General features: G+C 70.2%; 48 protein-coding genes and 1 riboswitch (2 of these 49 only partly in view). Of the genes, 29 read left to right on the top strand and 19 right to left on the bottom strand.

The genetic code is table 11. The features are described from left to right. On the bottom strand, positions 1 to 131 hold the start of the coding sequence (locus ABD204_RS13385) for a methionine ABC transporter ATP-binding protein (protein WP_194424412.1). Its footprint begins 844 nt before the window's first position; 131 of the gene's 975 nt are visible here — the first part of the coding sequence; it begins with the start codon at positions 129 to 131; the stop codon falls past the left edge of the window. Positions 132 to 284: 153 nt separating this feature from the next. Beyond that, positions 285 to 375: riboswitch (glycine riboswitch) on the top strand. Positions 376 to 526: 151 nt separating this feature from the next. Between ABD204_RS13385 and gcvT the strand changes: the two genes are divergently transcribed. The 3 genes from gcvT (at position 527) to gcvP (ending at position 4937) form a co-directional block, all read left to right on the top strand. Further along, positions 527 to 1648 carry a glycine cleavage system aminomethyltransferase GcvT gene (gcvT, locus tag ABD204_RS13380; RefSeq protein WP_194424413.1) on the top strand — a complete coding sequence of 374 codons (1122 nt, stop codon included), beginning with the start codon at positions 527 to 529 and terminating at the stop codon, positions 1646 to 1648. Then, positions 1645 to 2028, top strand: coding sequence for a glycine cleavage system protein GcvH (gene gcvH, locus ABD204_RS13375; protein ID WP_194424414.1), 384 nt, complete (start codon positions 1645 to 1647; stop codon positions 2026 to 2028). Before gcvT ends, gcvH begins: the two co-directional genes overlap by 4 nt. A 62-nt stretch (positions 2029 to 2090) precedes the next feature. Continuing rightward, positions 2091 to 4937 carry an aminomethyl-transferring glycine dehydrogenase gene (gcvP, locus tag ABD204_RS13370; RefSeq protein ID WP_241748003.1) on the top strand — a complete coding sequence of 949 codons (2847 nt, stop codon included), beginning with the start codon at positions 2091 to 2093 and terminating at the stop codon, positions 4935 to 4937. A gap of 89 nt (positions 4938 to 5026) precedes the next feature. Here gcvP and ABD204_RS13365 read toward each other — a convergent pair whose 3' ends face one another. Both ABD204_RS13365 and ABD204_RS13360 read right to left on the bottom strand, forming a co-directional pair. Beyond that, complete coding sequence (locus ABD204_RS13365) at positions 5027 to 5992, bottom strand: hypothetical protein (RefSeq protein WP_194424416.1); 966 nt, start codon at positions 5990 to 5992, stop codon at positions 5027 to 5029. A gap of 219 nt (positions 5993 to 6211) precedes the next feature. Further along, complete coding sequence (locus ABD204_RS13360; protein ID WP_322597581.1) at positions 6212 to 6991, bottom strand: CPBP family intramembrane glutamic endopeptidase; 780 nt, start codon at positions 6989 to 6991, stop codon at positions 6212 to 6214. A gap of 169 nt (positions 6992 to 7160) precedes the next feature. On the opposite strand from ABD204_RS13360, the gene ABD204_RS13355 reads away from it, so the two are divergent. The 3 genes from ABD204_RS13355 to ABD204_RS13345 all read left to right on the top strand — a co-directional run bounded on the left by ABD204_RS13355 (position 7161) and on the right by ABD204_RS13345 (position 11781). Next, positions 7161 to 8939 carry an ABC transporter family substrate-binding protein gene (locus ABD204_RS13355; RefSeq protein ID WP_194424417.1) on the top strand — a complete coding sequence of 593 codons (1779 nt, stop codon included), beginning with the start codon at positions 7161 to 7163 and terminating at the stop codon, positions 8937 to 8939. Between the two features lie 78 nt (positions 8940 to 9017). Next, positions 9018 to 10565, top strand: a complete 1548-nt coding sequence (locus ABD204_RS13350; protein ID WP_194424418.1) for an ABC transporter permease — start codon at positions 9018 to 9020, stop codon at positions 10563 to 10565. Position 10566: 1 nt separating this feature from the next. Beyond that, the gene (locus ABD204_RS13345; protein ID WP_194424419.1) at positions 10567 to 11781 is read left to right on the top strand and encodes an ABC transporter permease; all 1215 of its coding nucleotides are present in this window, start codon (positions 10567 to 10569) and stop codon (positions 11779 to 11781) included. An 11-nt stretch (positions 11782 to 11792) separates the two neighbouring features. On the opposite strand, the gene ABD204_RS13340 is transcribed toward ABD204_RS13345, so the two are convergent. Further along, the gene (locus tag ABD204_RS13340; RefSeq protein ID WP_194424420.1) at positions 11793 to 12389 is read right to left on the bottom strand and encodes a PH domain-containing protein; all 597 of its coding nucleotides are present in this window, start codon (positions 12387 to 12389) and stop codon (positions 11793 to 11795) included. 51 nt (positions 12390 to 12440) lie between these two features. Here ABD204_RS13340 and ABD204_RS13335 point away from each other — a divergent pair, with 51 nt between their 5' ends. The 9 genes from ABD204_RS13335 to ABD204_RS13295 all read left to right on the top strand — a co-directional run bounded on the left by ABD204_RS13335 (position 12441) and on the right by ABD204_RS13295 (position 22546). Continuing rightward, the gene (locus tag ABD204_RS13335; RefSeq protein WP_194424421.1) at positions 12441 to 14114 is read left to right on the top strand and encodes an ABC transporter ATP-binding protein; all 1674 of its coding nucleotides are present in this window, start codon (positions 12441 to 12443) and stop codon (positions 14112 to 14114) included. 138 nt (positions 14115 to 14252) lie between these two features. Beyond that, positions 14253 to 16166 (top strand): translational GTPase TypA, encoded by a 1914-nt coding sequence (gene typA / locus ABD204_RS13330; protein WP_194424422.1) that lies wholly within the window; start codon positions 14253 to 14255, stop codon positions 16164 to 16166. A gap of 187 nt (positions 16167 to 16353) precedes the next feature. After that, complete coding sequence (locus ABD204_RS13325; RefSeq protein ID WP_194424423.1) at positions 16354 to 17097, top strand: AzlC family ABC transporter permease; 744 nt, start codon at positions 16354 to 16356, stop codon at positions 17095 to 17097. Continuing rightward, positions 17094 to 17408 (top strand): AzlD domain-containing protein, encoded by a 315-nt coding sequence (locus ABD204_RS13320; RefSeq protein ID WP_194424424.1) that lies wholly within the window; start codon positions 17094 to 17096, stop codon positions 17406 to 17408. The genes ABD204_RS13325 and ABD204_RS13320 overlap by 4 nt, the downstream gene beginning before the upstream one ends. A gap of 23 nt (positions 17409 to 17431) precedes the next feature. Next, positions 17432 to 17815 carry a DUF6113 family protein gene (locus tag ABD204_RS13315; RefSeq protein WP_194424425.1) on the top strand — a complete coding sequence of 128 codons (384 nt, stop codon included), beginning with the start codon at positions 17432 to 17434 and terminating at the stop codon, positions 17813 to 17815. A gap of 9 nt (positions 17816 to 17824) precedes the next feature. After that, on the top strand, positions 17825 to 18145 hold the full coding sequence (gene fdxA, locus ABD204_RS13310; RefSeq protein WP_194424426.1) for a ferredoxin: 321 nt from the start codon (positions 17825 to 17827) through the stop codon (positions 18143 to 18145). A 2-nt stretch (positions 18146 to 18147) separates the two neighbouring features. Beyond that, positions 18148 to 19272 carry a succinyldiaminopimelate transaminase gene (dapC, locus tag ABD204_RS13305; RefSeq protein ID WP_194424427.1) on the top strand — a complete coding sequence of 375 codons (1125 nt, stop codon included), beginning with the start codon at positions 18148 to 18150 and terminating at the stop codon, positions 19270 to 19272. Positions 19273 to 19453: 181 nt separating this feature from the next. After that, on the top strand, positions 19454 to 20749 hold the full coding sequence (locus ABD204_RS13300) for a citrate synthase (RefSeq protein WP_194424428.1): 1296 nt from the start codon (positions 19454 to 19456) through the stop codon (positions 20747 to 20749). 189 nt (positions 20750 to 20938) lie between these two features. Beyond that, the gene (locus tag ABD204_RS13295; protein WP_194424429.1) at positions 20939 to 22546 is read left to right on the top strand and encodes an L-lactate permease; all 1608 of its coding nucleotides are present in this window, start codon (positions 20939 to 20941) and stop codon (positions 22544 to 22546) included. A gap of 49 nt (positions 22547 to 22595) precedes the next feature. Here the strand turns inward: ABD204_RS13295 and ppk2 are convergent, their stop codons facing one another. Genes ppk2 through dapD form a run of 3 tightly spaced genes read right to left on the bottom strand, consistent with a single transcriptional unit; the run spans position 22596 to position 24994 of the window. Beyond that, positions 22596 to 23402 carry a polyphosphate kinase 2 gene (gene ppk2 / locus ABD204_RS13290; RefSeq protein WP_194424430.1) on the bottom strand — a complete coding sequence of 269 codons (807 nt, stop codon included), beginning with the start codon at positions 23400 to 23402 and terminating at the stop codon, positions 22596 to 22598. Positions 23403 to 23427: 25 nt separating this feature from the next. Beyond that, positions 23428 to 24033 (bottom strand): YdcF family protein, encoded by a 606-nt coding sequence (locus ABD204_RS13285; protein WP_194424431.1) that lies wholly within the window; start codon positions 24031 to 24033, stop codon positions 23428 to 23430. Between the two features lie 4 nt (positions 24034 to 24037). Further along, entirely contained in the window at positions 24038 to 24994 is a 957-nt protein-coding gene (dapD, locus tag ABD204_RS13280; RefSeq protein WP_194424432.1) for a 2,3,4,5-tetrahydropyridine-2,6-dicarboxylate N-succinyltransferase, read from the bottom strand. A 44-nt stretch (positions 24995 to 25038) separates the two neighbouring features. Between dapD and dapE the strand changes: the two genes are divergently transcribed. The 3 genes from dapE to ABD204_RS13265 all read left to right on the top strand — a co-directional run bounded on the left by dapE (position 25039) and on the right by ABD204_RS13265 (position 27562). Continuing rightward, positions 25039 to 26112, top strand: a complete 1074-nt coding sequence (dapE, locus tag ABD204_RS13275; protein ID WP_194424433.1) for a succinyl-diaminopimelate desuccinylase — start codon at positions 25039 to 25041, stop codon at positions 26110 to 26112. Continuing rightward, positions 26109 to 27314, top strand: coding sequence for a hypothetical protein (locus tag ABD204_RS13270; protein ID WP_194424434.1), 1206 nt, complete (start codon positions 26109 to 26111; stop codon positions 27312 to 27314). The genes dapE and ABD204_RS13270 overlap by 4 nt, the downstream gene beginning before the upstream one ends. A gap of 74 nt (positions 27315 to 27388) precedes the next feature. Continuing rightward, positions 27389 to 27562 (top strand): DUF3117 domain-containing protein, encoded by a 174-nt coding sequence (locus tag ABD204_RS13265; protein WP_064485917.1) that lies wholly within the window; start codon positions 27389 to 27391, stop codon positions 27560 to 27562. 66 nt (positions 27563 to 27628) lie between these two features. On the opposite strand, the gene ABD204_RS13260 is transcribed toward ABD204_RS13265, so the two are convergent. Continuing rightward, positions 27629 to 28270, bottom strand: coding sequence for an O-methyltransferase (locus ABD204_RS13260; protein ID WP_194424435.1), 642 nt, complete (start codon positions 28268 to 28270; stop codon positions 27629 to 27631). 72 nt (positions 28271 to 28342) lie between these two features. Here ABD204_RS13260 and ABD204_RS13255 point away from each other — a divergent pair, with 72 nt between their 5' ends. Then, complete coding sequence (locus tag ABD204_RS13255; protein WP_194424436.1) at positions 28343 to 28711, top strand: twin-arginine translocase TatA/TatE family subunit; 369 nt, start codon at positions 28343 to 28345, stop codon at positions 28709 to 28711. Between the two features lie 28 nt (positions 28712 to 28739). Here the strand turns inward: ABD204_RS13255 and ABD204_RS13250 are convergent, their stop codons facing one another. The 3 genes from ABD204_RS13250 to ABD204_RS13240 are packed head-to-tail and all read right to left on the bottom strand — an operon-like array spanning position 28740 to position 31719. After that, positions 28740 to 29891, bottom strand: coding sequence for an Mrp/NBP35 family ATP-binding protein (locus tag ABD204_RS13250; RefSeq protein WP_322597582.1), 1152 nt, complete (start codon positions 29889 to 29891; stop codon positions 28740 to 28742). Beyond that, complete coding sequence (locus ABD204_RS13245) at positions 29888 to 30424, bottom strand: DUF1003 domain-containing protein (RefSeq protein WP_241747979.1); 537 nt, start codon at positions 30422 to 30424, stop codon at positions 29888 to 29890. Before ABD204_RS13245 ends, ABD204_RS13250 begins: the two co-directional genes overlap by 4 nt. Continuing rightward, entirely contained in the window at positions 30424 to 31719 is a 1296-nt protein-coding gene (locus ABD204_RS13240; protein ID WP_194424438.1) for a magnesium transporter MgtE N-terminal domain-containing protein, read from the bottom strand. Before ABD204_RS13240 ends, ABD204_RS13245 begins: the two co-directional genes overlap by 1 nt. Before the next feature lie 38 nt (positions 31720 to 31757). On the opposite strand from ABD204_RS13240, the gene ABD204_RS13235 reads away from it, so the two are divergent. Continuing rightward, entirely contained in the window at positions 31758 to 32405 is a 648-nt protein-coding gene (locus tag ABD204_RS13235) for a YflT domain-containing protein (protein ID WP_194424439.1), read from the top strand. After that, positions 32402 to 33067 carry an alpha/beta hydrolase family protein gene (locus ABD204_RS13230; protein WP_194424440.1) on the top strand — a complete coding sequence of 222 codons (666 nt, stop codon included), beginning with the start codon at positions 32402 to 32404 and terminating at the stop codon, positions 33065 to 33067. The genes ABD204_RS13235 and ABD204_RS13230 overlap by 4 nt, the downstream gene beginning before the upstream one ends. 63 nt (positions 33068 to 33130) lie before the next feature. Here the strand turns inward: ABD204_RS13230 and ABD204_RS13225 are convergent, their stop codons facing one another. The 3 genes from ABD204_RS13225 to ABD204_RS13215 are packed head-to-tail and all read right to left on the bottom strand — an operon-like array spanning position 33131 to position 37428. Next, positions 33131 to 34921 carry a gamma-glutamyltransferase family protein gene (locus ABD204_RS13225; protein ID WP_322597583.1) on the bottom strand — a complete coding sequence of 597 codons (1791 nt, stop codon included), beginning with the start codon at positions 34919 to 34921 and terminating at the stop codon, positions 33131 to 33133. Positions 34922 to 34925: 4 nt separating this feature from the next. Beyond that, positions 34926 to 36359, bottom strand: a complete 1434-nt coding sequence (locus ABD204_RS13220; RefSeq protein ID WP_194424441.1) for an aminopeptidase P family protein — start codon at positions 36357 to 36359, stop codon at positions 34926 to 34928. Between the two features lie 40 nt (positions 36360 to 36399). After that, positions 36400 to 37428: an endonuclease/exonuclease/phosphatase family protein gene (locus ABD204_RS13215; protein WP_322597584.1), complete on the bottom strand. Its 1029-nt coding sequence runs from the start codon at positions 37426 to 37428 to the stop codon at positions 36400 to 36402. Positions 37429 to 37519: 91 nt separating this feature from the next. Between ABD204_RS13215 and ABD204_RS13210 the strand changes: the two genes are divergently transcribed. Next, positions 37520 to 38383: a PHP domain-containing protein gene (locus ABD204_RS13210; RefSeq protein WP_194424443.1), complete on the top strand. Its 864-nt coding sequence runs from the start codon at positions 37520 to 37522 to the stop codon at positions 38381 to 38383. A gap of 9 nt (positions 38384 to 38392) precedes the next feature. Here the strand turns inward: ABD204_RS13210 and ABD204_RS13205 are convergent, their stop codons facing one another. Then, entirely contained in the window at positions 38393 to 39856 is a 1464-nt protein-coding gene (locus tag ABD204_RS13205) for a DEAD/DEAH box helicase (RefSeq protein WP_194424444.1), read from the bottom strand. 216 nt (positions 39857 to 40072) lie between these two features. On the opposite strand from ABD204_RS13205, the gene ABD204_RS13200 reads away from it, so the two are divergent. Further along, positions 40073 to 40786, top strand: a complete 714-nt coding sequence (locus ABD204_RS13200; RefSeq protein ID WP_194424445.1) for a ferritin-like fold-containing protein — start codon at positions 40073 to 40075, stop codon at positions 40784 to 40786. 18 nt (positions 40787 to 40804) lie between these two features. Here ABD204_RS13200 and ABD204_RS13195 read toward each other — a convergent pair whose 3' ends face one another. Both ABD204_RS13195 and ABD204_RS13190 read right to left on the bottom strand, forming a co-directional pair. Further along, positions 40805 to 41095 carry a hypothetical protein gene (locus tag ABD204_RS13195; RefSeq protein WP_194424446.1) on the bottom strand — a complete coding sequence of 97 codons (291 nt, stop codon included), beginning with the start codon at positions 41093 to 41095 and terminating at the stop codon, positions 40805 to 40807. A 4-nt stretch (positions 41096 to 41099) separates the two neighbouring features. Continuing rightward, entirely contained in the window at positions 41100 to 41324 is a 225-nt protein-coding gene (locus tag ABD204_RS13190) for a DUF3107 domain-containing protein (RefSeq protein ID WP_194424447.1), read from the bottom strand. Between the two features lie 170 nt (positions 41325 to 41494). On the opposite strand from ABD204_RS13190, the gene ABD204_RS13185 reads away from it, so the two are divergent. Both ABD204_RS13185 and ABD204_RS13180 read left to right on the top strand, forming a co-directional pair. Next, on the top strand, positions 41495 to 44650 hold the full coding sequence (locus tag ABD204_RS13185; protein ID WP_322597585.1) for an ATP-dependent helicase: 3156 nt from the start codon (positions 41495 to 41497) through the stop codon (positions 44648 to 44650). Next, on the top strand, positions 44647 to 47958 hold the full coding sequence (locus tag ABD204_RS13180; RefSeq protein ID WP_194424448.1) for an ATP-dependent helicase: 3312 nt from the start codon (positions 44647 to 44649) through the stop codon (positions 47956 to 47958). Before ABD204_RS13185 ends, ABD204_RS13180 begins: the two co-directional genes overlap by 4 nt. A 69-nt stretch (positions 47959 to 48027) precedes the next feature. Here the strand turns inward: ABD204_RS13180 and ABD204_RS13175 are convergent, their stop codons facing one another. Beyond that, positions 48028 to 49698, bottom strand: coding sequence for a phosphotransferase (locus tag ABD204_RS13175; protein ID WP_194424449.1), 1671 nt, complete (start codon positions 49696 to 49698; stop codon positions 48028 to 48030). A 113-nt stretch (positions 49699 to 49811) separates the two neighbouring features. On the opposite strand from ABD204_RS13175, the gene nudC reads away from it, so the two are divergent. Further along, positions 49812 to 50678 carry an NAD(+) diphosphatase gene (gene nudC / locus ABD204_RS13170; protein ID WP_322597586.1) on the top strand — a complete coding sequence of 289 codons (867 nt, stop codon included), beginning with the start codon at positions 49812 to 49814 and terminating at the stop codon, positions 50676 to 50678. Further along, positions 50675 to 52435 carry an ATP-dependent helicase gene (locus ABD204_RS13165; RefSeq protein WP_194424451.1) on the top strand — a complete coding sequence of 587 codons (1761 nt, stop codon included), beginning with the start codon at positions 50675 to 50677 and terminating at the stop codon, positions 52433 to 52435. The genes nudC and ABD204_RS13165 overlap by 4 nt, the downstream gene beginning before the upstream one ends. Before the next feature lie 726 nt (positions 52436 to 53161). On the opposite strand, the gene ABD204_RS13160 is transcribed toward ABD204_RS13165, so the two are convergent. Then, positions 53162 to 54562, bottom strand: a complete 1401-nt coding sequence (locus ABD204_RS13160) for a zinc-dependent metalloprotease (protein WP_194424452.1) — start codon at positions 54560 to 54562, stop codon at positions 53162 to 53164. 126 nt (positions 54563 to 54688) lie between these two features. Here ABD204_RS13160 and ABD204_RS13155 point away from each other — a divergent pair, with 126 nt between their 5' ends. Together ABD204_RS13155 and ABD204_RS13150 are read left to right on the top strand one after the other, a co-directional pair. Next, on the top strand, positions 54689 to 55807 hold the full coding sequence (locus tag ABD204_RS13155; protein WP_194424453.1) for a YlbL family protein: 1119 nt from the start codon (positions 54689 to 54691) through the stop codon (positions 55805 to 55807). A 111-nt stretch (positions 55808 to 55918) separates the two neighbouring features. Next, a protein-coding gene (locus tag ABD204_RS13150; RefSeq protein ID WP_194424454.1) for a UPF0182 family membrane protein crosses the window boundary here: on the top strand, positions 55919 to 57671 show its 5' portion. The gene runs 1160 nt beyond the window's last position; 1753 of the gene's 2913 nt are visible here — the first part of the coding sequence; it begins with the start codon at positions 55919 to 55921; its stop codon lies beyond the right edge, outside the window.

Raw genomic sequence — 57671 nt, 5'->3', positions numbered from 1 at the left:
ACCAGCGTGCTCTTGCCGGCGCCGCTGGTGCCGACGACGCCGAAGATCTCGCCCTCGGGGACGGACAGGGACACGTCGTCGAGGGCGCGGACGCCGGAGAAGGAGGTGAACAGATGTGTTGTCGTGATCATGGTGAGACACGACGGACGCTCCACCGGGCGGTGAGGCGCACCGCCGTCGGTGTGGGAGGAGATCCATCCTGCGGGATATCCGCCGCGCACGCACAATCGTGTTACACCGTGTGACCGACTGGCTATGCTGGACCCACACGTCAATACAGGCCGACGATCGGGTCGGGAGAGCCCCGGGTGACCGGGCACCGAAGGAGCAAGCCTCCCCGCCAATCTCTCAGGTAACGCGTACCGCTCCGATCTGGCCGACTCTGGAAAGCGACCCGCGCCCGCGAGGGTCCGCCGACGGTGAAAGTCAGGGCATCCGTGCCCCGACGAAACTCTCAGGCCGATGACAGAGGGGGAGTTCACATCCACTCATCCGAGCGGATGCCCGAGGAGAACCGGGAGAACTCATGACCGACCCCCGCACCACCGCGTTGCACGCGCGTCATCAGGCGTTGGGCGCGTCGTTCACCGACTTCGGCGGATGGCTCATGCCGGTGCGGTACTCGTCGGACCTCGCCGAGCACCACGCCGTGCGCCAGGCGGCGGGTCTGTTCGACATCTCGCACATGGCCGAGATCGCCGTCACCGGTCCCGACGCGGGCCGCTTCCTCGATCACGCCCTCGCGGGACGCCTGTCGGCCCTGGCCGACGACCAGGCCAGATACTCCCTCATCCTGACCGAGCACGGCGGGATCGTCGACGACGTGATCGTCTATCGCCGCGACGCCGCCGATCTGCTGGTCGTGGCCAACGCGGGCAATCGCGAGGCCGTCGTCGCCGCGCTCAGGGAGCGGTCGGTCGGGTTCGAGGTGAGCGTCGAGGATCTCACCGAGCGGATCGCACTGCTGGCCGTGCAGGGCCCTCGGGCGCAACGCGTCGTCGCGGACGTCGACGGGCTCGACGTCGGGACGGCCCCGCTCGAGGACCTCGGGTACTACCGCTGGCGTCACGGGAGCTTCGCACACGACGGGCGCCGGGTTCCGCTCGACATCGCCCGCACCGGGTACACCGGCGAAGACGGCTTCGAGCTGTACATCGACGTCGATGCGGCCGGTGCTCTGTGGGACGCGTTGCTGAGCGCGGGTGACCCGCACGGGCTGGTCCCCGCGGGGCTCGCCGCACGCGACACCCTGCGCCTCGAGGCGGGGATGCCCCTCTACGGCCACGAGCTCGGCCTCGACATCCGACCCGCGCAGGCCGGGCTCGCACGCGTGGTCGCGATGGGCAAGGACGACTTCGTCGGCAAGACCGCGCTCATCGCGCCGGCCGAAGCGGATCGGCGCGTGCTCGTCGGGCTCGTCGGCGCAGGCCGCCGCGCCGGGCGGGCAGGCTACGCCGTGCTGGCGGGCGAGGAGACCGTCGGTGAGGTCACCAGCGGCGCGCTGAGTCCCACGCTGGGCCACCCCATCGCGATGGCCTTCGTCGACCCCGCCCACGCCGAGCCGGGGACCGAACTCGCTCTCGACGTGCGGGGGACCCGCATCCCCGCCACCGTGACCACCCTGCCCTTCCACCGGAGGAACCGATGACCGATAAGACCGCCCTGAAGTACACCGCCGAGCACGAGTGGATCGCCTTGGACGGCGACACCGCGACCGTCGGCATCACCGCCTTCGCCGCCGACAAACTCGGCGACATCGTCTTCGTCGAGCTGCCCGCCGTCGGGGCCGAGGTCTCGGCGGGAGTGGTGTGCGGCGAGATCGAGTCGACCAAGTCCGTCGGCGAGCTGTACGCGCCGGTCTCCGGCACGGTCACCGCCGTCAACGACGCCGCCGTCGATGACCCGGCCGTGATCAACGACGACCCGTTCGGCGAGGGCTGGCTCCTCACCCTCACCGTCGACCCCGCCGCCGTCGCCGCTCTGCTCGACCATTCGGCCTACCTCGAGCTCACCGGCGGGCAGGCGTGAGTCTCGGGTCGACGCCGTTCGCCGCCCGGCACATCGGTATCGACGCCACCGCGCAGCGGGTGATGCTCGACACGGTCGGCTACGACGACGCGTCCTCCCTCATGGCCGCGGCCGTACCGGCGTCGATCCGACTCGCCGACGGGGAGGGCCTCGATCTCGAACCCGCCGCGGAGGCCGACACGCTGACCGAGCTGCGCGCGCTCGCCGATGCGAACACCGTCGCACGATCGATGATCGGACTGGGCTACTACGACACCCACACCCCGGCGGTGATCACCCGGAACGTGTTCGAGAACCCCTCCTGGTACACCGCCTACACGCCGTACCAGCCCGAGATCTCCCAGGGTCGACTCGAGGCGCTCCTGACCTTCCAAACGATGGTCACCGACCTGACCGGCCTCGACACCGCCAACGCGTCGATGCTCGATGAGTCCACCGCCGTGGTCGAGGGGATGCTCGTCGCCCGCCGGGCGTCCAAGAACGCCTCCGACGTCTTCCTGGTCGACGCCGACGCGATGCCGCAGACCGCCGCCCTCCTCGCCCACCGGGCCGAAGCCCTCGGTATCGAGGTGCGCGAGGTCGACTTCGCCTCCGGAGCCTCCTTCGACGCAGACGCGTTCGGGGCGTTCGTACAGTACCCCGGGGCCTCGGGGCGGGTGTGGGACCCGAGCGCGGTCATCGCGGCGGTCCGTGACGGTGGCGGCCGCGTCGTGGTCGCGGCCGATCTGCTCGCGCTCACCCTGCTGCGCTCGCCGGGCTCGCTCGGCGCCGACATCGCCGTCGGCACCACCCAGCGATTCGGCGTGCCGATGGGCTTCGGCGGGCCCCACGCCGGCTACATGGCCGTGCGCGCGGGACTCGAGCGGCAACTGCCCGGGCGCCTGGTCGGTGTCTCCCAGGACGCCGCCGGCGACCCCGCATATCGACTGTCGCTGCAGACGCGCGAGCAGCACATCCGTCGGGAGAAGGCCACTTCGAACATCTGCACCGCGCAGGTGCTGTTGGCCGTGATGGCGGCGATGTACGCCGTCTACCACGGCCCGCACCGACTGCGGGAGATCGCGCAGTCGGTGCACGCGCAGGCCACCCTCGTCGCCGACACCCTGCGCGTTCGGGGCCTGGAGGTCGTCGCGGAGGCGTTCTTCGACACGCTCCAGGTCCGCGTCTCCGACGCCGACGCCGTCGTCGATGCCGCCCGGGAACGCGGCATCCTGCTGCGCCGCGTCGACGACGTCACCGTGGGCGTGGCCTTCGACGAGGTCTCCGCGACCTCGCCCGACGTGGTTCCCGCACTCCTCTCGGTCTTCGGCGTGGCAGATGCTCCGGGATGGCCGGGCGGGCGCGGATACGGCGGCACCGGACAGGGATGGCACGCCTTCGCGCCGGGCGCGGCTCGATCCTTCCCCGACGCGCTCGCGCGCACCGAGGAATACCTGACGCACGAGGTGTTCACCACGCACCACTCCGAGACCGCGATGATGCGGTACCTCAAGCGGCTCGCCGATCGCGACTACGCGCTGGACCGCGGCATGATCCCGCTCGGTTCCTGCACCATGAAGCTCAACGCGGCCACCGAGATGGCGGCGGTGTCCTGGCCCGAGTTCGCGCGGATGCATCCGTTCGCCCCGGCAGAGCACGTGGCCGGATACCTCGACCTCGTCACGCAACTCGAACAGTGGCTCGCCGACCTCACCGGCTATGACGCGGTGTCGTTGCAGCCCAACGCCGGCTCGCAGGGCGAGTTGGCGGGACTGCTCGCGATCCGAGGCTTCCACCATGCCAACGGGGACACGGAGCGCACCGTGTGCCTGATCCCGTCCTCAGCCCACGGCACCAACGCCGCCTCGGCGGTGCTCGCCGGGATGCGCGTGGTCGTGGTCGCCTGCGACGAGTCGGGCAACGTCGACCTGGACGACCTGCGCGCCAAGGTCGACGCGCACCGCGACACCCTCTCGGCGCTGATGATCACCTATCCGTCGACGCACGGGGTCTATGAACACGACGTGATCGAGATCACCCGTGCCGTCCACGAGGCCGGTGGCCAGGTCTACGTCGACGGGGCGAACCTCAACGCCCTGGTCGGCTTCGCCCGTTTCGGCGACCTCGGTGGAGACGTGTCGCACCTGAACCTGCACAAGACCTTCGCGATCCCGCACGGCGGGGGAGGCCCCGGCGTGGGCCCGGTCGCCGCGAAGGCACACCTCGCGCCGTTCCTGCCTTCACACACGGCCGCGCAACAGCACGAGCACGCCGGTGGATTCACCTTCGCGGGAGGGCCGGTCTCGGCGGCGCCCTACGGCTCAGCCTCGATCCTGCCCATCTCGTGGGCGTACGTGCGCATGATGGGCTCGAGCGGTCTCACCGACGCCACCGCGGCGGCGGTGCTGGCGGCCAACTACATCGCCGCGCGGCTGAAAGACCACTTCCCCGTGCTCTACGCGGGGGAGAACGGCCTCGTGGCCCACGAGTGCATCCTCGACCTGCGTCCGCTGCGCGAGCAGACCGGTGTCACCGTCGACGATGTCGCCAAGCGCCTCATCGACTACGGCTTCCACGCCCCGACGATGTCGTTCCCGGTCGCGGGGACACTCATGGTGGAGCCGACCGAGTCGGAGGACATCGCCGAGCTGGACCGATTCGTCGAGGCGATGATCGCCATCAAGGGCGAGGCCGAGCGTGTGGCGGCGGGGGAGTGGCCGGCCGATGACAATCCGCTCGTGAACGCCCCGCACACCGCCGAATCCATCAGCGTCGCCGAGTGGACGCATCCGTACCCGCGCGAGACGGCGGTGTACCCCGTGCGCGCTCTGGTGCGTGGAAAGTACTGGCCCCCCGTCCGTCGCATCGACCAGGCCTACGGCGACCGGAACCTCGTGTGCGCGTGCCCGCCCCCGGAGGCCTTCACCTGACCTCACCCCGCCCCGCCCCGCCTCCGGCACCCGGCGTTGCGGGCGAGGCCGGGGTTGGCGTCTGAGGCCCGGCCGCGTGCGGGTGCGTCTCAGACGGGCGGCCGGGTTTCGCCGTGTCGCCATGATCGGGGATGGTGCCGCAGCGTCGCCAGCGCGGCGCGGTGTGGTGCCCGGATCGTGTCGAGCCCGCCCGCTGTCAGAGCGGCGGCGAGCGGGGTGGCGCGCATCGTGTCCGCCCAGTCCCAACGGGCGAAGCCGTCCACCTGGCGTCGGAGCCGATCCTCGCGCCGTTTCTCGTCGACGAGAGCCCGCGTCGTGGCGTCGACGTCGGCGCGATCGTACTTCCCGAAACCGTCGGACTCGCCGATGGCGCGAACCGACCGCCAGAAGAAGTCGACACGATCCTCGAAACCCGGGGACGAGAAGACGACCTGCAGCTCGGGATCCGGGAATCCGAGCCACTCGATGACCGCGCGGCTCACGGACTCGCCGACCGACTCGGAACGGGGCGTCGCGCGGTCGAGCACCCACCGCGCTCGCCGCTTACCGCGCTGATCGAGGTGGCCCTGGGCGACAGCGAGCCACCTCGCCGCGGTCTCGCCGACCCGGCGGAGCCCGGCGTCGACCACGGCGAGTCCGTACGCGGGAGGAAGAACTCGGGCGAGGCCGAGCGCGGTGTCCCGTATGCCGGTCGCCCAGACCGTGCCGAGGTCGGCCGCGTGCGGCGGTCGTCGTGTCGAGTGGATCACGAGGTCGCCGTAGCGCCGCGACTTCCCACCCGTATCGTCGATCAGATGCACGTCGCGAGGCTCGCCGAAGATCGGCAGCCCGTGCAGTGCGGCCGCCGACTCGAAGGCGAACAGGGCTCCGGGATGCTGCGCGCTCGCCGCGTGCACCCGAGCCAGGTATCGCTCCCACGGCGCGAGGGCCTCCCACGCGGCGCGGGGCGCGTACACCCCGCGCCGCACGCGCACCCAAGCCGGTTCGGTGCGGAAGCGCACACCGCCGAGCGCTTCGTCCGAAGCGAGGGTGAGCGGGACCGGCGAGCTCTGCATGCCCTCGAGCGTGGCCGCATCCTCTCCGAACGAGGTCCGCCGGGCCCGGACCTGTGGATGATTGCCGGGGCCGCTGCGCTGTGCAGCAGAAGAGCCGCACCCCCGAGACCCGGCCCAATGTCCGAGACCTGGCCGCACGCACCCGGGTCTCGGACGCGAACCCCGGTCTCGGCGCCGCGGACGGAGCGGGGCGGGCGGGGCGGGGCGGCGGGGGAGGGGTTAGAAGAGGGAGGGCCAGAGCGCGACGGCGAGGGGGTATCCGACGAACGCGACGACGTCGAGGAGGGTGTGGGCGATCACGAGCGGCATCACGCGGCCCCAGCGGTGGTAACACCAGCCGAAGACGACGCCCATCGCCATGTTGCCGACGATCGCGCCGAACCCCTGGTAGGCGTGGTAAGCGCCGCGCAGCGCCGCGGTCGAGAGGATGATCGTCCACGTCGACCAACCGACGCGGCGGAGCCGATCGAAGAGGTAGGCGATGAAGATGACCTCCTCGGTGAGCCCCGCGCGGAGGGCGGAGAGCACCAGGAGCGGCACCGTCCACCACGCGGCGTCCAACGGCGATGCGACCACCGCGACGGTGACCCCGAGTGCCCGGCCGACGGCGTAGAGGGCGAGACCCGGGATGCCGATGGCCGCCGCGAGCAGGATGCCGCGTCCCACGTCGGTGCCGACGCGCGAGAAGTCCAGCCCGATGCGGCGCAGGGCGTTCCTGCCCGGCTCCCACAACAGGTAGATCACCAGGCCCACCAGAGCCAGGTCGAAGAACACGTCGAGCAGGCGGTACAGCGCATCCCACAGGGCCAGGTCGTCGCGCGCGGTGTTCAGCTGCGCCTGTTGATCCCCGAGAGGGGTCTCCACCAGCATGCGGCGCACCAGGGTCAGCACGCTGTACACCGCGGACTGACCGACCGTCACGGCCAGGACCAGTCCGACCTCCCACCACGTCCGCGCGTTGCCGAAACGTGCAGAAGCGGGGGCAGGAGAGACAGTCACATTGTCAGATTGTCACAGTCCGCGGGAAACGAGTTAAGGGTATGTAACGTTTTGGGGCGAAAGTTTGATACTTGCTTACCCGGTGCTTAGGGTTCAGTGATATCTGGCGGTCGCCGGAGACCCCACGGGTTTTCGAGACTGCAATCACCATGCACTGGAGGACATCAGCGTGAAAAGAACACGTCTGGCTGCGGGCGCGGGCCTGGTCACCGCGGGAGCACTTGCTCTCGCCGGTTGCTCGGTTCCGTACGAGTCTGAGGTCATCGAGGACACCGAGATCACGGTTTCCTGGAACGACATCATCGACAACTTCAACACCAGCAGCACATCGGGCAACAACGTCGCGAACTCGAACATCGCGTACATGACGACCGCGGGCTTCAACTACTACAACGACTCGCCCGAGCTCGTTCAGAACACCGAGTTCGGCTCGTACGAGAAGACCAGCGATGACCCGCTGACCGTCGAGTACACCATCAACGAGGACGTCGTCTGGTCGGACGGTACGCCCGTCGACGAGGCCGACATGCTCCTGTCGTGGGCCTACATCTTCGGGGCGTTCGAGACCGAGGACGGGTTCCTCTTCAACTACGCCAACCCGCGTCCCGACCTCGCCACGGCCGTGCCCGAGATCGAGGACAACAAGCTGACCCTCGTCTACGACGTGCCCTACGTCGACTGGGAGGTCCAGTTCACGACCGGTTCGGTCGCCGCGCACGCCGCGGTCATGCTGGCCTACCCCGAGATCGAGGACCCGCAGGAGGCCAAGGACCAGCTGGTCGAGGCCATCCAGAACGGCGACGAGGAGTGGCTCGCACCGGTCGCCGAGGCCTGGGAGCTCGACTTCCAGCAGGCCAACACGCCGGACAACGAGCTGATCACCCTCTCATACGGTCCGTACATCGTCGAAGAGCTCGTCGAGGAGGACTACGTCACCCTCGTCGCGAACGACTCGTTCGCCTGGGGTCCCTCGCCGAAGTACCAGCGCATCACGGTGCGTCAGATCGCCGACCCGACCGCTCAGGTGCAGTCGCTGCAGAACCAGGACGTGCAGGTGGCCTCGGGCCAGCCGACGCCCGACGTGCTGCAGCTCGTGCAGGAGACCGAGACGGCCGACTACTACACCGGTGACGAGGCGACCTACGAGCACGTCGACCTCACCTTCAACAACGGTGGACCGTTCGACCCGGCGACCTACGGTGGCGACGAGGCGAAGGCGCAGATGGTGCGCACCGCGTTCCTCAAGACCATCCCCCGCGAGGAGATCGTCGAGAAGCTGATCCGTCCGCTGAACCCGAACGCCGAGGTCCGCGACTCGATCCTGCAGATCCCCGGATCGCCGATGTACGAGCCCATCGTCGAGGCGAACGGTTCGGCCGAGTACAACGAGGTCGACATCGAGGGTGCCAAGCAGCTCCTCGCCGACGCCGGTGTCGAAGGCACCGTCGACGTGAAGTTCTGGTACCCGGAGGGCAACGAGCGTCGCGCCGCCGAGTACGAGCTCATCGCCACCTCGGCCGCACTCGCCGGCTTCAACGTGATCGACGACTCCGAGCCCAACTGGGAGTTCACCGACACCGCCGCGAACCCGATCAACCCGCACGACGCGGTGATCTTCGCCTGGGCGTCGACCAGCCTCGCGCTGACCGGCACCGACCAGTACCTCGGCACGGGCCAGCCCTCGAACTTCGGTGGCTACTCGAACGAGATCGTCGACCAGCGTCTGAAGGACCTCGAGACCGAGCTGGACGAAGAAGAGCAGATCCAGATCCAGATCGACGTGGAGAAGGAACTGTGGACCGACGGCTACGGCATCACGCTGTACCAGTTCCCGGGTCTGACGGCATGGGACAAGGGTGTCGAGGGCATCGCCCCGGCTCCGCTCGCGCCGTACTACTTCTGGAACTTCTGGGAGTGGGCACCGACCACCGGTGCTGACGCCGAGTAAGCGAACCGCATAGGTGGTGGGCCGGGTGCTCCGCATCCGGCCCACCATCCACGTTGGATTACCCTAAGGACCCTCTCGGTGCTCTCGTTCGTGGCCCGGCGACTCGTCGCCACCCTTCTCGTCCTTCTGGTCGCCTCCTACGTCGTCTACGTTCTGACGGCCATCTCCGGCGATCCCCTCGAAGAACTGCGGCAGAGCCGCGATCAGAACGCACAGTTCCTGATCGCGGACCTCACTCAGAAGCTGCAGCTCGACGTCCCCCCGACCCTCCGCTACTTCACGTGGCTCCCCGGCGCCGCAGGCTGCCTGATCGGTCAGTGCGACCTCGGCATCTCGGTCGCCCGAGGCGAACTGCCCGTCACCGAGGTCATCGCCACCGCGATGGGCTCCACCCTCCAGCTGATCACCGTCGCAACGGTGCTGTCGATCCTGTTCGGTGTCGCGATCGGTATGACCACCGCGCTTCGCCAGTACAGCGGATACGACTACACGGTGACCTTCGCCACGTTCGTCTTCTACTCGCTGCCGGTGTTCTGGGTGGCCGTGATCCTGAAACAGTACGGCGGCATCGCCTTCAACCAGTTCCTGGGTGATCCGGTGATCCCGTGGTGGTTCATCATCATCTTCGCGTTCGTCGTCGGGTTCGTCTTCATGGCGATCGTCGGCGGGTCCCTCAGTACACGGATAAAGACGTTCGTGTTCACCGGCATCGCCGGTGGGGTGTTCCTGGCCATCCTGACGATCACGAACTGGTTCGACCAGCCCTCGATCGGCCTGGTCGGCGTCATCGTGTTCGCGATCGGCAACGCGCTGATCGTCGCGAGCCTGACCACGGGGTTGAAAGACCGCACGGCGCTCATCGCCTTCGGGCTGGCCGCGGTCGTCGGACCGGTTGCGCTCTACTACCCGCTGCAGTACCTGTTCTTCTTCGGCAACGCCTGGTGGACAATCCTCATCACCGCGGCCGCCCTGGTCGCGATCGGCGCGATCGTCGGGTTGATCTTCGGCGGCGACCGCAAGGCCTACATGGCGCGTGTCGTCGGGCTCGCGGCGGGGCTCGGTACCATCCCGCTCGTATTCGACCAGATGTTCCAGCGGTGGGCGACCTACGAGTCGATCATCCCGCTCTCCAGCGGTGTCATCTCGACCATCGGCGCCTCGACGCCGGCGATCGACCGCACCGACGACTACTGGCTGCAGATGCTCGATTCACTCACGCACCTGATCCTGCCGACCCTGACCTTGATGCTCATCTCGCTCGCGGCGTACACCCGCTACTCGCGTGCGAGCCTGCTCGAAGTCATGAACCAGGACTACGTGCGCACCGCCCGTGCGAAGGGCCTGTCGGAGCGGGTCGTGGTGATGCGCCACGCCTTCCGCAACGCGATGATCCCCATCGCGACGATCATCGCGTTCGACTTCGGCGGCTTGATCGGCGGCGCGGTGATCACCGAGACGGTCTTCGCCTGGAAGGGGATGGGTGCGGTGTTCTCCGACGCGCTGGAGCATACCGACGTCAACCTGATGATGGGTTTCTTCCTCGTGACCGGCGTGCTCGCCGTGCTCTTCAACATCGTCGCCGACCTGCTGTACTCGGCGCTGGACCCCCGAATCCGGGTGAGCTGACATGTCGAACCAGAATCAACACAACCCTCAGGAAGCCAATCCGAACGACCTCCTCCCCAACGAGGACGACTTCGAGAGCCAGCACCGCGACGACCGCGGGCAGGAGACCTCGATCGAGCAACGCGCGACCGCCGGTCTCAGCCAGGGCGCGATCGTGCGGCGCCGCTTCCTGCACCACCGGGGCGCGATCATCTCGCTGATCGTGTTCGCACTCATCGTGCTGCTCGCCTTCACCTCGGTGGGGACGGTCATCGGGGGGACGGGCAACTACACGGTCGACCCCGCGACCGGAACCCTCGTGATCGACGGGTTCCGCATCGCCGGGTGGTACCCGAAGGACTGGTGGACCCGCTACGACATCGTCAACGGGGGAGCGCCGACCCTCCAGCTGTGGCCGCTCCAGTTCGGCGAGCACCCGTTCGGTCAGGACGACCTCGGCAAGGACATGTTCGCCCGCGTGATGCGCGGCACGCAGCAGTCGCTGCTCGTGGTCTTCCTCGTGGGCATCCTGGCCACGGTGATCGGAACCGTGATCGGTGCCGTCTCCGGCTTCTACCGCGGATTCACCGATTCGCTGCTGATGCGTCTGACCGATGTCATCATCATCATCCCGATCCTCGTGCTGGCCGCCGTGCTGGCCCGCACCGTCGGCGGCAACGCCGTCACCATCGGTGTCGTCATCGGGATCCTGGCGTGGACCGGCCTGGCGCGACTCGTGCGTGCGGAGTTCCTCGCGCTGCGAGAACGGGAGTTCGTGGACGCCGCGCGCGTGGCCGGTGCCAGCGACCGACGGATCATCTTCACCCACATCCTGCCGAACACCGTCGGGGTCATCGTCGTGAACGCCACCCTGCTGATGAGCGCGGCGATCCTGATCGAAGTGTCGCTGAGCTTCCTCGGCTTCGGTATCCGGACGCCGGACATCTCGCTGGGACAGCTCATCAACGAATACCAGGGTGCGTTCTCGACACGCCCATGGCTGTTCTGGTGGCCCGGTATCTTCATCATCGCGATTGCCCTGTGCATCAACTTCGTCGGCGACGGTCTGCGCGACGCGTTCGACCCGCGCCAGAAGCGCGTGCCGAACTTCAACGGGCCGATGGCCGAGATGCGCCGCTGGTGGGCTGCCCGCGGTGCCGACCGCACCGGCGCCGGCGCACTCACCGCGGGGTCCGCGGCGGATGACGCCCCGGGCAGCACCGGCGAGAGACCCTGACGATGTCCGCGCTACAGCACCAGCGACAGGACCACGGCGCCGATCAGGGCAACGCCCACCGCGATGGTCGCGGTGTGCAGTCGCACCTCGACGGCTCCGAGGGTCTCGTCGAGGGCGCCGGCGTCGCGCAGCTGCTCCCAGCGGCGGCGCACGATGTAGGCCGCCGCGCCGGACTCGGAGCCGACGAGATCGCCGGGGCGCACCGTTCCGGCGAGGTAGCTCGACTCGGGGAGGTGCTGGCCCTGTTCGCGGCGGGCCAGCATCAGGCTGTGCCGACCGGGGGCGGGCGCGGCCCAGGCGGCCACGCGCATCCCCGGCGTGTAGAGCGTGAGAGCGAAGCGCGTATCGATGCGCTGGATTCTCGTGAACGGCACGCGGATGGTGCGGAAGACGTTCTCGACGATCACCGCATCGTCGTCGACCCGCACGGCGGGTCGCCAGTATCCGGCCCACATCGCGAAGGCGAACAGGGCGAGCAGGGGAACGGCCTGCACGCCGGCGGTCGGGGACTGGATGACGACGGTCACCGCGGCGGCCGCGCACACCGCGATGACCACCGCGGAGAGAACACGACCGAACCGGGGACGCAGCACGTGGGCTTCGGACACACTCTTATCGTCGCAGACGCGGCATGAACGACTCTTGAAAGGCATCACCACGTGAACGAGACGCAGGCAGGCACCGCACCGGTGCTCGAAGTGCGAGACCTCGGCATCGACTTCTGGGTCGAGGGCGAGTGGGTCTCGGCCGCCCGCGGCATCAACTACACCCTCCACCCGGGGGATGTGCTCGCCATCGTGGGCGAGTCCGGCTCGGGAAAGAGCACCAGCTCGATGGGTGTGCTGGGACTCCTGCCGGGCAACGGTCGCGCCTCGGGCAGCGCCAAGCTCGACGGCAGCGAGCTCATCGGGGCGTCTCCGGCGAAGCTGCGCAAGGTGCGCGGCAAGGGGATCTCGGTGATCTTCCAGGAGCCGATGACGGCGCTGAACCCCGTCTACACGATCGGGTACCAGATCATGGAGGCGCTCCAGATCCACAACCCGACCATGCACAAGGCGGAGGCGGCAACGCGCGCCCTCGAGTTGCTCGCGCAGGTCGAGATGCCCGACCCGAAGAAGGCGTTCGACTCCTTCCCGCACCAGCTCTCGGGTGGTCAGCGTCAGCGTGCGATGATCGCGCAGTCGATGTCGAACGACCCGAAGCTGCTCATCGCCGATGAGCCGACCACGGCGCTCGACGTGACGGTGCAGGCCGAAATCCTCGACCTCATGCGGCGCCTGCACACCGACATGGGCTCGGCGATCGTGCTGATCACCCACGACATGGGTGTCGTCGCCGACCTCGCCGATCAGGTGATCGTCATGAAGGACGGCGCCGTCGTCGAACACGGCAAGGTCGCCGATGTCTTCCGGGAAGCACAGCACCCGTACACCCAGGCGTTGCTGGCCTCGGTACCGCACCTGGGAACGGCCTCCTCCGACGAGACCTCGAAGGCGAAGCGTCTCGAGAACGAGAACGTGCTGCACATGAAGGACCTCGTCATCGAGTACCCCAAGCGCGGCCGGGTGCCGGCGTTCCGCGCCGTTGACGGCATCGACCTGGACATCCGCAAGGGCGAGGTGGTCGGCCTGGTCGGTGAGTCGGGTTCGGGGAAGACGACGATCGGCCGCGCCGCGATCGGCCTGTTGCCGGTGCACTCCGGCGATCTCGAGGTGGCCGGACGCAAGATGTCGGGCGTGTCGCGTGGAGACCTGCGAAGCGTCCGACGCGACATCGGGATCGTCTTCCAGGACCCGGGATCGTCGCTGAACCCGCGCATCCCGGTCGGCGAGTCGATCGCCGAGCCGCTCCTGCTGGCCGGTGGTTTCGGGCGCAAGGAGATGAACCAGCGCGTCGAGGAGCTGCTGGACGCGGTGGAGTTGCCCCGATCGATGCGCAACCGCTACCCGCACGAGCTGTCCGGCGGTCAACGTCAGCGCATCGGCATCGCCCGTGCCCTGGCGCTGAAGCCGAAACTGTTGGTCGCGGACGAGCCGACCAGTGCGCTCGACGTGTCGGTGCAGGCGCGTGTGCTCGAGCTGTTCCAGGATCTGCAGCGCGATCTCGGCTTCGGGTGCCTGTTCGTCACCCACGACCTGGCGGTCGTGGACCAGCTCGCCGACCGCATCGCGGTGATGCACAAGGGAAAGCTCGTGGAGATCGGCACGCGCGATCAGATCTTGCGCGACCCTCAGGACCCGTACACGCAGCGCCTCATCTCGGCGGTGCCGGTCCCGGATCCCGACGAGCAGCGGGCGCGTCGCGAGGCGCGTTCGGCCGCCAAAGGCGAGTAGTCCGCCGCGGTCGGCGCGCACCGGATAGGGCGCGCGTGCGGCGAGGCTGAGAGGCTCGTGACCGGGTGCGCGGAGGGGCCCGGTAGAGTGGGAAGGCCCGGTTCCGGGCATTTTCCCTCACTCGGCAAGGACACCCCCATGGCGCACGCCCTTCGCACCGACCTCCGCAACGTCGCGATCGTCGCTCACGTCGACCACGGCAAGACCACTTTGGTGGATGCCATGCTGCGGCAGACGGGGTCGTTCGGCGACCACTCGAACGTCGAGGAACGCGCGATGGACTCCAACGACCTGGAGCGCGAGAAGGGGATCACGATCCTCGCCAAGAACACCGCGATCACCTACAACGGCGCCCACACCGACGAAGCCGTGACGATCAACGTCATCGACACCCCGGGCCACGCCGACTTCGGTGGCGAGGTCGAGCGCGGCCTGTCGATGGTCGACGGTGTCGTGCTGTTGGTCGATGCGTCCGAGGGGCCTCTTCCGCAGACCCGTTTCGTGTTGCGCAAGGCGCTCGAGGCGAAGCTCCCGGTGATTCTGCTCGTGAACAAGACCGATCGTCCCGACGCTCGCATCGCGGAGGTGGAGGAGGAGGCGCACGACCTGCTGCTGGGTCTGGCCTCCGACCTCCAGGAGGATGTCCCCGACCTGGACGTCGACGCCCTCCTCGACGTCCCCGTCGTCTACGCCTCCGGACGCGCCGGGGCCGCTTCGCGCACCCGCCCCGCCAACGGCGACCTGCCCGACAACGACGACCTCGAGCCGCTGTTCGAAGCGATCCTCGAGCACGTCCCCGCGCCGGCGTACGACGATGAGGCGCCGCTGCAGGCGTGGGTCACCAACCTCGACTCGAGCCCGTTCCTGGGCCGCCTCGCGCTGCTGCGTGTGTTCAACGGCACGCTGAAGAAGGGTCAGACCGTGGCCTGGGTGCGTCACGACGGCACCCACTCCAACGCCCGCATCACCGAGCTGCTGAAGACCCGCGCGCTCGAGCGCTACCCGGCCGACTCCGCCGGCCCCGGCGACATCGTCGCGGTCGCCGGCTTCGAGGACATCACCATCGGCGAGACCATCGCCGACCCCGAGGACGTCCGGCCGCTCAAGGCCATCACGGTCGACGACCCCGCCATCTCGATGACCATCGGCACCAACACCTCGCCGCTGGTCGGCAAGGTCAAGGGGCACAAACTCACCGCCCGCATGGTCAAGGACCGCCTGGACCGTGAACTGATCGGCAACGTGTCACTCAAGGTGGTCGACATCGGGCGCCCCGACGCGTGGGAGGTGCAGGGCCGCGGCGAGCTGGCTCTGGCGATCCTCGTGGAGAACATGCGCCGCGAGGGCTTCGAGCTCACCGTCGGCAAGCCGCAGGTGGTCACGCGTCGGAGTGAGGACGGGAAGGTCCAGGAGCCCTTCGAGCACCTGACGATCGATGCCCCCGAGGAGTACCTCGGGGCGATCACCCAGCTCATGGCCGGCCGCAAGGGCCGCATGGAGACGATGGTCAACCACGGCACCGGTTGGGTCCGCATGGAGTTCGTCGTCCCGTCGCGTGGCCTCATCGGCTTCCGCACCGAGTTCCTCTCCGCCACCCGCGGCACCGGCATCGCCAACGCCATCTCGCACGGTTACGACGACTGGGCCGGTCAGATCGTCGCGCGCCAGAACGGCTCGATCGTCGCCGACCGCGCCGGTGTGGTGACGCCGTTCGCGATGATGGCCCTGCAGGAGCGGATGTCGTTCTTCGTTCAGCCCACCGAGGAGGTGTACGAAGGCATGGTCGTGGGGGAGAACACCCGCTCCGAGGACATGGATGTGAACATCACCAAGGAGAAGAAGCTCACGAACATGCGCTCGTCGACGGCGGACGAACTCGAGAAGCTCACCCCGCCGCGCCAGCTCTCGCTCGAGGAGTGCCTGGAGTTCGCCCGCGAGGACGAGTGCGTCGAGGTCACCCCGGAGCGGGTGCGGATCCGCAAGGTCATCCTCGACCAGACCGAGCGTGCCCGCCAGACCAGCCGTCTCAAGCGCCAGGACGCCAACGCCTGACCCGCTCCGGTGCGCCGCACGATCGTCGCGGCGTGAAGGACGCAGGATATCCGGGAGAGGCGCACCCTGCTCCCGGGAATCGGCGGGGCGAAAAGGCAGGAATCGCCGGTGTCGTGGACCCCTCCGGTGGATGAGGCGCCGTACCCGCGGCGACCGGCGGGCGTGTCGAGGAACGATCGGTGAACGGATGGGCGACGTAGACCCAGAGGTAGACGCACGCGCGGCGTGGCGCGAGGCACTGGGCGTGGCAGCCGCCACCAGCGCCTACGGTGTCTCCTTCGGTGCTCTCGCGGTGGCATCCGGGCTCGACGTGTGGCAGACGTGCGTTCTGAGCCTGTTGATGTTCACGGGCGGTTCGCAGTTCGCCTTCGTCGGGGTGGTCGCCGCCGGCGGGGTGGCCGCCGCGCCGTCGGCGATCGCCTCGGCCGCGCTGCTGGGGGTACGCAACGTGGCCTACGGGATGCGGATGTCCCCGGTGATCGGTCGCGGATTCGCCCGGCGCCTCGCCGCCGCGCAGTTCACGATCGACGAGTCCACCGCCGTCTCCCTCGCCCGGCGCACACCGCGTGCCCGGACGATCGGGTTCTGGGTGACCGGTATCGGGATCTACGTCGGTTGGAACCTGTCGACGCTGGCGGGGGCCCTGCTCGGCGACGTGCTGGGTGATCCCCGCGCGTACGGGCTGGATGCCGCCGCGGCGGCGGCCTTCCTGGCGCTGCTGTGGCCGAGACTGCGGGCCCGGCAGCCGATCGCGGTGGGTGTCGTCGCCGCCGTGGTCGCGACGATCCTCACGCCCGCACTCATGCCCGGCCTCCCCGTGCTCGTGGCCGCGATCGTGGCCGTCGTGGTGGGGTGGACGAACTGGCTCGGCCGGGGCGGTACGGCGCCGGACGAGCCGGAGGACGTGCCGGAACGGGAGGGGCTGCCGTGACCATGTGGACCGCGATCCTCGTCGCCTCGATCATCTGCGTCGTGTGGAAGACCCTCGGCTACCTCGTGCCGCCGCGCTGGCTCGAGGCGCCGCGGCCGGCACGGATCGCCGACCTGCTCACCGTGGCTTTGCTGGCGGCGCTCGTGGCGGTGCAGACCCTCGGCGACGGGCAGGCGGTGGTCGTGGACGCGCGCGTGCCGGCCGTGCTGGTGGCGGCGGGACTGCTGCTCGTGCACGCGCCGTTCCTCGTGGTCGTCGCGGCCGCGGCTGTCACCGCGGCCGTACTGCGCGGGGTCGGCTGGGCCGCGTGAACGGTGCGGTTTAGGCTGTCACGGTGAACTCCTCGCTGCCGGTCCGCCTCGCCACCTGGGCGCTCGCCCTCGTCATCGGGGCCTTCTACGGCCTGGCCGGGACGATCGGTCACGCGTACAGCCTCGCCGGCATCCCGGTCGGTCTCCTGGTCGCGGTGATCGGCTCAGCTGCCCTGCTGGTCGCGGTCCGTCTGCTGACCGGCGACCGCTGGTCGACCCTCGCCACCGGCATGGGGATGATGGCCACCACCCTCGTGTTCTCCGGCGAGGGTCCCGGGGGATCGGTCGTGGTCCCGCAGACCGAGGTCTCTCTCGTGTGGACCTTCGCCGTTCCCCTGATCGTGGCGGTCGTGGTGGCATGGCCTCACCTGCCCTCGTTCGACGAGCCCGCGACGCGGGACGCGTAGACTCGGACCGTGACATATGTGATCGCCCTTCCCTGCGTGGACGTCAAGGATCGCGCGTGCATCGACGAGTGCCCGGTCGACTGCATCTATGAGGGGGAACGGTCGCTGTACATCCACCCGGACGAGTGCGTCGACTGTGGAGCGTGCGAGCCGGTGTGCCCGGTGGAGGCGATCTACTACGAGGACGACCTGCCCGACCAGTGGCAGGACTACTACAAGGCCAACGTGGAGTTCTTCGACGACGTCGGGTCGCCCGGGGGCGCGGCCAAGGTCGGTGTGATCGCCAAGGACCACCCGATCATCGCCGCGCTGCCTCCCCAAGAGCACTGATCGTGGGCGTCGCCGATCTCGCCGACTACCCGTGGGACGCCGTCGCGCCCTACGCGGAGCGCGCCCGCGCGCACCCGGACGGCATCGTCGACCTGTCGGTGGGATCGCCGGTCGATCCGACACCGTCCGTCGTGGCCGAAGCGATCGCCGCAGCCACCGACGCCCACGCGTATCCGCAGACGATGGGCACCACCGCGCTCCGTGAGGCCATCGTGCGCTGGTACGCCCGTCGTCGCGGCGTCTCCGGCCTCTCGGCCGCGCACGTGCTGCCGACGATCGGCTCGAAGGAGCTCGTCGCCCTGCTGCCGCTGCTGCTGGGTCTCGGCGAGGGAGACGTCGTCGTCCACCCCCGTGCCGCCTACCCGACCTACGAGGTGGGGGCGAGACTGGTCGGCGCCACCCCGGTGGCCTCCGACGATCCCGACGAGTGGCCCCCGGGCACGCGCCTGGTGTGGGTGAACTCTCCCGGGAACCCCGACGGTCGCGTGTGGGATGCCGCTGCACTGCGTCGCGCGGTGGAACGGGCCCGTGAGCTCGGCGCCGTCGTGGCGTCGGACGAGTGCTACGCGATGCTCGGCTGGGACGCGCCGTGGGACGCCGACGGGGTCCCCTCTGTGCTGCACCCCGACGTCGTCGAGGGCGATTTTTCGCGCGTGCTTTCGGTGTACTCCCTGAGCAAACAGTCCAACCTGGCCGGCTACCGTGCGGCCTTCGTCGCCGGCGACGCCGATCTGATCGCGCCGATGCTGACCGCGCGCAAGCACCTGGGCCTCATGCCGCCGGCGCCCGTGCAGGCGGCGATGGTCGCCGCGTTGGATGACGACGCGCACGTCGAGGTGCAGCGCGAGCGTTACCGTCGTCGGCGTGACCTGCTGCGTCCCGCGGTGCTCGAGGCGGGCTTCCGCGTCGATGCGAGCGAAGCGGGACTGTACCTGTGGGCGACCGAGGGGCGAGACGCCTGGGAGAGCATCGACCGACTCGCCGATCTGGGCATCCTCGCCGGACCCGGGCACTTCTACGGGACGCACTACCCGCAGCACGTCCGTTTCTCGTTGACCGCCACCGACGAGCGCATCGAAGCCGCCGCCGCGCGCCTGCGGGACGCCGGTGGCGCCGCATCCCGGTAGGAGGGATCCGCCATCGGACGCGCGTCGACTTTGGACGTGTCATCAGGGGGCGCCAGCCATGGGTAGGCTGTAAAGCGCGCGGCCATCGCGAACATCGCCTTCCGCGCCGACTTCGACGTCACCACCCGGTGTCGGCGGGGTCGACGACCCCCGGGACGACCAGAAATCGCAAGGAGGCGCCGTGAGCGACGCGGGCATTCCACAGGACAACGCCGCCATCACCATCGGTGGCACCACGACCGAATTCCCGCTGGTGCACGGCACCGAGGGGGCACCCAGCATCGATGTCTCGACCCTGACGAAGAAGACCGGCTACACGGCGCTCGATTACGGGTTCGTCAACACCGCCGCGACCAAGTCGGCTGTGACCTACATCGACGGTGACCAGGGGATCCTCCGCTACCGGGGGTATCCGATCGAGCAGCTGGCCACGCACTCCAGCTACCTCGAGGTCGCGTGGCTGCTGCTGTACGGTGAGCTCCCCAGCGCCTCCGAACTCGAGGCGTTCGACGACCGGATCCGCCGCCACACCCTCCTCCACGAGGACCTCAAGCGCTTCTTCTCCTCGCTGCCGCCGACCGCGCACCCGATGTCGGTCCTGTCTGCGGCGACCGCGGCGCTGTCGACGTACTACGAGGATGAGTCCGACCCGCACAATCCGGAGCACGTGGAGCTGAACACCATCCGCATGCTCGCCAAGCTCCCGGTGATCGCCGCCTACGCGCACAAGAAGAGCGTCGGCCAGGCCTTCCTCTACCCCGACAACGGGTTGAGCTTCGTCGACAATTTCCTCAAGCTCAACTTCGGTGTCCTCAGCGAGGTCTACGAGGTCAACCCCGTGATGTCCCGGGCCCTCGAGCGTCTGCTGATCCTGCACGAGGACCACGAGCAGAACGCCTCGACGTCGACGGTGCGCCTGGTCGGTTCGACCGGCGCCAACCAGTTCTCCTCGATTTCCGCCGGGATCAACGCCCTCTACGGGCCGTTGCACGGCGGCGCCAACGAGGCCGTGCTGGCGATGCTGGCGCAGATCCGCGACTCCGGCGAGAGCGTCCAGCGCTTCGTCGAGCGGGTCAAGAACAAGGAGGACGGGGTGAAGCTCATGGGCTTCGGGCACCGCGTCTACAAGAATTACGACCCGCGGGCGAAGCTCGTCAAGGAGTCTGCCGACGAGGTCTTGGATGCTCTGGGGGTCAGCGACCCGCTGCTGGACCTGGCCAAGGAGCTCGAAGAGATCGCCCTCAGCGACGACTACTTCAAGGATCGCCGCCTGTATCCGAACGTCGACTTCTACACCGGGGTCATCTACAAGGCGATGGGTTTCCCGACGCGCATGTTCACGCCGTTGTTCGCGATCGGCCGGCTTCCCGGCTGGCTCGCGCACTGGCGCGAGATGCAGACCGATCCGCAGACGAAGATCGGTCGCCCCCAGCAGGTCTACATCGGCTCTCCCGAGCGGGACTACCCCCGGATCTGATCCGCTCGACGCCCTCTGCGCCGTCCGACCGGACCACCTCGCCTCGCACCGCGGGATCCGCGGCTCGTCAGTGCGCGACGGGCCGTGACCGGCGTACGCCGCTGACTCGACCCGCGCCGTCCATGAAACGGGGCGGACACCGGTGTCCGCTACGATCTGGCGAGTTCGTCCTCGACGCCAGGAGAAGCCATGTGGCAACAGACCATCGATCCCCTCGGTTCGCTTGTCCTCTCATCGGTCGTGGCGGCGCTCCCCATTCTCGTCTTCCTGCTGGCGTTGGTGGTCTTCAAGGTCAGCGGCATCGTCGCCGCGATCATCGCGGTGGTCGTCGAAGTCGTCGTCGCCGGCTGGGCGTTCGGCATGCCCGCGGAGGCGATCGCCGGCGCGGGATTGATGGGGCTCCTCACCGCGGTGTGGCCGATCGCTTGGATCATCGTGATGGCGGTATGGCTCTATCGCGTCACGGTCGCGAGCGGACGGTTCGACGTCATCCGTGCGTCCATCGGGGCCGTCTCGCCCGATCAGCGCGTGCAGGTGTTGCTCATCGCGTTCGCCTTCGGGGCCTTCTTGGAGGGCGCGGCGGGCTTCGGTGTGCCGATCGCGATCTGCGCCGCGCTTCTGGTCCAGCTCGGGTTCGCTCCGGTCCGTGCGGCGATGCTCTGCCTGGTCGCCAATGCCGCGGCCGGAGCGTACGGGGCGATCGGCATTCCGGTCATCGTCGGCGCTCAGGTCGTCGGGCTCGACGTGATGGAGCTCTCCCGTGCGCTTGTGCTGATCCTCCAGCCCCTCACCGTCGCGGTGCCGTTCCTCCTGGTGATGATCGTGGATGGGCGGCGTGGCCTTCGCGAGACGTTGCCGTTCACGCTCGGTGTCAGCCTGGTCTACAGCGGCGTGCAGGCGACCGTCCTGTGGTTCCTCGGACCGGAGCTCGCTGACATCGGAGCGGGGTTGGTGACGATGGTGGCCATCATGGCGATCAGCCGCGTCTGGCGTCCGGCGCGCGTGTTCCGGGAAGGTGATGGCCCCTCGGCGGCGCCGGAGAGTCTCTCGCTGCGCACGGTCCTGGTGGCGTGGAGTCCGTTCTACATCCTGACCGGTTTCATCTTCGTGTGGAGCCTGCCGTCCTTCGAGGGGATGTTCGCCGAAGGGGGGCCGCTGGCGTGGACGGTCCTTCCGATGTCGATTCCCGGCCTGACGGGACAGATCGAGACAGCGGCCGGTGCCGTGGTCACCTCGTCTTGGACGTTCACGCCGGTCAGCGCCACCGGGACAGCCATTCTTCTCGCCGTTCTGGTCACCTTCTTCACGACGCCGGCGCTGAGCGGCGCGCGGTTGCTCGGCGAGCTGGCGCAGACGGTGCGGGATCTCTGGCAGGCGATCGTTCTGATCGCCGCGATCCTCGTCCTGGCCAACATCGCCAACTACTCAGGCGGGTCGGCGAGCATCGGTACGGCGTTGGCGGGGGTGGGTCCGTTGTTCCCGTTGTTCGCTCCGATCATCGGCTGGATCGGTGTGTTCATCACCGGATCCGTCGTGAACAACAACACCTTGTTCGCGCCGCTGCAGGTGACCACAGCCTCGCGGCTCGGAGTCGAGCCGACGCTGTTTGTGGCGGCCAACACCGCCGGGGGGACCACGGCGAAGGTGGTCTCACCGCAGTCGATCGCGATCGCCGCGGGCGCCGTGGGCCTGTCCGGGCGTGAAGGTGAGATCCTCCGTGCGTCGATCTGGTACAGCCTGAGCATGCTCGCGGTGATCTGCGTGTGGACGTACGCCCTGTCGCTGCTGGTCGGCTGACCGGGTTTCCGAGCGGGGAGTCACCCCCGCGCACGCCCGTCGGGGACGATCAGTCGGCGTCGCGTTCCAGGTCGGCCGCGTGGTCCGGCACGAGGCCGGAACCGTCGCGCGGGGGACGCTCGTAGCCGCGCTGCTCCGGACGTTCGGGGATCTCGATCGGCTCCCGCTCGACATCCGTGTAGGGGATCTGGGAGAGCAGGTGGGCGATCATGTTGATGCGTCCACGACGCTTGTCCTCGTTGTCGACCTCGAACCACGGTGCCTCGGGGATGTCGGTGTGCACGAACATCGTGTCCTTCGCCCGGGAGTAGTCCTCCCACTTCGTGATCGACAACACGTCGTTCGGGCTCAGCTTCCATCGGCGCATCGGATCGGCGTTGCGCGACCGGAACCGCTTTTCCTGTTCGACGTCCGAGACCGAGAACCAGTACTTCAGCAGGTGGACCCCGTCCTCCACCAGCATGCGCTCGAAGATCGGCGCTTGATGCAGGAACCGGTGGTATTGCGCGTTCGTGCAGTAGCCCATCACGTGCTCGACGCCGGCGCGGTTGTACCACGAGCGGTCCATGAGCACGATCTCGCCCGCCGCCGGCAGGTGGGGCACATAGCGTTGGAAGTACCACTGCGTGCGTTCCCGCTCGGTCGGCGCGGGCAACGCCACGATGCGGGTCACCCGGGGGTTGAGGTACTCTGCGACGCGCTTGATCGTCGAGCCCTTGCCGGCGGCGTCGCGGCCTTCGAACAAGACGACGATGCGCGCGCCGGTGGACTGCACCCACGCCTGCATGTCGACCAGCTGCGCCTGCAGGCGGCGCAGCTCCTTCTCGTATACCTTCTTCGGCAGTCGATGACCCATGGGCAGAGCATACGCGTGGGGCGCCCTACGCGCGGGGCAGGCGCCGCCGGTGGCGCATCGCGATCACCGTGCCGAGCACCTTGAAGGGCAGGACCTCGCCGAAACGATGCTCGGCGGCCCGGCGCAGACGCGCGGCGAGGTCGGGTCGCATCTCGCCCAGCGCCGCCCGCGCCATCTCGGCGTGCGGAGAATTGGAGACCAGCACGAGCGAGTCGGCGTCCTCGACGAGGGGGATCACCCGGAGGAGGTTCTCGCGCGTGGACATGCTCTCGGTCTCGAGGACCAGGCGCCCGCGATAACCCCGCCGTCGGGCGTAGCGGGCCATGATCCGCGCCTCGGGTTCCGCGCTGTGCACCGGGCCACCGCTGAGGACGACAGTGGTGCGTGGCACCCGCGGATCGATCGAGCGCAGGCCGGCGCGCACCCGGTAGCGGTTCACCGCGTTCGCCCGGGTACCGCGGTTGCCGTACCCCAGCACCACGATGGCCTCCGAGGCCGGCACATCCGGCGGCGGGACCGGAAGGCCCCGCCTGCTGGAGCGCCAGTGGAAGAGGTCGGCGGCGAAGGCGACGGCGGCGAGGGAGGCCGCCGCCACCGTGGCCGCCGTCAGGTGGCGCCGCGCCCGGATCATCGGATCAGGCGTGCAGCGCCTCGTTGAGGGTGACGCCGACGCCCTGTCGGACCAGCGCCTCGATCGCGCCGGTCACCGAGTTGCGGCGCAGGAGCACGCCGTCGCGTCCGGAAAGGTCGCCGCCCTTGACCGTCGGGCGACCACCGTCCGGTCGGGCGGGCTGGTCGGCGAGGACGATCTTCGACCCGGCCGTCACGTACAGGCCCGCTTCGACGACGCAGTCGTCGCCCAGGGAGATGCCGATGCCCGCGTTCGCCCCCAGCAGGGTCCGTGCGCCGATCGAGACCTTGTGGGTGCCCCCGCCGGACAGTGTGCCCATGATCGATGCGCCGCCCCCGATGTCGCTGCCGTCACCGACGACCACTCCCTGGGAGATGCGTCCTTCGACCATGGAGGCGCCGAGGGTCCCGGCGTTGAAGTTCACGAAGCCCTCGTGCATCACGGTCGTCCCGGGGGACAGGTAGGCGCCGAGGCGTACCCGCGACGCGTCGGCGATGCGCACGCCCTCCGGGGTGACGTAGTCGAGCAGACGCGGGAACTTGTCCAGACCCTGCACCTGGATCCCGTCGCGGAGCAGGAACGGGCGCAGACGCGTCGCATCGTCCGGGTGCATGGGCCCGGCGTTGGTCCACGCGACGTTCGGGAGATGTCCGAAGACGCCGTCGAGGTTCAGCTCGTTCGGGCGGACCAACCGGTGGGACAGCGCGTGGAGGCGGAGGTAGGCGTCGGAGGTGCCGTTGGGAGCGGCATCCAGATCGATCTCGAGGGTCACCAGTTCGACGGTGACACCGCGGCGTTCGTCCGGCACGGCCAGATGGTCGAGGTTCTCGGTCGCCTTGGCCGGGTCGTATCCACCGGGGATGCGCCCGTGCGTCGGCGTGGGGAACCAGGTGTCCAACACCGTTCCCGAATCGGTCACCGTCGCCAGGCCCGTGCCCCACACCCATCGTTCGTCGCTCATGCCTTCCACGCTACCGGCTGAGGTGCGGTCGTTAGACTCGGGGGATGCCCGGCCTCGACCTCTCCGCCTCCTCCGTCGACCTCACGCGTGCGATCTGCGACATCCCCAGTGTCTCGGACGACGAGACCGTGCTGGCCGACGCGATCCATCTCGCCATCGCCGAACGGCCCCATCTCGAGGTGCACCGCGACGGCGACACCCTCGTCGCCCGGACGAACCTCGGTCGCGCCCGCCGTGTGGTCATCGCCGGACACATCGACACGGTCCCGATCAACCACAACGTCCCCACGAGCGACATCGAGATCGACGGGGAGCCGTTCCTGTGGGGGCGGGGCACCGTCGATATGAAGGCCGGGGTGGCGGTCCAGCTCAAGCTGGCCGCCGAGCTGACCGACCCGAACGTCGACATCACGTGGATGTGGTACGACCACGAGGAGGTCGCGGCGGAGCGAAACGGCCTGACCCGCCTCGCGCGCAACAGCCCGGAGCTGTTCGCCGGCGACTTCGCCATCCTCGGGGAGCCCTCGAACGGGCAGGTCGAGGGCGGGTGCAACGGGAACCTGCGTGCACTGGTGCGCACGGAGGGTGTCCGCGCGCACAGTGCACGCTCGTGGATCGGCGAGAACGCCATCCACAAGGCGGCTCCGATCCTCACGCGGCTGGCCGAGTACCGGGCCAAGGAGGTCACGGTCGAGGGGCTGGCGTACCGCGAGGGACTCAACGCGGTGCACGTGCGCGGCGGTGTCGCCGGCAACGTGATCCCCGACGCCTGTGAGGTCGAGGTCAACTACCGCTTCGCGCCCAGCCGCGACGGCGCGGAGGCCGAGCGGCACGTGCGGGAGGTCTTCGCCGGGTTCGACGTCGAGGTCGTCGATCTCGCGGAAGGAGCGCGTCCCGGTCTGGACTCGCCCCTCGCGCAGGAGTTCCTCCGCGCAGTCGGTGCCGAACCGCGCCCGAAGTACGGCTGGACCGACGTCGCGCGCTTCTCGGCGATGGGTGTTCCCGCGGTCAACTACGGTCCCGGCGACCCGCACTTGGCCCACCACGATGAAGAGCGCGTCCCGCTGGCGCAGATCGACGAGGTCGAGCGCGGTCTGCGGGCGTGGTTGAGCGCGTGACAGGCGGGGCGGAGACATCCGCCCCGTGGTCGCGGCCCGCGGTGCGTGTCGCGCTGGTCTATCTCGCCGCGCGCATGGTGACCACGGCCTTCTTCCTCATCGCCGCCGCCGTGGCGCCCGCCGATGCACGCCATGGTCAGGGATCGACGCTGGGCACCTACGTGCTGGCGTGGGACGCGCAATGGTACTGGCTCATCGCCTTCCAGGGGTACCCGTCCGAGCTGCCCGTGACCGAGGCGGGGCACGTCGCAGAGAACGCGTGGGCGTTCATGCCCCTCTACCCGTACCTGTCGGCGCTGGTGTCGGCACCGTTCGGGCACTGGGGGGTCGGCGCGTTCCTCGTCACGCTCGCCGCCGGATACGGGTGTGCCCTCGTCCTCCACGGGATGTTCCGGGAGCGCCTGGGGGAACAGGCGGCACTGTGGGGCGTGGTCTTCTTCTCCGCCGGGCCGCTCGCGGCTCTGCTGCAGGTCGGATACGCCGAGGCGTTGTTCCTGTTCTTCCTGCTGTCCGCGATCCGCTGTGTGCAACAGCGACGGTACGGATGGCTGTACGTGTTGATCCCACTGATGGGATACACCCGGCCCGGGGTGTTGGCGTTCGGGCTGTTCCTGGCGTTGTACGGGCTCTGGCGGCTCACGCGGCGCGAGGTCGAACCGGTCACCCGGAGCGACGTGGTGCACATCCTCGCCCTCGGGGCCCTCGCGACCGTCGTCGGTTTCTCGTGGCAGGTCATCGCCGCCGTCGTCACGGGTTCGCCGTCGGCCTACCTCGACACCGAACTGGCATGGCGACGTCTGTGGGTGGGCGACGGCGGGGGATTCGTCCCGTTCGAGGGGTGGGTCCAAGGGGCGACCTTCTGGTTCACCCGGTGGGGGATGCCCGCCTGGGTGGGCGTGGCGGTCCTGGTGGTGCTCGTGGTCGCCGTCGCCGCGCTGCTGCTGTTCGAGCCGCACGTTCGGCGGCTGGGCGTCGAGGTGCGCCTCTGGTCGGCGAGCTATCTGCTCTACCTGCTGGCGGTGTTCTTCCCGCAGTCGAGCACCTTCCGGTTGCTGTTCCCGCTGGCACCGCTGGCCGGCGCCCTGGCGGTGCCGCGGTCGCGGGTGTGGCGATTCGGCGTGCTCGCGGCCTGTCTGATCGGCCAAGGGGTGTGGATCTACAACACCTATACGCTCGGAAACACGTTCTGGCGCATCCCCTGAGCACGCAATTCCGCCGCGTGGCGGGTGCGCACGATAAACTCATCGGGCAGACCTCCACAAGAAAGGGAGCCACGATGGCAGCGATGAAGCCGAGAACCGGAGACGGGCCGATGGAGGCCGTGAAAGAGGGGCGCCTCATCATCGTGCGGGTTCCGCTCGAGGGTGGTGGCCGACTGGTCGTCTCTGTGAACGACGCCGAAGCCAAGGAGCTTCACGACGTTCTGGGGGGAGTCGTCAGCGCAGCCTGACGTTCGTTCTCGTCTCACACAGGAAAGGCCGGTCTTCGGACCGGCCTTTCGTCATCGCCGCCGACCTCAGCGCGGGTCGGGCGCGACCGTGGTCAGCTGCAACAACCCCTCACCGACGATCGACAGGGCGCCGATCACCGCGGAGGAGGACTGCGTCTCCTGGATCAGCGACCGGTACGCGGCCGTGATCGGGTCGCGTCGCACCGGATCCGACACCGCTCCGCCGCCGAGCACACGCGGCACCAGCACGGTGCCGCCGGCGCGGACGAGGCGCAATCCGTGCTCGACGTACTCGATGACCCCCTCCGGGTCGGCGTCGACGAAGACGATGTCGTAGGACGCCTCGTTCATGCGGGGCAGGACCTGGGCGGCGCGTCCGGTGATGAATCGGGCGCGTGCGGGCGGCACCCGTGCGTCGGCGAACGCCTGGCGGGCGGCACCGAGGTGCTCGGGCTCGCTGTCGATCGTGGTCAGGGTCGCGCGCGGCGAACCGTGGAGGAGCCACAGTCCGGACACGCCGGCTCCGGTGCCGATCTCGACGATGTTCAGCGCGGCCGAGGCCGCGGCCACGACCGCCGCCTGCGTACCGACTTCCGCGCTGATCGGGGCGGCGCCGAGCTCGAGCGCGGCCGCACGGGCGCGTGCGATGTGATCGGGTTCGACGACGGACTCCGCCGCGAACCGCCGATCGGCCTCATGATCTGCCATGTCCACTCCTTCCGCATCAGCTTAGGCGCCGGGACGGGTCGTTCCGCTGAGGCGCGACGGTAATCTGGAGGGGTGTTCAACGGCCTGACGTTCGAGAAGCTGATGCTGATCCTCGTCATCGCCGCGTTCCTGCTCGGGCCGGAGCGACTGCCGCGGTATGCCGAGGCGCTCGCCGGCGTCGTGCGCCGGGTCCGGGACTTCGCCCAGGGGGCCAAGACCCGCATGAAGGATGAGATGGGCGAGGAGTTCGACGACGTCGATTGGCGTCAGCTCGATCCACGGCAGTACGACCCGCGCCGCATCATCCGCGAAGCCCTCCTCGAGGACGCACCGGTCGCCGCCGTCACGGCCGCCGAGGCCGCACACCCGCCGAAGGTGAAACCTGTCACCAGCAAGCTCGAACCGGGCCAGCTCCCGCCCTTCGACAGCGAGGCGACCTGAGCGCGGCGGCGTGTGAGTAGGCGCGGGCTCAGCGCGGGCGCAGGGGCAACGCGCGACCGGGGAGATCCCGCGGTCGGATCGCGATGCGTTCGGCCAGGGCGATGATCGCACGCGCGGCGGGGTCGTCGGGGCGGGCGATCACGGCGGGCGTCCCCGCGTCGCCGAACGCCCGGAAAGCGGTGCTCAGCGGCACCGAGGCGATCAGCTCGACCGGCTCGTCTTCGATGGTCAGGGCGCTTGCCACGGCCTGACCACCTCCGGCGCCGAACAGTTCGAGCGAGGAACCGTCGGGAAGCGTCATCGCGGCCATGTTCTCCACCACGCCGACCAGACGCTGACCGGTCTGGCGGGCGACCAGTCCGCTGCGCACCGCGACATCCGACGCCGCCGGCTGCGGGGTGGTGACCACCAGGACCTCGGCATGAGGGAGGAGCTGGCCCACCGAGATCGCGACGTCTCCGGTGCCCGGCGGCATGTCCAGCAGAAGGATGTCGAGGTCGCCGAAGAAGACATCGGTGAGGAACTGCTGCACGGTGCGGTGCAGCATCGGGCCGCGCCACGCGACGGCTCCGACCGGACCGTCGGCATCGCCGCGTCGCAGGAACATGCCGATGGAGACGACCTTCACCCCGTGGGCGACGGGCGGCAGCATGAGATCGTCGATGCGGGTGGGGGAGGGGGCGCGGCCGTCGGCTTCGACCAGCCCCACCAGGCCCGGGATGGAGAATCCGTGCACATCGGCGTCGATGAGACCGACCGACAGCCCCTGATCGGCGAGGGCGACGGCGAGGTTCGCGGTGACGCTGGATTTGCCGACCCCGCCCTTTCCGCTGGTGACGGCGATCACGCGGGTGAGGGAATCGGGACCGAACGGCATCTGACGGGCGGGTCTCCCGGCCCGCAACTTTTCGGTGAGGGCGCGCCGTTCGTCGGGTGTCATCACGCCCAGCACGAGGTCGACGGTCTCGACGCCGGTGACCGAGGCGGCCGCCTCGGTCACGTCCCGCGAGATGCGATCGGCCGCGGGACAGCCCACGATGGTCAAGGCGACCTCGACGTGGGCGGTACCCGCCTCGACGGTCACCGCGCGCACCATGTCGAGCTCGCCGAGGGGGCGTCGCAGCTCGGGGTCGACGACGGCGCCGACAGCCGTCCGGACGCGGGGGGCGAGGTCTGTCACGGGGTGGGGGAGTCCTTCCGGGGGGCGTCGTCGAGGTGCGCGAGCATTTTCTTCAGCTCCGAACGCAGCACATCTTTGGTCAGCACTTCGCCCTGCATGTCGTTGACCGCCATGCGCAGCGCGACGATCTCGCGGGCGAGGTATTCGGTGTCGGCCAGATTGCGCTCGGCCCGTTGGCGGTCCTGCTCGATCTGCACCCGGTCGCGGTCGTCCTGACGGTTCTGTGCGAGCAGGATGAGCGGCGCGGCGTAGGAGGCCTGCAAGGAGAGCATGAGGGTGAGCGCCGTGAACCCGTTGGCCGCGGAGTCGAAGCGCAGATCCGGTGGCATGAGGGTGTTCCATGCGAGCCAGGCGATGCAGAAGGCACTGAGGATCAGAAGGAAGGCGGGGGTCCCCATCGCACGGGCGATCCACTCGGTGAAGCGCCCGAAGCGATCGCGGGAGGGCTGGGGCGTGCGCCCGAGGACACCGGATCGCCCCCGGGGTGCGTCGAGGCCGCGGATGCGGGGGTTCTGCTTGCGATCGCGGGCCATCATCGCCGCCTCGTGGGGATCGCGGCGGTCGAGGTGGGGACGGGCGGGACCTCGGGCCCCTCGGTCTCGACGGATCGCCAGTCGTCGGGGAGGAGGTGGTCGAGCACGTCGTCGATCGAGACCGCGCCCACCAGTCGACGGGCGGGGTCGACCACGGGCACCGAGACGAGGTTGTAGCTGGCCAGCATCCGCGCGACCTCCGAGGCCGCGGCGGTGGCGGCGATGGGATCGACCGAGTCGTCGATGATGGCACCGAGCCTCTCGTGCGGCGGATAGCGCAACATCCGCTGGAAGTGCACCGTCCCGAGAAGCCGACCGGTCGGCGTCTCGTAGGGCGGCAGGGTGATGTACACCGACGCGGCCAACGCGGGGTGCAACTCGTGTCGCCGGATGAGGGCGAGGGCTTCGGCGACGGTCGACTCGGCAGACAGGACGATGGGTTCGTTGGTCATCAGACCGCCGGCGGTGTCGGGACCGTATTTGAGGAGGTCACGGACATCCTGCGCCTCTTCGGGTTCCATCAGGCCCAGGAGTTGTTCGGAGCGCACTTTGGGGAGCTGACCGAGGAGGTCGGCGGCGTCGTCGGGTTCCATCGCGTCGAGGATGTCGGCGGCGCGCTCGTCGTCGAGCTGTTCCAGGATGTGGACCTGCTCGTCCTCGGGCATCTCCTCCAGCGCGTCGGCCAGCCGGTCGTCGGGGAGTTCTTCGGCCACCTCGATCAGGCGGTCTTCGGGGAGGTCGAGCAGGGTGTTGGCCAGGTCTGCGGGCTTGAGCTCGGAGAAGGTCGCCACCAGTTGCTCGGCGGATTGCGCCTCACCGGGTTCCTGGTCCTCGCGCACCTGTGCCCACGTCGCGAAGGTGGTGGCGCCCTTGGCGAACGGGGACCCGCCGGATTTGGGACGCCGGAGGAACAGCTGCCCGATGTCCCAGTCGCCCAGCCGGCTGCGTTCGATCGCGACGTCTTCGATGACCGCGGTCCCGGATCCGTCACGCAGGAAGACCCGTCGGCCCAGCAGTTCCGCCATCACCCGCACCTCGCCGCCCCGCTGCTGGAAGCGGCGCACGTTGATCAGTCCCGTCGTGATGACCTGGCCGGGCCGCATGGAGGTCACGCGTCCGATCGAAAGGAACACGTGGCGGCGGCCGGGGATCTCCACGATCAGGCCGACCACCCGCGGTGGGTCGTCGGCGCGGAAGATGACGACGACGTCGCGGACCTTGCCCAGCCTGTCGCCCGCGGGGTCGAAGACGGCGCAGCCGGTCAGGCGGGCGACGAATACCCTCTGCGTGCTCACGATTCCAGCGTAGACCGGGGCCGTGGGAGGATGGAGGAATGAGTATGATCGGCGGACGCGGCCCCCAGGGTGCCGGCGAGGTGGGCCCCACGGTGGCCTCGTTCTCGACCTACGAGGCAGCCCAGAAGGCCGTCTCGGAGCTGATCTCCGGGGAGATACCGGCGCGGGAGATCGCGATCGTCGGCAAGGGCCTGCGTTCGATCGAACGGGTCACGGGACGCCTCGGGTATGCCTCCGCAGCCCGTTCCGGCGCGATCAACGGTCTGTTGCTGGGCCTGCTGTTCAGCGCGGTCGTGGTGCTGGGCACGCCGACCGTCCAGGTCCAGGTGTTCGTGGGCGTGCTGTTCGTCGGCATCGCCATCGGCATGCTGTTCAGCATCATCACGTACTCGCTTGTCCGCCGCCGTCGCGACTACGCCTCCGTGATGGCCGTGGTCGCCGACACCTACGAGGTGACGGTCACGGCCAACAGCCTGCACCGCGCGCGCCAGGTGCTCGGCCCGCGGGCGAACGGTCCGGCGCCGGCGGACCCGGCTGTGCCGACCGCCCCCGCTCACCCGTCGGAGCCGCCGGCGCGCCCGGCATCGCGCGAGGAGCCGGTGCACCCGGAGGCGCCGCCGCAGTATGGCGAGCGCATCGATCCCGACGCGCGTCGGCCGGACGGCGAGGATCCCCCCGCGTCGTGACCGACACGGTCGAGGTCGACCTGCCGACCGGCGTCACGTCGGTGCGTGTCGCGACCACGGTGCCCGAAGGCGCCTGGGCGGTGGTGGCGGTCGCCCACGGGGCCGGATCGAGCTTCGACCATCCCGGTGTGACCGGGTTCACCGATGCCGTCAACACCGCCGGTGTCGCGACTGTGCGCTTCACCTTCCCGTACGTCGAGGCGGGGCGGCGCATGCCCGGTCCCGCCGCGCACGCCGTCTCGACGTGGCACGCGATCGGTGATCGGATCACGGCGGATCTGCCGGATCTGCCGTTCTTCGCGGCGGGCCGGTCCTACGGCGGGCGCATGGCGTCGATGGCGACCGCGGACGGTGCCCTCTCGCCCCGCGGGCTCGTCTACCTCGGCTACCCGCTGCATCCGCCCGGAAAGCCGGACCGGCCGCGCGTGGAGCATCTTCCGGTCATCCACGCCCCGCAACTGTTCGTCTCGGGCACGCGCGACCCCTTCGTCCGGCCCCGCGAGCAGCTCGAAGAGGCGGTGGCCTCCTGTCGCGACGCGACGTTGCACTGGGTCGAGGGTGCCGGGCATTCGTTCGAGACGACCGGTCGCCGCACCCCCGCCGCGGAGTCGGCGGCGGCGCTCGCCCCGGTCGTCGTCGACTGGATGCGGGCCCGCGCCTGATCGCGTCCACCGGAGGGGGTGCGCCGTCGTGGATGCCGAGGAGATGCGTCCCCGAGGCCTTCGTCACCGGCCCGCGGCGTAGCCCTGCATGCCGCGGGCGTTGGCGGCCGCCCACAGGACGCCGTCGTCGCGGCGGCCCACCGCCGAGACACGGCCGAGCGCCCACGCACCGGGGCGGGCCACCCGGTGGCCGCGTGCGCGCAGGCCGTCGATGAGGTCATCGCCGAGGCGGTCTTCGGCCACGACGCCTCCGGGCGACCACGTGCGCGGCCAGAACGAGTCGGTCACGGCCGTCGTGTGCAGCGCCGGGGCGTCGATGGCCGCCTGTGGGGTGTACCCGCCGACGAGGGTGCGCAGCAACACGAGCAGCTGCCACTGGTCCTGCTGATCGCCCCCGGGGGATCCGAGCGCCATGTGTGGGCGCCCGTCGCGGAGCACGAGGGTCGGGGTGAGGGTGGTCCGTGGGCGCTTGCCGGGGGCCAGTGACGCGGGTAGGCCCGGCTCGAGCCAGGTCATCTGCAGGCGTGTGCCGAGACAGAACCCGAGTTCGGGGACGGTGGGCGATGACTGCAGCCAGCCGCCGGACGGCGTCGCGGAGATCATGTTGCCCCATCGGTCCACCACGTCGATGTGGCAGGTGTCGCCACGGGTGTGACCGGTGCGGTCGACGGTCGGCTCGCCGGTCCCCGCCGCACCGCGGGCGGTCGTGCGCAGGGACGGCATGCGGGGCGCGCGGCCCCCGGGCGCCCCGGGACGGATCTCGAGGGAGGCCGACTCGCCGATGAGTGATCGTCTGCCCTCGAGGTAGTCCGGGGACAGGAGCGCATCGAGGTCGACGTCGGTGTCGCCGAACCACGCGTCGCGGTCCGCATAGGCGAGCTTCTGCGCCTCGAGGATCCGATGGGCACCGGCCTCCTGCGACGGGTCGAGCAGGTCGTCCTCGAGCGGCTCGAGCATGCCGAGCACCGACAGCAGCGCCGGTCCCTGCGACCACGCGCCGGCTTTGATGATCCGGTCGCCACGGAAAGAACCCACGACGGGCGCCTCGTAGCCGGCGTCGAAAGTCGCGAAATCGTCCGCGGTGATGACCCCGGCGTGTTCGCGACCGTCGGAGTGACGGTGCGCACGCGCGGCGAAAGCCGATGCGGCCTGGGCGATACCGGTCTTCCACTCCCGCCGTGCGGCGTCGATCCGCGGCGCGCGTCCCGCTGACCCCGCGTCGCGCACGGTGCGCCCGGCATGCACCAGAGCGTCCAGGACGTCGGCGTATGCCGGGTTGCGCACGAGCCGCCCCGCCACCGGGGCGACGCCCGCGGGCATCCACAGGGCCGCCGAGGTCGGCCATGCGTCACGGAAGAGGTCTTGGACGCGCGTGATCGTCGCCGCGGCGCCGGCGACGAGGGGATGGCCCTCGCGCGCGTAGCCGATCGCGTAGGAGAGCACCTCGTCGAGTTCCCACGTGCCGTGGTCGCGCAGCAGCAGCAGCCACGCGTCCACCGCACCGGGGATCGCGGCGGCCAGGGCACCCGCCCCCGGGACGAGATCGAGCCCCTCGCCGCGCATGTGGTCGATGCTCGCGCGGGCCGGGGCGGGCCCCTGCCCCATGAGCACGCGGGGTGCGTCCGCGCCGGCGGCGTGGATCAGCCCCACCATGTCGCCCCCCGGACCGTTCAGGTGCGGTTCGGCGACATGCAACACGAAGGCCCCCGCCACGGCGGCGTCGAACGCGTTGCCGCCGCGCTCGAGGACAGCCTGTGCGGTCGCGGTGGCGCTCCAGTGCGTCGACGCCGCCATCCCGAACGTGCCGGTGAGGGTCGGGCGGGTGGTGAACGCCGGCTCGGGGGTGTAGGCCACCGCGTCAGCCGGCGGGGTTCAGGCGTGCGATCCAGGCCTCCACCTCGTCGGCGGTGCGGGGGATCGCCGCAGAGAGGTTTTCGACGCCGTCTTCGGTCACCAGCACGTCGTCCTCGATGCGCACGCCGATGCCGCGGTACTCCTCCGGAACGGTCATGTCGTCGATCTGGAAATACAGGCCCGGCTCGATGGTGAAGACCATGCCCGGCTCCAGCACCCCGTCGTAGTACATCTCCCGACGCGCCTGCGCGCAGTCGTGCACATCGATGCCGAGATGGTGGCTGGTGCCGTGGACCATGTATCGGCGGTGGTGTCCGCCGCGGTCGGCGTCGAGCGCCTCTTCGGCCGTGACCGGAAGCAGCCCCCACTCGGCGACCCGCGCGGCGATGACCTCCATCGCCGCCGCATGCACGTCCCGGAACCGTATCCCCGGGCGGGCGAGGGCGAAGGCCGCGTCGGCGGCCTCGCGGACCGTCTCGTACACGCGACGCTGCGTCTCGGTGAAGGTCCCGGACACCGGCAGGGTGCGGGTGATGTCGGCGGTGTACAGGCTGTCGACCTCGACGCCGGCGTCGACGAGGATGAGGTCGCCGGGCGTGACCGCGCCGTCGTTGCGGGTCCAGTGGAGGTAGCACGCGTGCGCACCCGAGGCGGCGATCGTGTCATATCCCTCCGCGTGCCCGTCGCTGCGCGCCCGCAGGTGGAAGACCCCTTCGACGATGCGCTCGCCGCGATGGTGCGCGACGGCGCGGTCGAGGTTCTGCACGATGTCGTCGAATCCGCGAGCCGTCACATCGACCGCCAGACGCATTTGGGCGATCTCGTACTCGTCCTTGACCAGGCGCAGCTCGGAGACGGCGCGCGTGAGGTCGTCGTCCTCGCCCACCACCATGTCCTCGTCGCCCGCGGAGAAGTCCGCGAGGGGGGCGGCGTCGATGTCGAGGTCGGCGGCCACGCCGTGGCGCGCCGGGCGGGGGCCGATCCAGAACTCGCCGATCGAGGCGTCCGCGTAGAACTCCGGTGTGGTGCGGTCGGCACGCTCGCGGAAATACAGGGTGGCCCGGTGCCCGTCCCCGTCCGGGTCGAGCACGAGCACCGAATCCGGCTCGGAGTCCGAGGCCCATCCCGTGAGGTGGGCGAAGGCGGAGTGTGCGCGGAACGGGTAGTCGGTGTCGTTGCTGCGCTGCTTGAGCGAACCGGCGGGGATCACCAGGCGTCTGCCCGGGAACAGCGACGACAGCTTCGCGCGGCGTGCGGCCGCGAACGGCGCCTGCGCGCGTCGCGGTGGGGCGGTGTCGGGACGCTCGGCCCATCCGGTGGAGATGCTGTCGAGGAACCCCTGGGGGAACGGCTGCCGACGGTTGGTGGTGGTGTCGGCTCCGGTCTCGGCCGGGGTCGCCTCGGTCGTCGCGATCGTGTCGCTGTCGCCAGTGCTCATCTGTCCAGTCTCGCACCTGGCGGCGCGTGCGTCACCGGGCTCAGCCGGCGGGTTCGTACTGCACGATCAGCGGCCGGTGGTCGCTTCCCGAACCGTCCATCGAACGCAGCACGATCGATCCCGTGGCCACCCACGTCGGCGAGGCCAGGACATGGTCGATCGGTGCGCCCATGTGGGAGGGGAGTTGGGAGGGCCACGTGCCCACCGCGCCGTTGCCGGTCTCGGAGGCCGCATCCCGGCAACGCCCGAGCGTGGCCCCGTCGATGCCGAGCGAAGCCATGTGGTCGACGGTGGCGTTGAAGTCCCCGGCCATGATGACGTTGTCCTCGGCGCACTGGTCGGCCAGCCATTGCAGGTCGCTGCGCCACTGCGCCATGTCGTCGACCCGCGGCGCGACGGCGTGGGCGGCGACGACGGTCGGTCCATCGCCTGTGGTGGGCATCATCACCGCGCTCGGCACGGTGGAGGTGTTGCTGGAGCCGTCGCGGGAAGACTCGATCACGGCGTAGTCGCCCAGGTCGGGGGAGATGAGGATCGTCGTCGACAGCGCATCCCAGCCGGCGCTCTCGCTGCCGAACGTGGCGTGGTGCACCCACATCGGCCGGCCGTATTCGCGCATCGCGATGGCGACCTGCTCGCCGGTTTCGGCGCTGGTCTCGGGCAGCGTGACGATGTCGGCCTCCATCGCCACCGCGATCTCGGCGATCGAGTCCGCGGTGGTGTTGCCGCTGCCGGCGGTGTTCCACGTCATCACCCGGATGCTGTCCTCGGTCGAGGCGGGAAGGGCTTCCGTGCCCACTCCGCGTGAGACGAGGATGGCGCCGTTTCCGATCGCGGCGGCCAGGCACACGATGGCGAGCGTCGTGGCGAACACCCGGACCGGACGTGCCAGGGCGAACAGCAGCGCCACCAGCGCGAGCCCCACGAACGCCGCGGCCACCAGACCGCGGAACGAAACGATCTGCGCGATCGGGAACACGTCCTCGACACGGAAGACCTGGGGGACGGTCACGATCGCCGCCGCGAGCGTGAACGTCGCAGCGGCGACGAACCCGAAGACGCGCAGCACGTGAGGAACCCTATTCGCGCAGACTGGGAGAAGGGTCAAGGCGGGCCCTGCGCGCGCTGCATCGACGGGCGCGGCCGTTACGCTCGGGAGAATGCAGCGGACGTGTCGAGTCGAGGGGCCCGGTGACCTGCACCTGCATTCGACGCACTCCGACGGGACGCAGCCGCCCGACCAGGTCATGGCCGCCGTCCACGCCCACGGCGTGCGCACGGTGTCGCTGACGGACCACGACACCACCTCGGGATGGGCGGAGGCGGCGGATGCGGCCACGTCGCTCGGGATGACGTTCGTGCCGGGGATGGAGATGTCCTCCCAGCACGGGTGGCGCAGCATCCATGTGCTGGCCTACCTGATCGACCCCGATGAACCGCGTCTGCGGGCGATGACCGAGAAGGTCCGTCGCTCGCGGCGGGAACGGGCGCGGATCATGGCCGATCGCATCTCACGCGACTACGACCTCGCGTGGGAGGACATCGTCGCCCACACGACCAGCGGCGCCACCGTCGGCCGCCCCCACATCGCCGACGCCCTCGTCGCGCGGGGCGTGGTCCGCGATCGGGGCGAGGCGTTCGCGACGATCCTCGCCGCGGACGGTGACTACTACGTGTCGCTGTTCTCGCCGGATCCGGTGGAGGCGATCGAGCTGATCGTCGGCGCCGGGGGAGTGCCGATCATCGCCCATCCCGCCGGCCGTGCCGGCGTCCCGCCTGCGCCCCTGATGACGCGGATGCTCGCAGCCGGACTCGCCGGGTTCGAGCTGGGCCACCGGGAGAACCTGCCGGCGGGGATCGCCGCCTTGCGTGGTCTGGTCGAGGAGCACGACCTGATCGTCACCGGATCGAGCGACTACCACGGGCTCGGCAAGCCGAATCAGCCGGGCGAACACACCACGAGCGAGGACATGATCGCCCGGCTGTTGGACCGGGGGACGGGCAGCGCGCCGCTGTTCCCGTGACAGGCGGGGTCAGGCCGTGCCTGCGGCGCCCTCGCGCGGGCCCCGCGGCCCGCGACGGCGCCGACGGCGGCGCGGCGCGGGCTTTCCGTCATGGTGCTCCTTGCCGCCCCCGTCATGGGTTCCCGAGCCGTCACCTTCGCGCGGCGCATCCTCGGTGCGGGTGGGAGCGTCGGTCGATCCCGACCCGGCATCGGACCCCGACCCGCGACGGCGGCGACGACGGGGTTCCCCCTCGCCCTTGCCGCCACCGTCCCGCTTGGGGGCATCGGATTTCTGCGCCTTCGGGGCCGTGACGATGCGGCCCTTCGTGCCCGCGGGGATGTCGAGGTCTTCGTAGAGGTGCGGGCTGGAGGAGTAGGTCTCGACCGGTTCGGGCTGGCCGAATTCGAGAGCGCGGTTGATGAGGGCCCACTTGTGCAGGTCGTCCCAGTCGACGAACGTGACCGCGATACCGGTGCGGCCGGCGCGGCCGGTGCGACCGGCGCGGTGCAAGTAGGTCTTCTCGTCGTCGGGGATGGTGTGGTTGATCACGTGGGTGACGTCGTTGACGTCGATGCCGCGGGCGGCGACGTCGGTGGCGATCAGGACATCGCGCTTGCCGGCCTTGAACGCGGCCATCGAGCGCTCGCGCGCCTCCTGGCTCATGTCGCCGTGGACCGCCGCGGCGTTGAAGCCGCGGTCGCCGAGCTCATCGACGAGCTTCTGGGCCGCGCGCTTGGTGCGCGTGAAGACGACCGTCTTGCCGCGACCCTCGGCCTGCAGGATGCGCGCGATCACCTCGTCCTTGTCGAGCGCGTGCGCGCGGTACACCAAGTGGCGGATGTTGGCCTGGGTCAGCCCCTCATCCGGGTCGTTGGCGCGCATATGGATCGGATTGGACATGAATCGGCGTGCGAGCGTGACGATCGGGCCGGGCATGGTCGCGGAGAACAGCTGCGTGTGCCGGACCGCGGGCACCTTCTGGAAGATCTTCTCGATGTCGGCGAGGAAGCCGAGGTCGAGCATCTTGTCGGCCTCATCGAGGACGACCTCTGCGGCATTCGACAGGTCGAGGAGTCGCTGGTTGTTCAGATCGATCAGGCGTCCGGGCGTGCCCACGACGATCTGGGCGCCCGCTTTGAGCTGATCGATCTGCCCCTCATAGGCCTTGCCGCCGTAGATGGCCACGACCGAGGTCGAGCGGTTCGAGGTGAGCATGTCCATGTCTTCGTAGACCTGCACCGCCAGCTCGCGGGTCGGCACGACGATGAGCGCCTTGACGCCGGGCTCGGGGTTCAGCCCGAGGCGCTGGACGACGGGGATGCCGAAGCCGAAGGTCTTTCCGGTTCCGGTCTTGGCCTGCCCGATGATGTCCTGTCCGGGCAGTCCGAGCGGAATGGTCTGTTCCTGGATGGGGAACGCGTCGATGATGCCGCGGGCGGCGAGGGCGTCGACGATGTCCTGGTCGACACCGAGTTCGGCGAAGGTTGTCACGGTGTGGGAACCCGTCCGGCAGTGAGACGCTGCCTGTGGTCGGCCCCGGGCGCATCCATGGCGCACGCTGGGGCGAATGCGTGTCCACGCCCTTCTCTCAACCACGGGCGCGGTGCCCCGATCCGACGCCGGGGACCGGTCCAGGATAGCCGAGCCTGCCGCACAAGCCGCGCGGCAGGCCGCGGACGCCCGCTCGAGCACCCTAAGGTGGAGGCCGTGGTGACCTGGTTCTGGCAGAGACGACCGCAGGGTCGACGGCTTCAGCTGCGTTCGCGAGGCGACCTCGGCGAGGCGATGCGCGTGGACTTCGAGGAGCTCGCCCCGGACATCGACACCTACCTCGGGCAGGCCGCCTACCTGCAGCTCGGGTTCTTCGAGACCCTCAGCGAGCTGATCCAGACCACGCCCGAGCTGGCTCAGAAGGAGTCGCTCTCGCGCGCCGCCGGTGCGGCGCTGACCAAGCACGAAGAGCTCGTGGCACTCATCCGCGACCGGGGAGACGACCCGACCAGTCTCATGCTGCCCTTCCGCGAACCGCTCGACGCCTTCCGTCGTGCCACGCACGGCCGGCGGCCGCAGGAGACGATGCTGTCGGTTCACATCACCGCCGGGCTCCTCGACGACTTCTATCTCGCGCTCTCGGCGAGCTACGGCGAGGCCGGCCGGCGCGTCGCGCGCGTGCTGCGCGCCGACAACGACCGCCAGGCGATCGTGGACATCGTCGCGGAGACCATCGCGAGCGACGCGGAGTGGAAGGCGCTGCTGGCGATGTGGGGCCGTCGCCTCGTGGGCGACACCTTGCTGATCGCGCGTGCGGCGTTGCGCCCGACGGCCCTGGACGCCGACGACGAAGAGAAGGTCGAGCCGGTGTTCACCGAGCTCATGGCCGCCCACTCGCGTCGAATGGACGCGATGGGCCTCGCGGCCTGAGCCGCGCCGCGCGCCGGGTCAGCCGATGCCGAGCGCGGTCTTCTCGCGGGCGTCCCGCGCCAGACGGATCTTCGTGAGCGCGAGTGCCGCGGGCCAACACACCGCGGCGGGCACGATGACCGCCGACAGCCACGGCCACGGCGTGTCGATGCCGATGCCGGCCCACGTCAAGGCGAGCCACGCGATGCCGGCGGAGACGGTCCCGAGCATCGGGATGACCGCCGCGCCCCGGGTCTCGCGATGGTGCACCTGGAAGTGCGCCGCGATCCCGATCACCGCGCCGAGGATGAGGGCGATGAGGATCTGCATGGGATCAGGCGACGAAGCCGACCCGACGCGACTCCTCGCTGCCGAGCTCGACGTAGGCCAGCGACGCGGTCGGGACGAGGTACGCGTTGCCCTTCGCATCGGTGAACTCGATGTGGGCGGCACCGGAGTCGAGGGCCGTGGCGACGGACTTCTTGACGTCGGCGGCCGACTCGTTCGTGTCGAAGTTCAGCTCACGTCCGGTGTTCGCGATGCCGATGCGGATCTCCACGTCACTTACCTCCTGGCGACTCGGGCCGGTGGGCCCGCGCCCGCGGGATCCCGGGGCGCACGGCAAGCCTACGGCACCCCCGGACCGTGCTCCCGGTGTCGGCGCACGCTCTGGGCGAACGCGCGCGGGCCCGCACCGGGGATGTCGGGGGTCGTGGATACCGTCGAGGGGTGATCTCTTCCCCGGTGCTCGTCGAGACCGCCGCGGCCATCCACGGTGATGCGTCGCCGGACACCGCCCAGATCGCCGTCGTCCGCGCCGAGACGGGCGTGTCCGCCGTCGTGGTCGGCGCACCCGGCTCGGGCAAGACCGAGGTGCTCGTCGCCCGGGTCGTCGAGCTGGTCCGCCGTGGCGTCGACCCCGATGAGATCGTGGTACTCACGCCGTCACGGCAGACCGCGACTGCCCTGCGTGACCGGCTCGCCCTCGCGGTCGGACGCGCCACCTCGGGCCCGCTCGCCCGCTCACTGGCCTCGTTCGCCTTCGGCATCGTGCGCGCCTGCGCCGTCTCGGCCGGCGCCGAACCCCCGCAGCTGCTGACCGGTGGCGACGAAGACCAGATCATCCACGACATGCTCGACGGAGACGCCGAGGACGAGTCGCTGCCGGGCGCGGTGAGCCGGTGGCCGGCGTGGTTGGGACCGGGGATCCGGGACACCGCAGGGTTCCGCTCCGAGGTGCGCGCATTCCTCGCCGAGTGCGCGACCCTCGACCTCGACCCGGCGGGGCTCCGGGCCCTCGGGCAGGCGCAGAGCATCCCGGAGTGGGAGGCCATGGCCTCGTTCCAGCGCGAATACCTCCGGGTACGCGCGGGGATGCGCGGCGCGCATCGCGATGCCGCCGGTCTCGTGCGCGAGGCGGTGGGCCTGGTGCGCACCGGTGCCGCGGGTGCGGCCTCGGCCGATCGCGTGCGTCATATCCTCGTCGACGATGCGCAGGAGCTCACGGCGGGGGCCGTCGACCTGCTGGAGGAGTGCCGGGGTCGGGGGGCGAGCGTGCTCGCGTTCGGCGACCCCGACGTCGGTTCGGGGGCTTTCCGTGGGGCGACGCCCGAGAACTTCGCCCGCCTGGCCGGCGCCCTGGGGGCGACCTTCGTCCTCGAGACCCCACACCGTGGGACGCCGTATGCCTCGGACGTGGTCGGCCGGGTCACCCAGCGCATCGGAGCCGCCGGTGTCGTCGCCCATCGTCGCGCGCCTGTCGAGGTCGAGCCCGACGGTTCGGTGCGGGCGGTGACGGTGCGCTCGGCCGCGGAGGAGTACGACGTCATCGCGCGGCTCCTGCGCGAGCGTCATGTGCACGACGGTGTGCCCTGGGATCAGCTCGCGGTGATCGCCCACGACACCCGACAGGTCACCGCGCTGCAGGCCGAGCTCGCCGCCCGGGACGTCCCCGCCGTCGCGCCCGGATCCGCGCAGGCGCTGGGGCAGATCGCCCCCGTGCGCGACCTGCTCCGCCTCATCGAGATGGCCGCGAGCGAGGAATGGACCGTCGAGGACGTCACGGACGCGCTCCTCGGCGTGACGGGCAGGCTCGATCCCATCGAGCTGCGACGCCTGCGTTCCTCTCTCCGGCACGCCGAGCTCGCCGCCGGTGGCGAGCGCACCGGGCGTGACCTGCTGCTGGCGGCCATGCGGACCCCGGTCGAGTTCGATCTCATCGATGCGCGTGAGGCGCGCCGTGCGGCCGCGCTGGCCCGCACGGTGGCGCACCTACGTGCCGAGCTCGCACGCGGCGCCAGCGCGCACGAACTGCTGTGGGCGGCGTGGGAACGGTCCGGGTTGCAGAAGCCGTGGGCACAGACGGCAGCCGGTCACGGCCCGGTCGCCGACCAGGCGGGTCGCGACCTGGACGCGGTCGTGTCCCTCTTCCAGGCGGCGAAACGGTTCGGAGAACGCTCCGTCGACGCTGATCCGCGCGTCTTCGTGCGCAGTGTGCTCGATGCCCGTGTCGCGGAGGACCGCCTCGACCCGCCGCCGAACGACCAGGTGGTCCGGCTCCTCACCCCCGCAGCTTCGCTCGGCCTCGAGTTCGACACGGTCGTGGTCGCGGGCGTGCAGGACGGGGTGTGGCCCAACACCCGGCTGCGGGGCGGTCTGTTGCACACCTGGCGTCTGGCGGATGCGCGGGGGCGCGACGACGCGGCCTCACCGTCGACGCTCGATCGTCGGCGGGCGGCCATGCACGATGAGCTGCGACTGCTGGCGCGCGCGCTCAGCCGGGCCCGTTCGCGTTGCGTGATGACGGCGGTCGACGACGACGACACCGGTCCCAGCGTCTTCTTCGAGTTCCTGCCCCCCGCCGAGTCCGCGACCGTCGAGCATCCGCTGTCGTTGCGCGGTCTTGTGGCCGCGCATCGACGCACGCTCACGACGCCGGGCGCCCTCCTCGACCCGGACGCGGCGGCGAACGCCCGTGCCCACGCGGCCGGCCAGCTGGCACTCCTCGCCGATGCGCGTGTGCCCGGCGCCGATCCGGCGCAGTGGTACGGCGTGTCGGCACCGACCTCCACCGGCCCGCTGCGCGACCTCGAACGTGAGCACGTGCGGGTCTCGCCCTCACGCCTGCACGCACTGGAGGAGTGCGAGCTGAACTGGGTGATCGGCGATCTGGGAGGCGACCCCGGTGGCGTCACCGCGGGACTCGGGACGATCATCCACGCCGCGCTCGAGAACGCCGAGGACACCTCCGAGGACGCGCTGTGGCGCATCGTCGAGGCGCGGTGGGGTGAGCTGACCTTCGAAGCCGGATGGCGCGAGCGCGCCGAGAAGGCCCGGGCGCGCGATCTCATCCGCCGGTTGCACGCGTACCTGCGGCGGTTCGAGGCCGACGGGGGGCGCCTCATCGGCGCCGAGCCGCACTTCGAGGTCTCGTTGCCGGTCGCCGGAGCCGAAGACGCCCCGCACGGCATCGTGCTCTCCGGCTACATCGACCGCGTCGAGCTCACGCCCGAGGGCACCGTGGTGATCGTCGACCTGAAGACCGGCAAGAGCGAGCCGCAGACCGACGCGCGGGTCGCCGACAACCCGCAGCTGGCCGCGTACCAGCTCGCCTTCGAGTCGGGGGCGATCGCCGAGGCGACCGGGTATCCCCCGGGCGGTGCACAGCTGCTCGTGCTCCGGCCCGGTTCCCGGGCCGAGTACGTCACGCCCCGTCAGGCACCCTTCGACGACGAGCGTCGTGAGGCGTTCCATGCCCGCATCCAGGAGGCTGTCACCGTCATGCGCTCCACGACGTTCGCCGCACCCTACGAGGAGCATTGTCGTGACGAGCATGCCTACGGACTGTGTCGGATCCACACCATCGGCGCGGTGAGCGCGTCATGACCATCCCCGCCGACGTCATCGCCGCAGCCCTTGGACAGTTCCCCCCGACACCCGAGCAGACGGCCGTCATCGAGGCGCCGCTCGAACCGGCCCTCGTCGTCGCCGGTGCCGGCAGCGGCAAGACCGAGACGATGTCCGGACGTGTCGTGTGGCTGGTCGCGAACCGTATCGTCCGCCGCGACGAGGTGCTCGGTCTCACCTTCACCCGCAAAGCGGCCGGGGAACTGGCCGAGCGGATCCAGAAGCGGCTGTCCCGGCTGGGGGAATTCGATGCGCGCGGGCTGCTGCCGCACCTGGAGCGTCTGTACGGCGAGGGTCGGCTGGAGGTCTTCGGCCGCATCGAGCGGGGCGGCGGGTCGGCGGCCGCGCGGCGCGCCGCGATAGACGAGCTGGCTGTCGCGGTCGGCGCGGTCGCGCCCGAGACCGTCGAGGGCGACGACGAGATGCTCCACCGGCCCACGGTGTCGACCTACAACAGCTTCGCGGACCAGATCGTGCGCGAGCACGCCGTCCGCATCGGACGCGACGCCGAGGCTGCGGTGCTGAGCGAGTCCGCGGCCTGGCTGCTCATGCGCCGGGTCGTCTTCGCCTCCGACGACGACCGGCTGGAGGAGCGGGGCGAGGCGGTGCGCTCCATCGTCGACGCCGCGTTGCGCATCGCACGCGACGGTGTCGACAACCTCGTCGACTTCGACGAACTCGCCGCGTTCCCGGAACGGTTCGCCGAGGTGCTCGAACGTCCGTCGACGAACAAGCGCACGGTCGTCTACAAAGACATCCAGACCGCCGAGTCCAACGTGCGCGCCCTGTCGGTGCTGGCCGACCTCGCCCGCGAGTATGCGGCGCAGAAGCGGCGGCTCGGGGTCATCGACTTCTCCGACCAGGTCGCCGGTGCGCTCGAGGTGGTCCGTTCGCACCCGCCGGTGGCGCAAGAGCTGCGCGAGCGCTATCGCGTCGTGCTCCTCGACGAGTACCAGGACACCTCGGTGGTGCAGACCGACCTGCTCGCGACTTTGTTCGCGGAGACGGCGGTGATGGCCGTCGGCGATCCCCACCAGGCGATCTACGGGTGGCGTGGCGCCAGCGCCGGCAACCTCGGGGGATTCGCCGACGCGTTCGCCCCCGGGAGTGTGTGCGCGAGCTATGCCCTCATGACCAGTTGGCGCAACAGTTCCGGTGTCTTGGATGCCGCCAATGCCGTGCTCGCGCCCCTGGCGGCGTCGGCGGCGGTGCCGGTCGCGGCGTTGCAGTCGCGCCCCGATGCGCCCGCGGGTGCGGTCGAGATCGGTTTCGACGAGACCCTCGAGGAGGAGACCGAGCGTGTCGCGACGTGGTTCGCGCGGGTGCGGGCCGAGCGCGCTGCGCGGGGTCGGGGGACCACCGGTGCCATCCTGTTCCGCTCGAAGAAGCACATGGTGCGTTTCGGGGACGCGCTGGCGCGACACGGGATTCCGCATCGGATCCTGGGGCTCGGCGGCCTGCTGTCGACACCCGAGGTCGTCGACGTCGTCAGCGCGCTGCGCGTGATCAGTGATCCGTCGGCCGGTTCGGCACTCATCCGACTCCTCGCGGGGCCGCGGTGGAGCATCGGGCTGCCCGACCTGCGGGAGCTGTCGGCGCTGGCGCGCCGCATCGCCGCGCACGACGAGGCGCTCAAGCCGCTGCCCTCGGATGTCGTCCAGGCGATGCGCGGCAGCGCGGCCGATGAGGCGGGCTCGCTTTCGGACGCGCTCGACTTCGTGGTCCGCCACGGCCCGGACCACGGTTGGCTCTCCCGATTCACCCCCGAGGCGCTGGCGAGGCTGGCCGACGCCGGCGCGGTCTTCTCCGGACTGCGCCGGGCGGTGGGTATGCCGCTGCCGGACCTGGTCCGTCTCATCGAGGTCGAGCTGCGTCTGGACATCGAACTCGCGGCGAACGAGTCGCGGGGGCCCGCCCGCATCGCCTCGGCGCAGTTGCGGGCCTTCGTCGACGAACTGCATGCCTTCCTGGCCGCGGACGAGACCGGATCCATCACGAGTCTGCTGGCGTGGTTGGACCACGCCGAGCGTCTCGACGAGTTCGCCCCGCGCACCGAGCCGCCCGAGGACGACGTCGTCCAGCTGCTGACCATCCACGGATCGAAGGGGCTCGAATGGGACGCCGTCGCCGTGGTGCGTGTCGTCGAGGACGAACTGCCCAGCGCCCCCCGCGACACCAAGGGGTGGCTCGGCTTCGGCGTGTTGCCCTATGCGTTCCGTGGGGATGCCCCGTGGCTGCCGGAGTTCGCGTGGCGGGCAGACCTCGCCCCGACGCAGCAGGACCTCAAGGCGGCGCTGGAGGGATTTGTCCAGGCCAACCGTGCACGCCAGCTCGACGAGGACCGGCGGCTTGCGTACGTCGCCGTCACGCGCGCGCGAGACCACCTGCTGCTGACCGGCTCGACGTGGTCGGGCACGAAGCGTCCTCGCCGACGGAGCACGTTCCTCGACGAGATCGCGACCGCACGGGGTGAGGACCTGACTGTCGACGAGCCGGGGGAGAACCCCTACCTGGGGGAACGGCGTCTGCTGCACTGGCCGATCGATCCGCTCGGTGCACGGCGCGAGGTCGTCCTGGCGGCCGCGGCGGCCGTCCGGGAGGCTTCGGCCGCATCCCCTGCGGAACCCGCGCGGGATCTCGCGCTCCTGCTGGCGGAACGCGATGCACGCGCCCGTCCCCGGTCGGGCGGTGCGCCCACGCGCATCGCGGCGTCACGCTACAAGGACTTCGTCTCGGACTACGACGGCACCCTCGCGCGGCTGTCGCGCCCTCTGCCGGAGCGACCGTATCGCCAGACCCGTCTGGGCACGCTCTTCCACGCCTGGGTCGAACACCGGTCCGGCCTGGTCGGCGGCCCGGGTTCGCTCGATGACGCGCTCTGGGAGTCGGACGACGAGGTCGCAGGGGACGCCCCGATCGGTGTCGCCGATGACGACCTGGAGGCCCTCGCGTCCTTGCGACGCACCTTCGAGCGCAGTGAATGGGCGTCGCTGCAGCCGGTGGAGGTCGAGACGGAGATCGACTTCACCGTCACCGATCTCGACGGCACCGCGCACGTGGTCATCTGCAAGCTCGACGCGGTCTATCGACGGGAGGACCGGGACGGCCGCATCGAGATCGTCGACTGGAAGACCGGTGCCCCGCCACGCGACGACGCCGAGCGTGCCGAGCGGATGCTGCAGCTCGAGTTGTACCGCCGGGCCTACCACCACAAGCACGGTATCCCGCTGGAAGAGATCGACGTGGCCCTCTACTACGTCGCGGACGACCTCGTCCTCCGGGGCTGACCGCACACACATCGTCGCGACGTCCGGCCGAGGCGTCGGTGGACCCGCCGGCGCGGCGAGGGGGCGGTGTCAGTCGGCGAGCCAGCGTCGCAGAGCCGCGTCGGATGCGCGCTGTGCTTCGGCGGCGTCGTCGGGCTCACCGGGATCGTCGTCCGCTCGCCGGGTCGCGGCGCGCCGTGCGGCATCCGATCCGGGTTCGCCGGTGCGCAGCGGACGGGAGGGCGGCAGATCGGCCTCGGTGATGGGCGCGGGCGGGTCGTCGGCGATCGGTGCGGTCTCGCGGAACGAGATGTCCGACCACAGGGGTGCCGGGTGGTCGGATCCGTCGCCTCGTTCCCCGTCGCCTCGTCCCGCGTCGTCCTGTCGCCCGTCGGGCTCGACGCCGTGCGTCGGAACGGGCTCTTCCGTGCTGGTCGGAGCGGGTCGCGTCGTCCGGGACCGGTCCTCGTCGTGGTCCGCGGCGGCGCCGTCCGGATCACCTTCCGCACCGGCCGCGGTAGACGCGGCGGGAGGTCCCGGGGCGAAGGAGGGGAAGGAGTCTTCGTCGCTGGTCGATGCCGGGCCGGGTCCTGTCGGTTCCGAATCGCCTTCCGGTGCGCGGTCGAACAGCTCTCCGGTTGCGGCGCGGGCCGGTGCGACGGCATCGCCCAGGTCGGTGGTCGCGCGGCCGTCGCCGTCACCGTCGAGCCACGCCGAGAGCTCCTCGGGGTCGTAGGTGTCGGTGTGCATCGAGGTGTCCACCGCGGGGGCGGGCGCCTCGGGGGTCCGGTCCAGCAGCGCGAGGGCTTCATCCACACTCGACGCCGTGCGCGGGACGACGTCGTCGTTTCCGACGCCGCCGGCCAGTGCCTCGAGGAGCTCGACGGCGTCGTCGACGATGTCCTCACTCCCCGTTTCGTACCCGTGCACCAGCCACCGTGCGAACTCCAGCTCGGCGTACATGCGCGCCCTTTCGCGCACCAGCCCGTCCGGGGCCCGGCCGCTGGCCGAGGCATAAGCGTCGAACACGTCGTCGGCGGCGTCGGGCGCGCCGGCCAGCCACTGGAGGTCGACGGCGGGATCGCCCACCTGGAGACCGTGCCACTCCAGAACCCCGACGACGCCGGGGGCGTCGTCGATCTCGTCGAACAGGAATGACGTCGCCGTGGCGCCGCCGAGGGTCACCGCCGACTCGAAGCGCCACAGCTCCTCCGCCGACGCCGCGCGCCGCCACCGTCCGATGAGGGCGGCGGGGGCGCGTCGGGTCGCTTCGACCCGGTCGATCAGGCGGGAGACGTCGTCGCGCACCTGGGAAGGGGTGCGTACGGGCAGGCCCTCGGTGCGGACGACCGACAGGGGGAGGGTGTGCAGGGCCGCCAGAGCCGCCCCGACCGAGGTCGCCACACCGCGCCCCGCGGGGATGTCGGCCGCATCCACGCGGTAGCCCTCGAGAAGGTCCACCACGAGCACGCGGCTCTGGTCGAGCGAGGTTTCTCCCAGCAACTCCGGAGCGCGGAAGGGGAGCAGGCTGCGCACTCCGGGGGTGAGCGCGTGCAGTGCGCGGGCCTCGGCGGCCAGCTCGTTCGAGGCCTCGGTGTCGACGGGCACACGGATCACGACACGTCGTCCGTCGTCGAGGTCGGCCACGGCGGTGTCGTATCGGCCGGCCGCACCCTCGGTCAGCGACCCCACCGCGGTCACGACGGCCTGCGGAAGTGCCGATGTCACCGTCGCGGCTAGAGTGAGGGGAGAGCGTGCCATGTGCCCAGGGTAGGTCGGCGACCCCCGCGCCCGGCCGCGCCACGCCCGGCTCCGCGACCAATGCAGGAAGGTCCCCGATGACGGCGCATCCGCCTCCTCCCCTCTCGGCCGACATGGTCGACCGGTCCGCCGACGAACGCACGTCCGAGGGGCTCATCGAGACCGCGCGCGCCGACGACCGCACCGTCGTCCTCGCGCTGGCCCGGGACGCCGCACCGCTGGCGGAGCGGAACGCCCTGGCCTGGATGTCCCCGCACGAGGTGCCCGTCCCGGACGAGTGGGCCTTCCTGGGTCGTCGCCCGGACGGGCGCGCGGTGCTCGCCGCGGTCTACATCGACGACGAGCCGCCGTTTCCGGCCCCGGCCGGCTGGGGCGGGCTGCGCACGGTCGGTCCGGACCTGGATCCGGCCGAGACGAGTGTGTTCGTCGAGGCGTTGAGCCTGGGCCGGTGGCTGCGCGATTCGGCGTTCTGCCCGGCGTGCGGAGTGCGCACCGATCTGCGCGCCGGGGGGTGGTCGCGTCACTGCCCCTCGTGCGCGCGGGAGCACTTTCCGCGCACCGATCCGGCGGTGATCGTGGCGGTGACCCATCCGGAGGATCGTGACCTGCTTCTGCTGGGGTCGAACGTGCTGTGGGAGGACGACCGGTTCTCCTGTTTCGCGGGGTTCGCCGAGGCCGGCGAGTCGCTCGAGGAGGCCGTGGTGCGTGAACTGTTCGAGGAGGCGGGGGTCGCGTTGTCCGATGTGCGGTACCACGGCTCGCAGGCTTGGCCGTATCCGCGCTCGCTGATGGTCGGGTTCCTCGCCACCGCCGTCGACCCCGTGGCCGCGCGACCCGACGGTGAGGAGATCGTCGAGGTGCGGTGGTTCCACCGCGACGAGATCGGCGCCGCGCTCGAAGGGCGCGGGCCCGTCCGGCTCCCCGGACCGGCTTCGATCTCGCGACACCTCATCGAGAGCTGGTACGGCGGCGCCGCGTGAGCGCCCTCGACGGGCTCGACGAGCGCCAGCGCGAGGCCGCGCGCGCGCTGCGCGGCCCGGTCGCCGTGCTCGCCGGGGCGGGCACGGGCAAGACCCGCGTGATCACGCATCGCATCGCCCACGGGGTGGAGACGGGCGCGTTCACCCCGAACCGGGTCATGGCGGTGACCTTCACCGCGAAGGCGGCGGGGGAGATGAGGGGGCGGCTGCGCGCCCTCGGCGTGGTCGGCGTGGCCGCGCGTACCTTCCACGCCGCGGCGCTGTCCCAGTTGAACTACTTCTGGCCGACTCTGGCCGGAGACACCGCGCCGACGATCGTCGACAACAAGGTGCGGTTGCTCGCGCACGCCGCGGACGCCGTCGGAATGGACCCCGACGTCGGAACCTTGCGCGACATCGCCTCCGGCATCGAGTGGCGCAAGGTGACGATGCGTTCCATCGAGGACTACGCCCTCGCGCGACCGGACGGCGTGGGGCGTTACGACATCTCGCGCATCGTCGACCTGCAACGCGCCTACGAGAAGCTCAAGGACGAACGTCGCCAGCTCGACTTCGAAGACGTGCTCCTGGCGTGCGCCGGGATGCTCGAGACCGAGCCGACGGTCGCCCACGCCGTTCACGAGCAGTACCGTCACTTCACGGTGGACGAGTTCCAGGACGTCTCGCCGTTGCAGCATCGACTGCTCGAACTGTGGGTCGGGGATCGCCGCGACCTGTGCGTGGTCGGTGACGCGAGTCAGACGATCTACTCGTTCGCCGGCGCCGACGCGCGCTACCTGCTGGAGTTCGCGCATCGGCACGCGGATGCGACCGTGGTGCGGCTGGAGACGAGCTATCGGTCGGTGGACGGGATCCTGCGCACCGCCAACAGCCTGATGCGCGGGCGCCCCGGCGCCCTGGAGCTCGTCTCGGCCCGCCCCGACACGGGCGACGGGGTCGACGGTGAGCCCGAGGTGACGGCGTACGAGGACGAGCGGGCCGAAGCGCGCGGCATCGCCGCGGCCGTGGTGCGCCGACTGAAGACCGGCGCCGATCCCGCGTCGATCGCCGTCCTCTACCGCGCCCACGCGCAATCCGCCGAGATCTCCGCCGCGCTCGCGGACGCGGGGGTCCCCACGACGGTGTTGGGCGGTCGGCGCTTCTTCGACATGCCGGAGGTGCGTCAGGCGATCCTGGCGCTGCGGGGTGCGTCGGTCGCGCCCCTCGACGGGGGATTCGTCGACGCGGTGCGCGATGTGCTGCGCTCGCTCGGCTTCACGTCGGAGGCACCCCCCGCCGGCGGTGCACTCCGTGACGCCTGGGAGGCGCGCGCCGCTCTGCTGCGGCTGGCGGAGGAGGCACCCGAGGGGACGACGTTGCGCTCGTTCACGGACGAGTTGACGGCGCGGGCGAAGGCGCAGGACGAGCCGGCGTTGCGCACGGTCACCCTCGCCACCCTGCATGCCGCGAAGGGCCTGGAGTGGGACCACGTGCACCTGGCGGGCCTGGCGGAGGGGCAGCTGCCGATCTCGTATGCGCAGACCTTCGAGCAGATCGACGAGGAGCGTCGCCTCGCGTATGTCGGCGTCACACGGGCACGGCGGTCGCTGTCGCTGTCGTGGGCGCGCGGCGCGCGAGATCGGGATCCGTCCCGATTCCTGCGGGAGATCGGCATGCGCAATCCTCGTGCGGCCGGTGCGTCTGCGACCGGGGGTGCACGCCGGAGCGGATCGTCCACGAGACCGATTCGCTCGAGCGCGGATCCCCGCCCGAGGTGAGCAGTCTCGCGGCGACGAGTCCGGCTTCGGCGGCCAGCGGCGTCGGACACGGCGGTGGGGGAGCGCCGACCAGCTGAGCGGCCACGGCGGGCCACCAAGGCCGCGTCTCGTGGCGGGTCGCGGCCAGACACGCCGCGCAGGCGGTCCGCCCCGGCACGACGAGCGGGCCGACCTCGACACCGGCCGTGGTCAGCACCACGGGCAGGTATGTCCGGTCCTCACCCATGAGACGTGCCGCGGTGCGAGGATCCAGCAGGTGCGATGCGACCACCACCAGCGGGGCGTCGGTGTCGTCGGTGAGGTCGACCTCCGCCGCCAGAAGTGCGTCGTGGACGGCACCGAAGGCCGCCGGGTCGACATCGCCGCTGACCCGCAGCATCACCCGGACGGTCGGGCCCACGTACAGCGCCGGGCCGAGCTCGCGCACGAACGTCTCGGCGTCACCGGGGGCGGCTCCCAACGAGGCCGCGAACGGGGCGAGACCCTCCGCGGGCAGTCCGCGCTCGAGGGCGGCGATCAATCGCGCGTGCCACGGCTCGTCGGCGTCGACGACGGCGACCGGGTCGAGACCGAACTGCACCGCGGTGGGGGTGCGCCACAAGGGCGGATGACGGGGGTCGAGTCGCAACGGCATGCGCCGATCCTCGCCGACCTGTGCCCGTCCGGGGGGTCGTTGTCCACAGCCCCACCTTCCGGCGGTCCGGGGGTGGGTCTGTGGAGGAGAGGTCAGACCGGTCGCGAGTCCCCCGGGGGTTCCTCGTCGTCGCGCCCGTTTCCGGCATCCGGGTCGCCGTCGGCCTCCGCCTCCGCAAGCAGCTGGGCGAGAGCGTCGTCCATCTCGTCGGCCGTGGGGGCTTCGCCGCGGGCGCGTGCTTCGAGTCGGGCGACGAGGCCCGCCGGGTCGTCGATGTCCTCCGCGGCCGGCATGAGGTCGGGGTAGTCCCACAGCGCGTCGCGCGCGGAGGTGCCGACGGCGTCGGTGACCGCGCGCCACATCGCGGCGGCCTCGCGCATCCGTCGCGGGCGAAGCTCCAGGCCGACCAGCGAGTTCAGTGCCTGCTCGGCGGGGCCGCCCACGGCCCGTCGCCGCCGCACCGCCTCTGCGATGCGTCCGGCCGAGGGCAGTCGGGTCAGCGCGTCCTCGGTGACCACCTCGACCCAACCCTCGATCGTGGCCAGCAGGTTCTCCAGGCGCGCGAGGGCGGCGTTCTGGGCGTCGGTGCGCTGCGGCAGCAGCGCACCGCTTTCCAGCGCGGAGCGGAGCTCGTCGGGTTCGGACGGGTCGAAACGGGACGCCAGCTCCTCCAGCGCCTCGGTGTCGACATGGACGCCCCGGGCGAAGTCGGTCACCTGTGAGATCACGTGCAACCGAAGCCATCGGGCGTGACGGAACAGACGTGCATGGGCCAGTTCGCGCGTGGCGATGTACAGCGCGAGCTGGTCGTCGGGAACCTCGAGGCCTTCGCCGAAGGCGGCGAAGTTCTGGGGGAGGACCGCCGCCTGGCCGGAGGGCATCAGCGGGATGCCCACATCGCCGCCGCTGACGACCTCCTTCGACAGGTTTCCCACCACGGCTCCCAGTTGCGTGGCGAACAGCGATCCACCGATCGTGCGCATCAGCTTGCCGGCACCCTGGACCATCTCCCGCATGTCCTCGGGGGTCTGCTCCTGGAGTGCCCGGGTGAGGGCGTCGGCGATGCTCGTGGCCACGGGGGCGGCCAGTTCCTGCCACACCGGCAGGGTCGCCTCGACCCATCCACCGCGGGTGATCGCCCGAGGGGCCTCGGCCAGTTGCGAGATGGTCGTCGCCTCGCTCAGCCACAGCCCGGCGAGCGTGTACGCCTGGTCGAGGTCGGTGCGTTGCCCGGCGGTGACGCCGCGGTCGTCCTGGTTGGCGATGTGCAGAGCCTGGCGGCGGGCGGCCTCCCACGAGATCGGCTCGTCGCCGCCCGAGGTGAACGCGTCCTGGAGGTGGCGCATGACCGTCTGCATCATCGCCGGGTCGATGTTCATGCCGGCCATCTTCGACAGCTGCTCGGGGTCGACCCCGGCCGCGCCGCCGCCGAACAGCTGCTTGAGCAGTTCCTGGAACTCCTCTTCGGGGGTCCGGTCGTCGTCCTGTGCCACTTCAGCCGCCTTTCAGACAGGTCTGCGGGTGATGGTTCTAGGCTAGTCAGCCGGATCATCGCACTCCCCGGCCGGGACCCGATCGCCTTACGCCGGTCGCGAACGACCAGCACGGAAAGGCCCCCCTTGGCTCTGTTCGACGAGAACGTCACCCTCACCCCCGCCCCGCGACGCCGCGTCGCCCGTCGCACCATCGTGGGCATCTGGGCCCTGGTGATCGCCCTCGTCGCACTGTTGGTGCTGACCTTCCTGCCGACCGCGTACGTGATCCAGCAGCCGGGGCCGGTCTACAACACGCTCGGCACCGCCGAGACCGCCGAAGGAGAGGAGGTCCCGCTCATCAGCGTCGAGGGTGCTCAGACCTACCCGACCGACGGGGCGTTGGATCTGCTGACGGTGCAGGTGGTGGGCAACCGCGAGCGCACGCCGTCGTGGTTCGAACTCGCCCTGGCGTGGATGGACTCCAGCCGCGCGGTGCTGCCGATCGAGTCGGTCTTCCCCGAGGGGGTCACCACCGAGGAGCGCAGTGAGCAGAGTGCGGCGCTCATGGTGGACTCGCAGCAGGAGGCCACGGCCGCGGCGTTGATCGAGCTCGGCTACGACGTGGACCCCGAGTTGACCGTCGTGGAAGTCGGGGAGGACGCCGCTGCAGCCGGCATCATTCAGGCCGGCGACGTGGTGGTGGCCGCCGACGGCCAGGAGCTCATGGATGTCGCGCAACTGCGAGACATCGTCGCGGCCGCGCAGGGGGATCCGGTGGCCCTGACCGTACGTCGTGACGGCGAGGAGGTCGTCGAGACGGTCACGCCCGAGGCGGTCGACACCGACGGCGAGACCTCGTGGCTGCTGGGCATCGTGCTGTCGACGACATTCGACTTCCCGATCGATGTGACCATCCAGCTCAACAACGTCGGTGGTCCGAGCGCCGGGATGATGTTCGCGCTCGGGATCATCGACACCCTGACGGAGGGTGAGCTCAACGGCGGGGAGATCGTCGCGGGGACGGGAACGATCACCGCCGAGGGCACCGTGGGCCCCATCGGCGGGATCCGGCAGAAGATGTACGGTGCGGTGGACGCCGACGCCGAGTGGTTCCTCGCGCCCGATGCCAACTGTGACGAGGTCGTGGGTCACATCCCCGACGGGTTGCAGGTGTTCGCCGTCGAGGACCTCGACGACGCGCTGACCGTCCTCGACGCGGTGAGTACCGGCGCCGACACCTCGGCGCTGCCGACCTGCGACTGATTCCGCTGTCAGCGGACGCAGGTCACTCTGCGGTCACGGCGCGCTGGGAGTCCCCTTGAATACCGTCGTCGACCGGGCTCGGGCGTTCGCGGTCGCGCCTAGGATGGACGGGTGACCACGACCTCAGCGCCGAACCCGGCCACGCCATCCCGATCCCGCCGCATCATCGGCATCACCCTCGCGATCATCGCCGCGCTCGTCGTGGCCTTCTTCATCTTCGCGGGGCTCTACGCAGACTGGCTGTGGTTCGCGCAGCTGGGTTTCGAGGAGGTGCTGATCACACAGTGGGTGGCGCGCACCGTGATGTTCGTCGTCGGGTTCCTCGGCATGGCGATCCCGGTCTGGGTCACCATCCAACTGGCATACCGGACCCGACCGGTCTACGCCCGGTTGAGCTCCCAGCTGGATCGCTACCAAGAGGTCGTGGAGCCGTTGCGTCGCCTGGCGATGTGGGGCATCCCGGTCTTCTTCGGATTCTTCGCCGGCTTCGCCGCGTCGGCGCAGTGGGAGACGACGTGGCTGTGGTTCAACGGTGTCGCCACCAGCACGGTCGACCCCGAGTTCGGCCTCGACACCGGGTTCTACCTGTTCGCGCTGCCGTTCTACACGACCCTCGTCGGGTACGTCTCGGCCGTGCTGCTGATCTGCCTGCTGGTGACCGGACTGGTTTCCTACCTGTACGGCTCGGTGCGGGTGGGACAGCGTGAGCTGCGCATCTCGAAGTCCGCGCGCATCATGATCGCCGTCCTCGCCGGTCTCTACCTGCTGGTGCAGGGCGTGAGTCTCTACCTCGACCGGTACGCCACGCTCGTCGAGCCCGGTGAACGCATCACGGGCCCGGGCTACGTCGGCGTCAACGCCACCATCCCCGGACTGACCATCCTCGCGATCGTCGCGGCGATCGTGGCGATCCTCTTCTTCGTCACCGCCGTCATCGGCCGCTGGCGCTTCCCCCTCATCGGTACCGCGTTGCTGGTCGTCTCGGCGATCGTCGTCGGGGTCGGCATCCCGTGGGTCGTCAACACCTTCCAGGTGCAGCCGAATCAGCTGGCCCTGGAGCGCGAGTTCTATCAGCGCAACGTCGACATGACCAAGGAGGCCTACGGCATCGACACGGTCGAGAAGACCCAGTTCCAGGCCGAGACCACCGCCGAGGCGGGTCAGCTGCGCGACGACGCCGCCACCACCGCCCAGATCCGCATCATGGACCCGAGCATCATCGGGCCCACGATCCGTCAGCTCGAGCAGTACCGTGCGTTCTACCAGTTCCAGGACCCGCTGGATGTGGACCGCTACGAGATCGACGGCGTCTCGCAGGACACGATCATGTCCATCCGCGAGTTGAACATCGACCAGCTGGGTGCGGCGACCTCGTGGGAGAACACGACGCTGACCTACACGCACGGCTACGGTCTGGTCGCAGCCGCCGGAAACGAGCGCACCACCGACGGCGACCCGGTCTTCCTCGAGCGTGGAATCCCCGCGCAGGGCTTCCTGTCCGACCAGGAGGACTACCAGCCGCGTGTCTACTTCGGCGAGTACTCGCCGACGTACTCGATCGTGGGCGCCCCCGAGGGGTCGGACCCGATCGAGCTGGACTACCCGACAGGCGAGGACGGTGCGTCCGAGACCCGCACGACGTTCGAGGGCGACGGTGGACCGAGCGTCGGCAACGCCTTCAACCGCCTCATCTACGCGATGAAGTTCCAGGCCGAGCAGATCCTGTTCTCGGACGCCATCAATGAGGAATCCCAGATCCTCTACGATCGCGACCCGTCGGTGCGCGTCCAGAAGGTGGCGCCGTACCTCGAGCTCGACAGCGATCCGTACCCGAGCGTCGTCGACGGCCGGATCGTCTGGATCA

It is taken from the genome of Microbacterium aquimaris (assembly GCF_039531285.1).
GTDB lineage: Bacteria > Actinomycetota > Actinomycetes > Actinomycetales > Microbacteriaceae > Microbacterium > Microbacterium aquimaris.
This window is presented reverse-complemented; position numbering and strand designations above follow the sequence as displayed.

Excerpts from the sequence above, each read along its gene's own strand:
- gcvT (WP_194424413.1), top strand. The coding sequence starts at position 527 with ATGACCGACCCCCGCACCACCGCGTTGCACGCGCGTCATCAGGCGTTG.
- gcvH (WP_194424414.1), top strand. The coding sequence starts at position 1,645 with ATGACCGATAAGACCGCCCTGAAGTACACCGCCGAGCACGAGTGGATC.
- gcvP (WP_241748003.1), top strand. The coding sequence starts at position 2,091 with ATGCTCGACACGGTCGGCTACGACGACGCGTCCTCCCTCATGGCCGCG.
- ABD204_RS13365 (WP_194424416.1), bottom strand. The coding sequence starts at position 5,992 with ATGCAGAGCTCGCCGGTCCCGCTCACCCTCGCTTCGGACGAAGCGCTC.
- ABD204_RS13345 (WP_194424419.1), top strand. The coding sequence starts at position 10,567 with ATGTCGAACCAGAATCAACACAACCCTCAGGAAGCCAATCCGAACGAC.
- typA (WP_194424422.1), top strand. The coding sequence starts at position 14,253 with ATGGCGCACGCCCTTCGCACCGACCTCCGCAACGTCGCGATCGTCGCT.
- ABD204_RS13325 (WP_194424423.1), top strand. The coding sequence starts at position 16,354 with ATGGGCGACGTAGACCCAGAGGTAGACGCACGCGCGGCGTGGCGCGAG.
- ABD204_RS13295 (WP_194424429.1), top strand. The coding sequence starts at position 20,939 with ATGTGGCAACAGACCATCGATCCCCTCGGTTCGCTTGTCCTCTCATCG.
- ppk2 (WP_194424430.1), bottom strand. The coding sequence starts at position 23,402 with ATGGGTCATCGACTGCCGAAGAAGGTATACGAGAAGGAGCTGCGCCGC.
- ABD204_RS13285 (WP_194424431.1), bottom strand. The coding sequence starts at position 24,033 with ATGATCCGGGCGCGGCGCCACCTGACGGCGGCCACGGTGGCGGCGGCC.
- dapD (WP_194424432.1), bottom strand. The coding sequence starts at position 24,994 with ATGAGCGACGAACGATGGGTGTGGGGCACGGGCCTGGCGACGGTGACC.
- dapE (WP_194424433.1), top strand. The coding sequence starts at position 25,039 with ATGCCCGGCCTCGACCTCTCCGCCTCCTCCGTCGACCTCACGCGTGCG.
- ABD204_RS13265 (WP_064485917.1), top strand. The coding sequence starts at position 27,389 with ATGGCAGCGATGAAGCCGAGAACCGGAGACGGGCCGATGGAGGCCGTG.
- ABD204_RS13260 (WP_194424435.1), bottom strand. The coding sequence starts at position 28,270 with ATGGCAGATCATGAGGCCGATCGGCGGTTCGCGGCGGAGTCCGTCGTC.
- ABD204_RS13245 (WP_241747979.1), bottom strand. The coding sequence starts at position 30,424 with ATGGCCCGCGATCGCAAGCAGAACCCCCGCATCCGCGGCCTCGACGCA.
- ABD204_RS13235 (WP_194424439.1), top strand. The coding sequence starts at position 31,758 with ATGAGTATGATCGGCGGACGCGGCCCCCAGGGTGCCGGCGAGGTGGGC.
- ABD204_RS13220 (WP_194424441.1), bottom strand. The coding sequence starts at position 36,359 with ATGAGCACTGGCGACAGCGACACGATCGCGACGACCGAGGCGACCCCG.
- ABD204_RS13210 (WP_194424443.1), top strand. The coding sequence starts at position 37,520 with ATGCAGCGGACGTGTCGAGTCGAGGGGCCCGGTGACCTGCACCTGCAT.
- ABD204_RS13195 (WP_194424446.1), bottom strand. The coding sequence starts at position 41,095 with ATGCAGATCCTCATCGCCCTCATCCTCGGCGCGGTGATCGGGATCGCG.
- ABD204_RS13180 (WP_194424448.1), top strand. The coding sequence starts at position 44,647 with ATGACCATCCCCGCCGACGTCATCGCCGCAGCCCTTGGACAGTTCCCC.
- ABD204_RS13175 (WP_194424449.1), bottom strand. The coding sequence starts at position 49,698 with ATGGCACGCTCTCCCCTCACTCTAGCCGCGACGGTGACATCGGCACTT.
- nudC (WP_322597586.1), top strand. The coding sequence starts at position 49,812 with ATGGTCGACCGGTCCGCCGACGAACGCACGTCCGAGGGGCTCATCGAG.